The following is a 57,344-nucleotide window of genomic DNA, read 5'->3' as shown; positions in this document are numbered from 1 at the left end:
GCTTAGACCCGCAGGATCGCGGCGGATGTTCACGACGCGCGTCGCGCCCATTGCCAGCGCCCGGTCGAGCGCCGCATCGGCGAGATCGGACACCACGATCGTCTTGGCCCCGGCATGGCGGGCAGCCGCGACGACGAGAGCGCCGATCGGCCCGGCGCCGGTGACAAGCACCTGTCTGCCCTTGAGATCGCCTGCCCGTGCGATGGCATGGAGCGAGACTGCCAGCGGTTCGGCGCAGGCCGCTTCCCCGGCGCTGACCGACGTGCCCGCCGGGAAGCACTGGCCCGCCGGCACGACGAGCCAGTCGCGGAACATGCCTTGCGTGTGAGGAACGCGCATGGCGCTGCCCATGAACTGCATGTTCAGGCAGTGGATGGGAAGCCTTTCGCCGCAAAAGCGGCAGTTACCGCAGGGTTGGCTCGGATTGACCGCGACCAGCTCGCCGACGGCAATGCCGGAGACACCGGCTCCGAGCGCGGCGACATGTCCCGAGGCCTCGTGGCCCGGGATGATCGGCTCACGCACCCGAATGGGGCCGAAGCCGCCATCCTGGTAATAGTGAAGATCGGAGCCGCAGATCCCGGCGGCGGCCATCTTCAGGAGAACCTCGCCTTCGCCGGGCTCCGCGACGTCCTGAGCTTCCAGCCTGAGATCGCGTTGACCATAGAGTCGGGCGAGACGCGTGCGCATGGTTGCCGGTGACATCAGCGGATCAGCCCTACCGCGCCCGGCAGCCACAGGGTGATCGCGGGAACGAAGGTGATGAGGATGAGTGCGATGAAGAGCGGCAGGAGCCACGGCAGGATCGCCATGGTCGTCCGTTCGACCGACAGCTTCGCGACGCGCGACAGCACGAAGAGCACCATGCCGAGCGGCGGATGCAAAAGACCGATCATCAGGTTGAGCGTCATGATCAGGCCGAAGTGAACCGGGTCGATGCCGAACTGGGCCGATAGTGGCAGGAGGATCGGCACCAGGATGGTGATCGCGGCGATTGTATCGAGAAAGCAGCCGACGAAGAGCATCAGGAGGTTCACAAGGATCAGGAAGACCCACTTGTTTTCGGTGATCGTCAGGATCGCGCCGGAGAGCATCTGAGCGGCCTGGCTGACGGTCAAAAGCCACGCGAAGATCGACGCGGCCGTGACGATGAAGAGCACCGAAGCCGTCGTCTCGATCGTATCGAAGGTCGCCCGCGTCAGCGTCGCCATCGTCATCGTGCGATAGCGCACCAGTCCCAGGAACAGCGACCACAGGACCGCGGCGACGGCGGCTTCCGTCGGTGTGAACCAGCCCATGGTCATGCCGCCGATCAGGATCACCGGGGTCATCAGCGCCATGACCGCGGAAAAGTCGAAATACCAGTCGAGGGCGAGCAGCACCACGAGGGCGATGCCGACAGCGACATTCATCGACAGGCCAGCCGACATCAGAAGGTAGACGAAGACCGGCACGGCGAGCACCACGACGACCTCGAGCGATGCCGACAAAATCCGCTTCATCTCGAATGGCGTGTCGGAGCCCCAGCCGCGCTTGTAGGCGAAGATCGCCACCGTCAGCATCATCAGCACCGTCATCACCACGCCCGGCACGATGCCGGCCATGAACAGGGCGCCGATCGAGACATTCGCCATCATGCCGTAGATGACGAAGGGCAGCGATGGCGGAAAGATCGGCCCGAGCGTCGCCGATGCGGCCGTGACGCCGACGGCGGCCTCGACCGGGTAGCCGTGATCCTTCATCGCCTTGATCTCGATCGTGCCGATGCCGGCGGCGTCAGCGAGCGCGGTGCCCGACATGCCGGAAAAGATTACCGAACCGATGATGTTGACCTGCGCGAGCCCCCCCTTCATCCAGCCGACGAGCGCGACCGCGAAGGCATAGATGCGGCCGGTGACGCCGGCGGAGTTCATCAGATTGCCGGCGAGAATGAAGAACGGCACCGCAAGCAGCGGAAAACTCTCGACACCGGCAATCATCCGCTGTGCTGCGATAATGTCGGGGGCGACATTGTAGAAGACCAGATAGAGGACAGATGCCACGGCCATGGAGACGGCGACGGGAACCCCTACCAGCATGAGGAGAAGAAACGATCCGACGAGCAGCAGCATAGGTTTCAGCCCTCGACCTTCTGGAATTCCTCCGGCTTTTCGAGAACCGAATAGCCGCGGCGTTGATTGGCGATGAAGACCTGAATGGAGCGGACCAACATCAGTACGAAGCCCGCCATCACACTGTAGAAAACGATGCTGCGCGGCAGATCGACCGTCACCATGCGCTCATGCGCAACGATCGCCACATAGCGCCACATCAACCAGCAGGCATAGGCGAAGAAGCCGATGCGCACGAGATCGACAAAGATCGCCATGGCCCGCGCCGCGGGCCTTGGCAGATAATGATAGAGCACGTCGACCTGGATGTGCCGCGAAACCCGGACGCACATGACGGAACCGAGGAACACCACGCCGATCAGGCAATTGGTGGCGATCTCCTCCGTCCAGGCATAGGAGTCGTTGAGCACGTAGCGGGTGAAGAACTGCAGGAATACGCAGCCAGTCATCACCCAGAAAATGGCGAGCGTCACCCAATCCTCGAAGGCATAGCTCGAAATATCCGCGGCTGGCGGAGCCTCGTCGAAGGAATGGGCGATTTCCTCCGGCGTCGTCTGCAAATGGACTTCCTGTGACATGGCGTTCATCCGGCGAAGGTGGACAAAATGCCGGCGGCTCTACGTGCCGCCGGCATCTACGATTCACTTGACGGCGCGGATTGCCTCCCAGTCTTCCTTCTTGTAGCCGAAGTCTTCGAGCGACACCTTCTCCATCACGTTTGACTGGAAGTCCGCCTTGTCGACCTCCGTCACTTGGATGCCGCGCTCCTTGAAGGTCTCGACGAGCTTCTTCTCGCGCTCTTCGATGATCTTGGTGGCCCGCTCCGCCGCCTGCTGCATCACTTCGGTGAAAATCTGCTTGTCGGCATCGGAAAGCTGCGACCAGAGATTCTTCGACACCACCGTGTTCAGGTGATCGACAATATGGCCGGTCAGCACGATATGCTTCTGCACCTCGAAGAACTTCTTCGCCTCGATCGTCGTCAGCGGATTTTCCTGGGCCTCGACCGTGCCGTTCTGGAGAGCGAGATAGACCTCCGCGAAGGCGATCGGCGTCGTATTGGCGCCGCAGGCGCGCGGCATGGCGAGATAGGCCGGAACATCCGGGACGCGCATCTTCAGCCCCTGCATGTCGGCACATTTGGCGATCGGCCGGTTCGATGTGGTGTGGCGCGTGCCGTAGTAGGTGACGGCGGTGATATGGTTACCCGAAGCCGCCTCGTACCCCTCGGCCAGTCGCTTGAAGACATCGCTCTTGGTATAGGCGATCAGATGGGCCGGGTCGCGGAACGTGTAGGGGAAATAGGTCACTCCGATCGGTGCATATTCCCGCGCCGCGAAGCTCGAGCCGGAAATGATGATATCGACCGTGCCGAGCTTCAGACCCTGGTTGATATCCGCCTCCTTGCCGAGCTGCGAGGCCGGGAAGACATCGATCTTGTAACGCCCCTCGGTGCGCTTGCCGATCTCTTCCGCCGCCCAGACGGACTCGGTATGGAACGGTTCCGAGGTCTCGTAGACATGCGCCCATTTGAGCGCGGTCTGCGCCTCGGCGGCGAAGGCCGAAGCCAGGATGGTCGCGGTTGCACCGAGTAGCGTCAGCAGTTTGAACTTCATCTTCCTTCTCCTCCCAAAGTGATTGCTCAAAGCGGGTTATGGAAATGCGCGGCTTTCGGCGCGAATCCCGCTTTCACCCGTCAATTCCCTCCGACGCGCCTCCACGCGGCGGGTATCGTGCGGTCGGACGACTCCTCCTCGAAGCTTGCCGAGAGGCGAAGCTGAGATTGATCGAGATGCGCGCGCATAGCGGCGCGTGCGGCTGGCGGATCACCCGAGGCGATCGCGTCGCGGATCACGCGATGCTCTTCCATCGCGGCGCGCCAGGTTTCCGTGTTTTCGAAATAGCTCGCGAGCTTCTCGAAATAAGGCGTCATGCGCATGTCGTGGATACTGCCGACGAAACGGTTCAGCGTCTGATTGGCGATGATGCTCGCGACAATGACGTGGAACTCGCGGTCGAGCGCGAGCGCCAGGCGGCGATCCTCGAGTGCCGCCGCCATGCGCGTGAGATTGTCGTCCATGACGGCGATATGCTCGGGGCGCGCCAGCCGGGCCGCCTCCTCGGCAATGGCGCACTCGACCACCGCCCGCGCCCGCAGCAATTCGAACGGACCTTCGAAATCCTCCGGCCGCGTATCGGACGCGGGAACCTTGCGCGTCGCGACATAGATGCCGGATCCCATGCGGATATCGATGAAACCCTCGACCTCGAGCACGATCAGCGCTTCCCTGATGGTGGGACGGGAGACGCCGAGCTTCTGCGCGAGTTCCCGCTCGGACGGAAGCCGAGAACCGGACGCCAGCTCGCCCCGTTCGATCAGCCCCCTCATCTGGTCCGCCACCTGACGATAGAGGCGGCGCGATTCCACGGCAGAAAACATCATGCTCCCCGATAGAGCTTCTGCGGCCAAGTGGCCAAGTGGTCATACCAATTTGCCTCAGGATACTCGCTATCGCAGTTGAGTCAACCGCCGCGACCACCGTCGATCGCACGAAGCCATCAAATGGGTGGTCGACAATGGAAGCTCCCACCAAGACGGATGGCGGAGAACCAAGCCGTCAAACTGAAGCGTCACCGCCTGAAGACGTGAATCGCGCCTCCGGCGTCGTCGGATACGAGGATGGAACCGTCCGGAGCTTCCTTGACGTCCACCGGCCGGCCGACGTTTCTGAGGAAAGTCGTCGCCGAGACCGGGCGGCCGCCCTGGAAGCGCACCCGCACGACCTGGTAGCCGACCGGAACAGATCTGTCCCAACTGCCGTGCTCGGCGACCAGGGCGTCGCCGCCGAGGCTGCGGAAGAAATGGATTCCGAGCGCTGCGACATGCGCCTGGAAGTTGAAGACGGGCGGAATCTGGCGCGCGGGCGGCGTCGCGTCTTCGAACCCTTTGAGCCGGATTTGGCCTCCAAAATAGGGAAAGCCGTAAAAGCCGCCCGGCCGAAGCGCGTTCAACTCGTCCGGCGGGATGTCGTCGCCCATTCGGTCGGCGCCGTTATCGGTAAAGAACATTGTGCCGCCGCGCCAGGCGAAGCCGACCGAATTGCGCACACCGGAGGCCACTCGTCGAAGATCGGACCCGTCCTGGTTCATGCGGACGATCGTGCCTTGCAGCCCGCGTGGCTGGCAAATGTTGCAAGGCGATCCCAACGAGACATAAAGGCGGGAATCGGGGCCGACGGCGATATAGCGGAGACTGTGGGCTCCCGAACTCGGCAAATCTCGGCGAATATCGCGCCTGCCGCTCAGAGCGCCCTGAGGCCCGATGTCGAACGCCGTTATTCTGTCCCTCGACGCGACGAACAAACGACCGCGGGAGCATGCGACACCGTTGGGAGCGGAAAATCCGGATGCAACCCGGCGGGCGCGGCCGCCCGCCAGCGGCACGGCATAGACCGAGGATCCTTTGGTTCCAACGAACAAGATGTCGCCGCAGACCGCCATTTCGCGCGCCGCGGGAACGCGGGCGAGCAGCTCGGCGTGCGCCGGACCGAGAGCCACGCTAGAGGCGACCGCCGCGACCGAGGCGAGCGCGAGAAATCCGGCTTTAGGAGAAAAGACGTCCATCGGCGCCCTCCGAATGCAAGCTGAATTTGCTGGAGGGAATTGGAGCGGTTTGTTCTCGTTTCAAGCCGGAGCCCGCGCCTCACGGCGAAGTGATCTCCTCCACCCATGGACCGGCTCGGCCGCTGACAATGCTCCGGGTTGAAACCGGCACTGTTGCTACAGACCGTGGGTGCGATCGTAGCCGTTGGGCGCGGGCGAGGCCCAGCCTTGAGGCTGACGAACGGGTCGGTAGACTTCGACCTCGAGCGGGTAGCAGGCCGCCGCATCCGAGGAGTGCTCCGACGAGCAGTCGCCGCCCGGGCACGCCGACATGCATCCCAAGAGGTCGATCTCGGCGAAGAACTCCAGATAGTCGCCGGGGCGCACGGGGCTCGCCTTCATGAAATACTGCCCGGTCTGGCGGGTGAAGCCGGTGCACATGAAGACGTTCAGCACGTCATGGATATAGGGCTCAGCCTCCGCCAGCCCCTTGCCGGTGTGCTTCGCAAAGGCGCGGGTGAGGTTGGAGTGGCAGCAGTAGTGATACTGACCACCATGGCTCAGCAGGTTGTGCGTATAGGGATCGCAGCGCGTACCGATGACATCGTGGACCGAGCCGCCGAATTCGTCGAAACCGTACCAGTCGAGCGTATCGTGCGTGATCGTGGCGATCGGGCGCAGATAGGGCATATTCGAGAAAAGCTGATCGCCCAGCCCGACATGGGTGCCGTTCAGCGCACGCGTCTTGCCGGTGTAAAGACGTTCCCTGAAGTCATGCGCGTTGAACAAGTTGAGATCGCCCACCTGCGGACCCTCGCTGCAGAGGATGCGGCAGAAGTGCCCGGCTGGAACCAACCAGCAGGCCGCATCGCGTGCAGGAACCGTGACGCGATCGACGAGTTCGAGATCGTCCCGCACGGCGCGATAGGCGGCGAGATCGGGGCGAGGCAGGGTCTCGACCGGATAGCAGATTACCGGCGCGACCGCCTTGCGGGCGGCGGCATCCCGGGGGGCTGGCGTAATGGCTTGCGGCTTCATCCCTGTTCTCCGTCTCCTATCACTACGCCCGCTTCCGCCGGCTGGCCCGCGTATAGAACATCCTGTTCCGCCGGTGCAACGAGCATCTTGCCCTGGCAGATCCCGTCCGTGATGCCGTGTCGGCCGCAGAACGTGACAAACGAACGCACGTTCCGCGGTCCACCTCAACGTCCTGGCCGCAACACCTGTCTTGCCAGGTCGATGAAGGCGCGCAGCTTCGGCTGGGTCTGCGCACGTTGCGGGAAGTAAAGAAAGAGGCCGGGCGTTGTCGGCAGGAAGGATTCGAGAACTGGAACGAGCTGGCGGTCGCGCAATTCGGCCTCGACCGCGATGTCGGCGACATAGGCGAGGCCGAGGCCGGCGCGCGCCCAGGAGACGAGCAGCGCACCATCGTTTACGATCAAGCTGCCGGGCGGGTCGACGGAGAAGGCACGACCGTCCCGCTCGAACTCCCACCGGTAGAGCGCGCCCGAACGCGGGAAACGATAGCGGATTGCCTCATGAGCGGTCAGCTCCTGCGGTGTCTCCGGCGTACCGCGCGCGCCGAGATAAGCCGGGCTCGCCACTACCGACCAGGCGATGTCGCGCGTAAGACGCACCGCGACCATGTCTTGTTCGATATACTCACCGATGCGGATGCCCGCATCGAAGCCGCGCCCGGGCAAATCGACCGTCGCATCCTCAACCGCGATCTCCATGGCGATCCGCGGATGAGCGCGTCTCAGCGCGGGGATGACCGGTTCGACGACAAGCGGCACCGCCATCCGAGGCACGGTAAGGCGCAGCAATCCCGAGGGCTCGTCCGTTGCCGCCGCCTGCTCGACAGCGGCGATAATTTCGGCCGCAGCGGGATTGACGCGCGCCAGAAGGGCCGCACCCGCCTCGCTCAGACCGACGCGCCGTGTCGTGCGGATGAACAAGGGCGTGCCGAGCCTTTCTTCGAGGGCCTTTACCGCCTGGCTCACGGCAGCCGGCGAGACATCCAGTCGCGCTGCCGCCGCAGTGAAGCCACCCGCCTCCGCCACCGCGAGGAAGGCCGAAAGGCCAGAGAATGGATCCGGTCGCAGGTTCATGTGTCGATTATAAACTCAGTCTTTAAAATCCTGAAAGCAGACACGGATTTTTCCGGCAAATACTCTCGGTTAGCCTTTCCTCAATCCATGGCAGACAGAGGAGACGAGTGATGACCGACGAGATCACATCTGACGCGACGATGATTCCGCGCAGGCATCTTATTGCCGGCATGCTTGCCACTGGCGCAGCGGTCGGCGCCGCCCTCACAGCGGCACCCGCGATGGCGCAAAACCCTGGCGTTCTCGAGGGCAAGGTCGCAATCGTGACCGGCGGCACGTCTGGAATTGGCGCGGTGACTGCCGGCGCCCTTGCCCGGGCCGGTGCCAAGGTCGCGTTCAACGGTCGGCGGGAAGCACTCGGGCGGGAAGTAGAGAGCCGCCTGCGCGCCGCGGGCGGTGACGTTGTCTACATCAAATCGGACGTGCGCGATGCGCTTCAAGTCGAGCGTTTCGTGGCCCAGGCCGTCGAGCGTTATGGCCGCCTCGACATCGCCTTCAACAATGCCGGCATCGATCTGCCGCCGGCACCGATCGCCGACACCGACCTTGCTGGCTTCGACGACCAGATCGCCACCAATCTGCGCGGCGTATTCGTCGCGATGAAATACGAGCTGCCGCATCTCGTGCAGTCACGAGGCGCGATGATCAACACGGCCTCGATCGGTGGCCGGCATGCCTTCCCGAACATCGTCGCCTACGGAGCTTCCAAGGCCGCCGTCATCCACATGACCCGCGCCGCCGCTCAGGAGTACGGCCGGCACGTGCGCATCAACGCCATCGCGCCCGGACCGATCGAGACACCAATGCTGGAGCGGGTGCGGCGCGACTGGAAAGTGACGACGGAACAGCTCGTTGGCCCATACCCCATGCGCCGCGTTGGTACGCCGGAGGAAGTGGCTTCCCTGGTAGTCTTTCTCGCCAGCGACGCAAGTTCGTACATCAGCGGGCACGTCATCGGGATCGACGGCGGCGATCTTGCCTAGCGCGGAATGAGGAAAAGTGTGCGCGGTTTTCCGCCCGCATCCCGCGCAAGCTTATCAGAATCGATCACGTTCATGATTTTAGGTCGATCCGACCTAAAATCATCGTGATCTAGTGCATGTCACCCAAAAGTGTGCAGCGGTTTTGGGGCAACGACATGCATAAAGACAAGAACCTCAAGCGCGTTGCATGAATTTGATTGAACGCGACGCGCTTTAGACGATTGCGGGCCGAATCGGCCCATCTCACCGGGGACTAACGTGCCGAAAGCGGAGGCGCGCTGTAGTAGACTTCGCTTCGCACGATGGCCCCGCCCTGCACGGTATAGACGTCGAGCTTCCGAATCGTCGCACGTCTTCCGGTTGGCGTGAAAGTCGCATCGATGGAAAAGCCGACGGCAAACCGCATTCCTCCAACAAATGGGCCGTCGACCTCCACGTCGTGGATTTCATGCTGTTCTGCAAATTCTCGACTGCCTTGCCTGATCCCTTCCATGCCGTGCATTTCTATAGGAGGCTCCCGCACGTCGAGCGGTTCGAAACGGACGTGATCCGCCGAAAAGAAGCGCGCCATCGCTTCATCGAACTCTCCCCGGCGGCATAAGGATACGTATCCTTGCGCCACGTCAGCCGTGGTCATAGCGACATCGCTACGCCCGCCGGCATCGTGATCGAACGATCCTTCACCGGGAATATTGCGAACAGTCAGATTATCGATTTCGAGATTTCTTATCCGTGCCTTGCCGATAGCGAGACGGCCGATCGCCAAAGCGCCGATTGCGTAAGCTCCAACGGCGAGAGCTCCGGCGGCAAACGCGCCTATTGCGCCCGAGGAGTGCCGCCACCCTCTGAATTGTTCATCGATCTGGTGCGGTGGTGTTGCGTGAACTGCGAGTGGTCGCGAACACAATCAGGTCGAGCGTGGCGGCTTCCGCCACAAGTCCCACAAACAGGTTCATGACGCAAATGTTCCGAACGCTACAGCGAGGGTCAGAAGGGCGCAAACCGCTTGCTTCAGGAGACCGAAGACTCGAAGCGGTGCTCATTGTGCCGCTGCAAGTGAAACACTCGCCTACTCATCGTTGAGCTCGATGGGCCATATCTGGGCGCCGTGCAAAATACGCAGAATGCGAATGCTGTCCGCCATCACGACGTAGGCTCCAATATAGGGCGTGCGCGGCACAACAAGCTCGCGTGTTCCGGCAATCCGGCCAGGACGACCGCTTTCGGGAAAGTCGAGAAGGCGGCGTGCAGCGCGGACGATCTCCTCGTCAACGTGGACCGCCGCCCTCGGATTCTCTCTTTCAATGTAACTGAAGATGTTGTTGCGATCGTCGAGCGCGTATTGCGCAGACAAGCCTCATCGCTCACCCGCCGCGGCCTTGCGCAGGGCCGCTGTCCGGCGCTCGCGAAAATGCGCATCGGCATCCGCATCTTCGACGTCGGGTCGCGTGTCCTCGAGTGCCTGCAAAACCTTGGCACGGAACCACGCATCATGGGCCTCGCTATGGCTGACAAGCTCCAACGGCAGAGCACCTTCGTTCGCAGTTCGGGTTAAGAGGGTTCGAACAGCATCGGCGACGGTCAGACCCATGCTTTCCAGAACCGCTGCGGCGCGCTCCTTGACGTCGGCATCAATCCGAGTCTGGACCAGTGCATTTGAAGCCATATGAGAGTCTCCTTCACGACCGGCTAGTGTAATGCACTTGCATGATAACTTGCAGTGTAAGGCGAACTCTGTTCAGCCGCAGCGCATCGAGAGAATGATTCAGCTCTTCTTCTTGGCGGTCGCGACCGGCTCCGTGATCAGCTTGAAATCAACCATCTCCTTCGCCGTCAGATAGTAGAGCCGGTCCGGCGGCGTTTCGAGCGCATTGATCCAGAGCCCGGCGCCGATGCCCATTGCATCGAGATGGCGGGCGACCCGAGCGGTCGTGGATTGCGCGAATGAGGCGGCCTGTTCTGCCGTCGGTCTCTCCCTGCTGCCGTTGAAAACCTGGTGCACGCCGACGATTGCATCCTCTTCGGCCAGGCGCCCAACACCGCCGGCAAAGATGATCGGGCAGGAGGAGGCGCAGAGCGCTTTTGACGCCACCTTGGTATTGAGCTTCTTTTCGCGGATCAGCTTCGAAATGGCGAGCGCGTCGTCCACCGAGCCCCCGGGTGAGTTGAGCGCCACCGTCTTTACATATTCGCCGCGCGTTTCGATCTCCTCAGCAAAGCGCGCACCTGCCCCGAGATCGATGGTGCCTTCGGCGAGCAATATGCCGCCGGACGTGAGCTCGAATTTCATCGGCTGACGCAGCACTTCATCGGGGCTTGCCGGCTGTACTGAAGGACCGTTGGGCACGCCCTCGGTCAGTGCCGGAGGCAAGACCGGCTGGTCCTCTAGCATCGGGTCGAAACCCGGCAGTTCGGCGTTCATTGCCGTGATATCGCGCACGTCGATCAGCAGGAAGACCGCCGCGGCCGATAGCAACAGGAAGAAAGCGCCGCGCATCAGCGCACCGTCGTCGAGCCGCAGCAGCGCTTTGAGTGGCTCATCGATCCTCATGCGACCGATCCTTTGCGCGCGTTCTCGGGTCGAGACTGGTGATGTTGTTCAGCTCCTCCGCTTTGCCGTCGGCTTCCATCTGTGAGCCGATCTCGCCGAGGTTCACGCCGTTTGCCGCTACCGCTCGCTGCACTTCCAGCGCTTGCAGCAGTTCGGCCGCCGTAATGCGCTCGGCAAACGGCAGCCTCTCCTCCTGTTTGCGGATCGCGCCGTGCACCGCTGCGAGGATGAAGACCAACACGCCCGGCAGCAGATCGATGGAAATGGCGCCGGCCCAGGCCGGAATGAAATCAGCCGCATAGCGCAACACGGCTTCGGCGGAGGACAGCGGAACGAAGCGTCGCTCCGCCACCGGCGTACGGGCAAGGATTTCGTCGGCCGCTTCGGAGAGGACCTTGGATTGCGCCGCCACCGAGGCCCGCACCGTCTCCATCACTCGGTCCTGGCGGTTGATGAGATCGGCATCGCCGCCGTCAGCCACCGGTGCGATGAAGCCGAGGGACAGGTCGTCTGCGGCGCGACGGATCGAAGGCGCGACCGAAGTCTGCCCGAGCGAGGCTATCACGCCTGTAAGCGCCACCACTTCGGAAGAGAACTGGTCGGCACGCGGCTCGATCGCTCCCGGCGCGGAAACCAGCGTGCGCATGGTTTCGAGCCGCTTCTGCCCTTCGTTGAACAATGTCGTGACCTGCTCGCGGGAGGCGTTGATGCCATTTTCGAGCTCCTTCATCTGCGCCGACATTTGCGACAGAAGCTGCACCACGCTCCCGGATCCCGTCGTGCCGGTGAGCGCTCCCGATTGGCGCTCGGAGGCGGCAAGCTGGGCGAAGCGTTCGGAGGCGCGCTGGATGTCGGGCAGCAGGCTTTGCGCCGCTAGCGCATTCTGGTGCGCCTGGTCGAGGTCGGCGGTGTAATCCTCCACCGTTTCCGCTAGATGCTGTTCGAGCGCGGCCGAACCTGCGAGCGCCGCCGCATTGAGCCAGCTCGACATGGCGATGATCATGGCAGCGCCCAAGGCCATCACGCCCAACATGGCGGCCCGGCCCGTATGGGTGGTCACATGCGGATAGAAGCGGGCCATATAGGACCAGAACGCGTAAATGCCGACAGAGACCGAAGCCGAGTAGATGATCGCCGCGAAGAAGACCGCAGTCGGCGAGCCGTCGAGAATACTGCGCACGCCGAGATAGGTATAGACACCCGAGGCAAGCGCCAGCACTGCAAGCGCGAAACGCGTCATGGTTTCGACGGCCGCGACGCCGTCATATAAACGCTGGGATGCGCCGACCGACATGGACAAGATCTCCGCAAAGGAATGTATTCCTTAACAGAGAATTAAGAAGCGGGCGGAATAAAGGCCGATTGCGACATGGCGTACCTCCCCCTGCGCCCGCTCGCAGGACCCGCGGTTGCGTGGCCCGGTCATGATGACTTTAGGGCCGGAAAAGCCGCTTCAGCACGAGATGGACCGGCAGATAGGCGACCACGGGAAGCAACACCATATAAAGGCCGAGATAGGTGCCCGGAGAGAGCACCTTTTGCGCCTCCGGCCCTGGGCCGAGCCCGTGCACCCAATTGATGTTCTTCTCGGGAGGCGTGAGCCAATAGCTCGCGAGAAGCACAACCCAGGCGAAGACGGTCTGCGCCTTGAACGCCCGGCGGTCGTAGCCTTGCCGCATCAGCATGAATAGGATGAACACCGGCAGGAAGAGGTGAAAGCCGGACAGCAACCGCATATGCAGCGGCTCCTTCGGATCGAACATATAGGCGGCGAGCCCGATGAACCTGCCGCCGGTGGCGAAGTCGACGCACCAGGCGAGCTCGAGCGGCAGAACGCCGACCGCCATCATCGAATAGAAAAGCCGAATGCCTGTCCAAAGTGCAATGAGCACGGCAAACAAGGCGAGATCGGAGACCCACAGGAAATTGCCTGGGCCGTATCGCAGCCAGTAGAAAGGCGTGAGGACGGCGACAAACAGCGTATACGGCAGGGTTATCCAGAGCGGATAGGCGGGGATCGGGTCTTTGCTCTGCTGTTTGGCTGTCATCGCTCGCATCGGCCGTCGCGGAACCGGCACCAGCGGCGCCGGCAAAGGCCTAACCCGGCAGCCGCAGGGCTGTTCCCGAGTCGAATGCCCCATCCTCGGCGCCCAACGGTCTTAAGCGCCCGATTACCCGGGCGCTTAAGACGTTTTGCCTCACCGAGCTCAAGTCTCGCGTCTTGATTCCGGACTCGTCGCGCTGGTTCCGGCCGTCATTCCCGCTCCGGTTGTTCCTGTCGTTCCGGTCTGGGATTTTCCGCCGGCAGTCCAGCCTTGCTGGCTTACGCGCAGATTATTCTGCACGTTCTTTACGCCTGAGACTTCTTCCGCGCAGTCTTCGGCGCGGCGCTTTTGCTCCCGGCTTTCGACGGTGCCGCTCAGCGTCACCTCGCAATTGCTGACGCGCACCTCGATTTCCGAGGCATCGACCGAACGGTCATCGCTAAGCCGATCACATACGTCTTCGCGGATGCGCTCATCCGACCGCTGATAGCCTTTCGGTCCCCGACCACGATATTGTCCGAAGCGGTCGCTGCGGGGCTCTCCATAGCCACCGCCGTACATCCCACCGCGATATCCCTCGCCGCCATAGCCGCCGCCGTGCGCGCCACCATATCCTTCGCGCCGGTAGCCGCCACCGTATCCGCGGCCGAAGCCACGGCCGTAACCGCTCTCTCCGCGACCAAAGTCCTGATCTTCAAACACCGCCTCCGCACTCTCGCTGCCGCCACCGAAGCGCTCGGCACCGAAGCCCCGTCGCGATCCCCACTCACGGCCATATCCGCCCATCCGTTCGTTCATTCCGCGAGCGCCGTATTCGCCGCGGTAAGCTTCGCCGGCCTCTCGTTCGCGCCCGTAACCCTGCCCCCGCAAAGGATAGTCGCCGCGATACCCCTCGCGACCGCCATAACCGCGTTCATAACGCTCATCCCCGTAATCGTCCTCCCAAGAGCGGCTGAAGCGCCCGTATCGGCCTCGGGGCTCGTCGGGCTCGCGCCCGTAGCCGCGGCCGTATTGCTCTCTCCGTCGATATCTCTCGTCGGCCATCTTCGTTTCCTCCATTCGGCTTGTTGGCTGTCGGAAGCTCTGCTTTGGTCTCTGGCTCCCCTCGACGTAGAACCAACTGATGGCGCGGCTGTTCCACGGGGTTTGCTCCAAGTCGGAGTTTGCCCAAACGGGTCAACTGCTAGGCTCTCTTCCCGACGGCGAAACGGTCATGTGGACGATCCGATATCTAGACAGCCTTGAAATACTTCGGCCCGAGCGAACGGGAGCCATTCTCCCGTCCGCCGCACCATCGCAGCAATTCCGCGGCACTTCCCTGGACTTTTTTCAGCGCAGTGCCGTGCTCTGCTCGCGAGCCCGGTCGAGAACGAAACCCATATCCTCCGGAAGCATGAAGCCTTCGGACATGAGCGCCTCGGATGCTTCGCTCACTGCATCTGGACCGCCAGCCCGATCAGACCAGCCCAGGCACGACGAACACCAACCAGGCCACCACAGGCCCGATGATGGCAATCAGTGCGCTGTAGACGAGGAGTTGCCGCAGCACTTTCTCGCGCTGATAATCCGGCGCATTGGCGACGACGAGTGCGCCGTTGGTCGAGAATGGGCTGGTATCGACGATGGTCGTCGAGATCGCGATCGCCGCGACGACTCCGATGGCGCTGATGTGTCCTTGAAGGAGGAACGGCACGGCGAGCGGGATGATGGCGCCGAGCAGCGCGGTCGAGGATGCAAAGGCCGAGACGATCGCGCCCGTGAAGCAAAGCAGGAGCGCTACCAGGAGCGGCATGCCGAGGCTCGATATGCCATTGGCGACATAGTCGACCGTACCGGCCTTCTCCATGACGCCCACATAGGTGATGATGCCGGCGATCAGCAGCACGGTCGACCAGCTCACCTTGTCGATCGCCGCTTTCTGCGCCTTCGGCGACAGCAGCGCCAGGGCGACGGCGACGGTCATTGCGACCAGACCGACATTGAACTTGAAGACCAGGGCGCCGATCCCGAGTGCAGTCAGGCCGATCAAGGTGATGACCCTTTCATTCGTCAGCCGCAAGCTCGCTGCGGTGTCGGCCGCGGTGCCGTAAGCATGTTCCCTGATCGGCTTGGCAGGCGTGCCGCCATGGCCTCTGATCGACGCCGATACGCCTTCGGGATGCAGTTCGGGCAAGGGGCCGGACGATGCGGATCCCTGCCTCATCACCCGCGCGCCGCCGAAGACGAAGAAGACCAGAACGGCGATCGCCAGGTTGAAGAAGAAACTGGAGAGGAACAGCGACGTCGGGGCGAAGGGCAGACCGGCCTTGGCAACGATCTGGTTGGTGATTCCGCCATAGACGCTGATCGGCGAAAAGCCGCCGGCTTGCGCGCCGTGGATCACCATCAGGCCCATCATCACCGGGTGAATGCGGTATTGCACGGCAAAGCTCAAGGCGACGGGTGCGAGGATCGCGACAGCCGCGGGGCCAAGAGCACCGAAACCGGTGATAACGGCGGCGACGAGGAACATCACCCAGGGAATCCAGGCGACATGTCCGCGCACCAGCCGCACGGCACCTTCGACGAGCCAGTCGATCGTGCCGTTGATCTGCGCGATGGCGAAGAGGTAGGTGACGGCGACCAGCGTCAGGAACAGGTCACTCGGAAATCCGGCGAAGATGTCGCTGGTTTTCATTCCGATGATCAACGAGCCGAGCACGAAAGTGCCGCTGAATGCCAGCGCGCCCATGTTGATCGGCTGGATCGTCGCGATGACGAACATCCCGACCAACAACGATATGGATAGTACTTCGATACCCATGATTCTCCTCCCTCCGGCGCCTCCAGCGCCGCAGCTGTCGTTTTCAAGATTTGAAAATGATGGCGGCGCCTTCCTCCCAGAGGGCGCGGTCACGTCACGTCCTGGCGTATAGATCGGCGTATTGCTGCCTGAGGACATTCTTCTGGACCTTGCCCATCGTGTTGCGGGGCAGGTCCTCGGCGAAGATGATGCGCTTGGGCTGTTTGTAGCGCGCGAGCCGGTCCTGAAGCGCGCCAAGAATCGCCGTCTCATCCAGAGCCGCGTCGGGCATGCGCACGACGATCGCCGTCACGCCCTCTCCGAAATCGGGATGCGGGACACCGATCACGGCGCTCTCGGCGACGCCCTCGAGCTGGTCGATCTCGCCCTCGACCTCCTTCGGATAGATGTTGTATCCGCCGGAAATCACCAGATCCTTGCTGCGGCCGACAATGTGGACATAGCCGCGCCTGTCAATTTTGCCGAGATCGCCGCTGATGAAGAAGCCATCGGCGGTGAATTCGGCTGCAGTCTTTTCGGGCATGCGCCAGTAACCCTTGAAGACGTTCGGTCCCTTGATCTCGATCATTCCGGTTTCTTCGGCAGGCAGCACGGCTCCGGTGGCGGGATCGGTCACGCGCACCGTCACGCCCGGCAGCGGGAAGCCGACCGTTCCGGCGATCCGTTCTCCGTCGTAGGGATTGGACGTGTTCATGTTGGTTTCGGTCATGCCGTAACGCTCGAGGATGGCGTGCCCGGTGCGGTTTTGGAACCCGACATGTGTCTCGGCCAGTAGCGGTGCCGAACCGGAAATGAAGAGGCGCATATTGGAGACGGCCTGCCTGTCGAGACGCGGGCTCTGCAGGAGGCGCACGTAAAACGTCGGAACGCCCATCAAAAGGGTCGCCCGCGGCATCAGCGAAATCACCTCGTCCGGATCGAACTTCGGCAGCAGGAACATCGAGGCACCCGCAAGCAGCGTGACATTCGTCGCGACAAAGAGCCCATGCGTATGGAATATCGGCAAGGCATGGATCAGCCGATCCTGGGCGGTGACGTGCCAGAAGTCGCGCAGCGCCATGGCATTTGAGAGCAGGTTCCCGTGGGTGAGCATCGCCCCCTTGGAACGCCCCGTCGTGCCCGAGGTATAGAGGATCGCCGCCAGGTCATCGGCCGAGCGCGAGGCATCGACAAAATCGGCCGGCTCGTCGCGTGCGAGATCGAGCAATGAGCCGGTGCCGTCGGCGTCCAGCGTTTCAACGATCGCGCCATGAGGCTTCGCTATTTTTCCGACGTTTTCCCGCGCGGCGGAAGAAACAACCACCAGGCGCGGCTCGGCATCACCGATAAAATAGTCGAGTTCAGTCAGCGTATAGGCGGTGTTGAGCGGCAGGTAGACCGCGCCGCTGCGCAGACAGGCGAGATAGAGGATCAGGGCCTCGGCGCTTTTATCGACCTGCACCGCAACTCGGTCGCCCGGGCGAATGCCGAGTGTATCCATGGCACTGGCAATGCGGTTCGAAAGATCGAGCGCGTCGTCGTAGGTCCAGATGCGGCCACCCTCGATCCGGATAAACGGTGCGCCACCCGGTGCGGCGGCCCTTATGGCGTCGAAAAGATGGTTGCTCACTTTCGCCTTCCTCCGATCCTTGAATTGACCATTTGTGCGAATGGCCGAGAGCCTTGCTGGCCGTTGACGCCGCGCCGGCCTTCGCCGTTCTGATCGAGCAAGCTCTTGACCTCGGGCGAGGCGATCACTTCGCCGCGCTGGGCGAGCGCTTCGTGGTTGGCCACGATGTCCTCGAGCTTGTAGAGGTAATTGACCATCAGGCCGTGTGCCTGCTGCATCGCCTTGGCCGAGCGGTCGCCAAGAAAATTCAGTCTTTCCAGTCGAGCACCGTTGCCGAGATGGAAGCGGGCGACCGGATCGACCGGGCGGCCTTCCGGCGTCCGTTCGACCAGGAAATAGCGCGCCGCGAGCGGCAGCAACACGCGCTCCATCTCCATTGCCATGCTCTCGTCCTCGGCCCATGCCGCATTGTCGAGCAGCGTCAGCACCTTGCTCGTCTCCTGCGACAGAGGCGGGTTGCTCTCCGCGTCAAGCGACTTGAGCCAACGGGCAAAGCCCGGGACGGGCGACAGGGTGACGAAGTTCTTGAGGCCGGGCAGATCCCGGCGGAGGTCTTCCACGACTTGCTTGATCAGGAAGTTTCCGAACGAGATTCCGCGCAAGCCATCCTGGCAGTTGGAGATCGAATAGAAGACGGCGGTCGTCGCCTCGGGGGCATCGATCTGTTCCCTACCCTCGTCGAGCACCTCCCTGATCGCGCCGGGGACGGAGCGGGTGAGCGCCACTTCCACGAATACGAGCGGTTCGTCCGCGAGCCTTGGATGGAAGAAGGCAAAGCAGCGACGGTCGGCCGGCGCCAGACGGCGGCGCAGCTCCTCCCAGCCGGCGATTTCATGCACGGCCTCGTATTTGATGATCTTTTCCAGGATGTGCGCCGGTGTCGACCAGTCGATCGGCCGGAGCGTGAGAAAGCCGCGATTGAACCAGGAGCCGAACAGATGTGCGAAGTCGGCGTCGAGTGCGTGAAATTCAGCGGATTGCCCTTTCATTGAAAAAAGCTGCTGACGCATCCGAACGAGCTTGGCCGTGCCGTTTGGCGCGTGATTCAGTCGGCGCAGGAGCTCCTGTCGACGCGGTTCCGCCGCCTCGTGAAGAGCAGTGATCGCTGCGGAGTTCTTTTCCGTGCGGTAGTTTTCGATCGCCTGATCGAGCCTCGTCGTGTCGGCCCCGAACTTTTCATGCAGCATGTGCAGAAAGTTCTGGGCACCCTCGCTTCCGAGTGCGCTCCAGCGCTCGAGAATCTCGGCAGCAAGCGCCATGCCTGAGGCTTCGCCTCGGCTCGACAGCAGCATTTCACAGAGTGTTTCGAGATCGACTTCGGCTGCGACCTGCGTCGTGCGCGAGCCGGAAAATAAAAGCTTGCGCCCGCGGTCGGTGATGCTCTGCAGCATATCCGTGAAAAAAGAGGTCTCAGGCATGCCGATTCTCCTCTTCTCAGTCTCCGCCTTAGCGCGGGACGAGGAAAAGTGTACGCGGTTTCCGCTCGCATCCCGCGCTAACTTGTTAGAATCGGTCCGGCCTAAAATCATCGCGATCTAGTTACGCGGACCAGGCGCGGCTGCTTCCCATTGCAACGTTTCGCCAGTAGTATGTAAACTGTCACGATACGTACATGATGTCAAGCATCGTGTATACAAGAATGGCATTGTTGTATGAAAGAGGCGGCGCAAATGTCCGAAAATGTCGGTCGGTGGCTCCGGGACGAGATCGAAAACGCCATTCTTTCCAATGAGTTCTCTCCTGGGGAGCGGTTGGACGAAATGGTTCTTGCCAATCGGTTCGGAGTCTCCCGGACGCCCGTGCGCGAAGCGCTGATGCAGCTCGATGCGATCGGGCTGATCGAAATCCGCCCGCGCAGAGGTGCCGTCGTCATCGATCCGGGGCCGCACCGGGTCTATGAGATGTTCGAGGTCATGGCGGAACTGGAGGGGCTTGCCGGATCCCTGGCCGCCCGCCGGTTGAACGATGAAGCCCGCGAAGCCATCACGGCCGCCCACAAGCGATGCGAGCTCTCGGCCAAGGCCGGCGACAGCGATGAGTATTATTACGCCAACGAGGAGTTTCATAAGGCGATCTACGCGGCGAGCCGAAGCGAGTTTTTGCAGGAGCAGTGCACTCAACTGCACCGTCGCCTTCGACCGTACCGCAGACTGCAACTGCGGGTGCGCAATCGCCTGTCGACATCCTTCTCTGAACATTGCGCCATCGTCGATGCGATCTTCGCCGGAAACGGAGACGAGGCCCGTCGCCTGTTGCGGGCACATGTCGGCATCCAGGGCGAGAGGTTCAGCGATCTGGTCGCGAGCATGGCGACCAGATGACAGCCCAAGCGTTTGCCTCAAGATCTTTGTTGTCGTCGGTTGAAGCCCGTTTTGGGGCTGCAGCATGTTGAACCGCTTGCCGAAGGCCGCCGCGGAGTTCGGCGCGCTAAATCTGCGGTCCGTCTTCGTTCTCCCGTTCGGCCGTCACAGCCGGGAACACGGACCAAGCCGCCAGGAAAAGCGCTGCAGTTACCGGACCCACAACGAGGCCGTTGGTGCCGAAGGCGGCGATACCGCCGAGCGTCGAGACCAACACGAGATAATCCGGCATCCTGGTCTCCTTGCCTATGAGGACCGGCCGCAGAAGATTGTCCACAAGCCCAATCACCAGGATGCCGAAGAGAAGCAGCACCGCACCCTGCCAGATGGCCCCTGATACCAGCATATAGACGCCAATGGGTCCCCATACGAGCCCCGTGCCCACCACGGGTAGCAGCGCGAACACCGCCATAACCGCACCCCACAGTGCCGGCGCCCTGACGTCGAGCGCCCAAAGGACGAGCGCCCCCAGCATTCCCTGCACAAGCGCCACGACGACGCTGCCTTTCACGATCGCATTGATCGTCAGCGCGAAGCGGCTGAACAGCGCCTGGCGCAGCCTACCGCTGAGTGGCATCGCCTCACCAATCACCCGCGCCAGTTCGCGCCCGTCGCGCAGAAAAAAGAAGAGCAGGTAGAGCATCACGAAAACGCTTACGATGAGGTGGAAGGTCGATTGCCCGATGTTTATCGCCTGCCCCGCCAAAAACTCGCCGCTCTGCCCGAGCGCGTTCAGCAGTCGCGTGCGCAGCGCATCGGCATCCGGCACGATGTCGTCGACGAGCCCGTTCAGCCAGTTCGGCAGTATGTCGCGCAGCGCCTGTATATCGATACCAAGGTCGATCTCGCCCGCCGCGACGCTCCTGTAAATGGAGGCAGCTTCGCGAAAAACGAGGTTCGCGACGATCAGGAAGGGGAGGATCACCATCACGAGTATAACGACCAAAGTGATGGTTGCAGCGAGGTTGCGCCAGCCTGGCATGCGTTTGAGCATGCCGCGGTTCACGGGAGCGAACAATACGGCCAGTACGGTCGCCCAGAGGATGGCGCCGGACAACGGCCACAGCACCAGCACAAAGGCCAGCGATACCGCGGCGGTCAGCCAGATGAAGGTTTTGTCCTTAAGTTGCCGCACGGCCAGCTCTTCCGGTTGCGCGCGCACAATCGACCAATCCGAGGCCAAGTCAATTCCTGCCGCCACTGGTAGGAGGCCGGCGCTTGCGATCCATGCGCTGTCGTCAACTCTACCATAAGACCGCATAACTCCCTTCGGCGGATCGTCTTTCCGCCGGACCGGAAAAACGCCGTCAGCTTCAGGAAAACCACTCAAGTAACCTCAATGCGTCATCAATCGGACAAGATTCCCAGTTGAGCTATCCCTTCCAGGGGGATAGGTAAAATCTATGACAGAGCACAAGCATGAAACCCATCCCGAAATCGTCAAGCGGCTGAAGCGTGCCGAAGGGCACCTGAAGAGCGTTATCGCCATGATCGAGGGCGGCAGGCCCTGCCTCGATATCGCCCAGCAGCTCCACGCGGTGGAGAAGGCGATCACGCAGGCGAAGCGGACGCTCATCCAGGACCATCTGGACCACTGTCTCGAAGAGACCGTCGGCGTGCTTCCGCGCGACCAGCGCCAATCGATCGACGAGTTCAAGTCGATCACCAAATATCTCTGAGGTCATGCCGATGGCCGCTTTCGCCGATCTGATGCAGCAGGGAGCGGCCCATGCCTGGCTGTTCGTCCCGAGCGCCATCCTGCTCGGCGCCTTGCATGGCCTGGAGCCCGGTCATTCGAAGACGATGATGGCCGCCTTCATTGTCGCCATCCGCGGGACGGTCACGCAGGCCGTCCTGCTCGGCATCGCGGCGACGGTCTCGCACACAATCGTCGTCTGGGGCATCGCGTTTGCGGGCATCTATCTCTGGCGGGGCGTGGATTCGGAAGCCGTCGAGCCGTATTTCCAACTCGCGTCGGCCGCCATCATCGTCGCAATCGCGCTGTGGATGCTGTGGCGGACATGGCAAGACCAGCAACGCGCGAAAGCAGCGGCCTGCCATGTGCACGGCCATGGCCATCGCCACCATCACGATCATGACCCTTCCCATGGCCATAGTCACGGCGCCCCTCCCCGGATCGATACCGGGCAGGGTCACGATCATATGCGCGAGGAGCTTCGCGGGCTCAACCTGGCGACCGACAGCTACCAGGACGCCCATGAATTGGCGCATGCCAACGACATCCGCCGCCGGTTCGCCGACCGGAGCGTGACCATCTGGCAGATCATTCTGTTCGGCCTCACCGGCGGACTGATCCCCTGCCCGGCCGCCATCACCGTGCTCCTGCTCTGCCTGCAACTGAAGGAGTTCACGCTCGGCTTCGCGCTTGTCCTGTGCTTCTCGATCGGCCTGGCGCTCACCCTCGTCACCGTCGGCGCGGCCGCAGCCTTGAGCGTGCGTCATGCGACGAAACGCTGGAGCTGGTTCGGCACGTTCGCGGGCAGGGCTCCCTATTTCTCGAGCATCCTGATCATCGCCGTCGGCATCTATGTCGGCTTCCAGGGGTGGTCGGGCCTGCCGGCCGCCCACGCAGCCGCGGCTTCGTCCGTGACCTCCTCCGCTGGCGAAGGAAGGAGTTAAGGGTCGGACCAAGAAAAGCCGGCCTTGACAGCACCCAGCAATGGGAGGAAAACATCGCGCATGGGGTTGCGATCACCCCACGAGGCGACAGCCGAAGTATCGCGTCCATTTCAACCGCTCACACGGGAGGACGCGCCATGTCGTCACTTCTTGAAATTTCCCCCGAGAAACTCGCACGCCTTGTCGGCACCCCAAAATGCCCGGGGCTGATCGACGTTCGGATCGACGAGGACTTCGATGCCGACCCGCGTCTGGTGCCCGGCTCCGTTCGGCGCGATTATCGCCACGTACAGGAATGGATTGCCGACATCGCCAGCGAGTCCGCGGTCGTGATCTGCCATCGCGGCAAGAAGCTCAGCTACGGTGTCGCCGCCTGGCTTCGCCACTATGGCATTGCCGCCGACGTATTGGAGGGCGGCTTCGAAGCCTGGGCAGAGGGCGGCTATCCGGCGGTACCCGCCTCCGCGATACCGGAACGGGACGCAAGCGGCCGCACCGTCTGGGTGACGCGGGCGCGCCCGAAGATCGACCGCATCGCCTGCCCCTGGCTGATCCGCCGTTTCGTCGATCCGCGGGCAGTCTTCCTGTTCGTGTCGCCGTCCGAAGTCGAGGTGGTTGGGGACCGCTTCGCTGCGACCCCCTTCGACATCGATGCCCCGATCCGCTGGAGCCACAAGGGCGAGCTTTGTACCTTCGACGTGATGGTCGACGAGTTCGGTCTTTCGACGGAGCCGCTGCTGCGGCTTGCCACCATCGTGCGGGGCGCGGATACCGCTCGGCTCGATCTCGCCCCGCAAGCGCCGGGTCTTTTGGCGGCATCTCTCGGCTTGTCGCGCATGTATGCCGATGACCTTGCGCAACTGGAGGCCGGGATGCTGCTCTACGACGCCTTTTATCGCTGGTGCCGGGATGCTACGGACGAAACCCACAACTGGCCATCGCCGAAGAAGGATATGTGAATGACCGAGATCGCAGGCAAAGCCGCGCCGGACACGGCGCGGCAGCAATACACTCACGGTATTCCGTTCGGCGAAGCGGTCCGGGTGTGGGCGAGAATTGCGGCCCTGAGCTTCGGTGGTCCGGCGGGGCAGATCGCGGTGATGCACCGCATCCTCGTCGACGAGAAGCGCTGGATCGGCGAGCACCGTTTCCTGCATGCGCTCAACTACTGCATGCTGCTGCCCGGACCCGAGGCACAGCAGCTCGCCGTCTATATCGGCTGGCTCCTGCACCGCACCGCCGGCGGCCTCGTCGCCGGAACACTGTTCGTGCTGCCTGGCTTTCTCGCTATTCTCGGCCTGAGCTACATCTACGCCGCCTTTGGCAATGTCACCGTTGTCGAAGGACTGTTCTTCGGCCTGAAGGCCGCAGTGCTCGCCGTCGTCGTCCATGCCGTGTTCCGGATCGGCGGCAGGGCGCTCAAGAACCAACTGATGATCGGCATCGCCACGGCGGCCTTCATCGCCATCTTCTTCTTTCGCGTCCCCTTTCCGCTGATCATCCTGGCGGCAGGCATCCTCGGCTATATCGGCGGCCGCTCCGGTTCGCCGCTCTTCCGGATCGGCGGCGGTCACAAGGCGGGCTCGGGTCCCGTCCTCAGGGACGAGGATTCGGTATTGGGCGAGGAGATACCCGCCCACGCGCGCCCTAATCTCGCGTGGTCGCTCCGGGTCTCGGCGGTGTTCCTGGCGCTGTGGCTGACGCCATTGGCGTTACTGATCACCTTTCTCGGCCTAGGTGATGTCTTCACGCAAATCGGGCTGTTTTTCAGCCAGATGGCGGTCGTCACCTTCGGCGGGGCCTATGCCGTGCTCGCCTATGTCGCCCAGGAGGCGGTGCAGCATTACGGCTGGCTGAAGCCGGGCGAGATGCTCGACGGGCTCGGCATGGCGGAGACGACGCCGGGGCCGCTGATCATGGTCGTGCAGTTCGTTGGCTTCATGGGAGCCTACCGCGATCCGGGTACCCTTCACCCCATGACGGCGGCGACGTTCGCCGCGATCCTGACGACCTGGGTGACGTTCGTACCCTGCTTCCTCTGGATATTCCTCGGAGCGCCATTCATCGAGCGGCTGCGCAACAATGTAGCGCTTACGGGCGCGATGTCGGCGATCACCGCCGCAGTCGTCGGCGTCATCCTCAATCTCGCGGTCTGGTTCGGTCTGCACACGCTGTTTGCAGAGGTGGTGACGTGGAGGCTCGGGTGGTTCGCCCTCGATATGCCTGTGGCGGCGTCTCTCGTCGTGCCTTCCCTGCTTTTGACGATCGCTGCCGCGGTCGCGATTTTCCGTTATCGCGCATCGATCCTCGCGACGCTTCTGGCCTGCGCCCTGGCGGGCCTCGTGTGGACGGTGTTCGGCCACGCCTAACGTCCCACGCGCCCGGCCGGCGCGTGGGGACCAACAGCAACGTCGATCAAGCCGGACTATTGTGCAATGGCGCCGGCCGGCATGCCTTCACCGGCACGCCGCTTGATCTGCCGGATCGAGGCGTTCATCCAGATCATGGAGGCGGCGACGATGACAAAGAGCAGCATGAAGCAGCTCGACCACAGGCCCGTCACATCTTTGAGATAGCCGAAGGCAATCGGCAGGACGAAACCGCCGAGCCCGCCCATCATGCCCACGACGCCACCGACGGCACCGACATGGGAGGGATAATAGGCGGGTATGTGCTTGTAGACCGCTGCCTTACCGAGGCTCATGACGAAGCCCAGCACGAAAGTGACGGCGACGAAAACAACCGGCGTCACGATGATCGGCATCGCGCCGCCTGCGGGCACCGAAAGGATTGCCGTTGCCACCGCGGACACGGCAAACATGGCGTACATGATCTTGCGCGCGCCGATCTTGTCCGACAGCGCGCCGCCATAGGCGCGGAAGATGCTGCCGGGGATCGAATAAGCGGCGGCGATCATGCCTGCCGTTTCGATGCTGAAGCCGTAGACGCCGACGAGGTAGCGCGGAAGCCACAGCGCAAGGGCGACGAAACCGCCGAAGGCGAAGAAATAATAGAGGGAGAAGCGCCAGACCTGGACGTTCTTCAGCGGCTCGAATTCCTTGAGAAAGCTCTTGCGGGGCTGACGAGTTTCACGTCGAGCGCGGAACTGCGGGTCGTCTTCGGTCGAGAACCAGAAGACGATCGCCGTGAGCAAAAGCACGACCGCCCAGATTTCCGCAACAGCCTGCCAACCGAAGGCGACGAGAACGAACGGCGCGAGGAACTTGGTGACGGCCGCTCCCACATTGCCGGCGCCGAAAATGCCGAGCGCCGTGCCCTGCTTTTCCGGCGGAAAGAACGGCGAGACATAGGCAACACCGACGGCAAAGGAGCCACCCGCGAGGCCGACGCCGAGGCCGGCAAGGAGCATTTGCGGATAGGTGGTCGCATAGGCCAACAGGAACGTGGCAAGCGCCGCTGCCACCATCGTCAGCGTGTAAACCAGGCGACCGCCATAGCGGCTGGTCCAAATGCCGAGAAAGATGCGGACCAGCGATCCCGTGAGGATCGGCATGCCGATCAGAAGCCCGAACTCAGCTTCGCTGAGGCCAAGCTCGTCCTTGATACGCACGCCGATGATCGAAAAGATGGTCCATACGGCAAAACAGATCGTGAATGCAGTCGTTGAAATCCACAGGGCGCGCGCTTGCTCGCCTGCACTGGTGGGCTGTGTTTGGTGAAGAGCGGACATAACTTCTCCCGGCGCGTGTCAGCGCCAATCCCTGTCGGTTGATCCTGGAAAAGCCGCAAACAGGGGTCCGCGCTCATCGGGGATGCGCGCGTCGATCCTCTTCAGCAACCTTGCTTCTGGCGCGCGACATTGGGCGCCATTGGGGTCTGCCTGGGCTCAAAATAATGGATGCAAGCAGCGTGCCAAGCTAGGTGTTTTGAGATAAACGAAGAAATTCAGGCGTCTAGGCAAAGAGGAATGCGTAGGTCGCTTTTGGGGATGATCAAATATTAGTCCGCCGCAGCCGCATTGCTCAATTATCGTGCACCGGCGCCTCCCGCACAAAATCTTTGCAGATAGATGCCGGCGTGAGAACCCAGGAGCCCGTCCGCGAAGGTCTCCGCTCAGGCTCCTCTGTCGCGTGAATTCTCGCTAATCAGTGAAGATCAGCGGTCGGCTGGTTCAACCGTGCGACAACGCGCTCTATCGCTGTCATCAGAGAAATCGTGCCGCGCCGGTGTTCACTGCCGTTCTGGTGCATGAACAGGCCCTTGGCGATTCCCTCATACATGCCGAGAAGCGCGTTCGCCACCTCACCGGGCACGCCTTCCTCGGCGAGCAGCGCGGCGCGGCGCTCCGGCGGGACCGGTACCGGCACCACCGGGAGGCCGAGAACTTCCGCGAAGGCCGACGCCACATCGCCGGCGCTCCAGTCTTCCGGTCCGGCCAGCTCAACGACCCGCTTCCCGGTCCACTCCTCGCACAGCACGGCTGCCGCAGCGCGCCCGACATCGATCGTGCTCACCATCGGAATTCTCTGAGAGGGTTCGATAAAGGTCGGCAGCACGCTTTCCGACATGACAGTTTGCGCCACCTCGCCCCAGGTCTCGACAAAATAGCCCGACCGCAGGAAGACGGTCGCCGGTGCCACCCCGTCAAGCAGTGCCTCGAACCGGTTGAGGGTGGCGATGACGCCGGTGCCGGAGGCATGCTGCGCTCCGATGGACGACAGGACAACGGCCTTTGGCAGACGCGCCCGCCGTGCTGCACCGGACAGCGCCGCACCGAATTCTTCCGTGCGCGCATAGGGATCACCGCTCACCGGCGGTGGATTGAGCAGGAACACTCCCGACGCGCCCTTCAGCGCATCGGCCATCGCGTCGGCATCCTCGATGGTCGCGACGGCCACCTCAGCGCCAAGGGCTGTCCATTTTTCACCCTGTTCCTTGCTACGCAGGACGACACGCACGGCCTCGCCGCGTTCGATAAGGGCGCGCGCTACCTCGCCGCCGGCCCGTCCGTTTGCTCCAAGTACAACATACATGATTGCTACTCCGTCAGTTCGCTTTCGATAAAGGAACTAATAGGCGGGGGATTTCCATGCGTCCAATGCATGTTATACATAGCCAGTATGCGCGAAGTGGATTTACGCCGGATCGACCTAAACCTGTTGGTGGCGCTTGAGGCGCTGCTGGATGAGAAGAGCGTCACGCGGGCCGCCCACCGGCTCGGCATGAGCCAGCCTGCCGCGAGCCGTGCCCTGGGGCGATTGCGCGCGCTGTTTTCGGACGCGCTACTGGTCGATGGACCGGGCGGCTACGTCCTCAGTTCCCGTGCCGAAGAGGTGCGCCCCGTCCTGCGCAGGATATTGGCAGGCCTAGGAGAATTGTTGGAAGCGAACTCGTTCGATCCCGCGACAGCGACGGGTCGAATCCGGCTTCTTATGCCCGATCTCCAGGCCGCCGCGCTCACGCCGCATTTGCTCGCCCGCCTCGCCCGCGAGGCACCGTCCCTCGATCTCGATATCGTCGCGCCGGGCACGAACGGGATCGAAGCGCTGGAGCACGGTGTCGCGGATGCGATGGTGGCGCTGCTCGACGAAGCGCCGGCCGGCATCCAGCGACGCGGCCTCTATGACGAAGAACTCGTGACGCTCATGCGGGCGCATCACCCTGCGCTCGCCGGAAAACTCACGCTCGACCGCTTTCTGGCGCTTGAGCATATCGTGGTGAGCGTCACCGGCGTCGGGCCTGCACCTGTCGATGAGGTGCTCGCGCGAATGGGGCGAACGCGGCGAGTGAAGCTGCGCGTGCCGAACTTCTTCGCGGCGGTCGAGATCGCCGCCCGCTCCGACCTGATCATGACCCTGCCGTCGAGCCTGGCACGAGCGGCCGCCAACATGAGGCGCTTCGTATCGTTGCCGCCGCCCCTCGATCTTGGGAGCTTCACGATGAGCCTCGCCTGGCACGCGCGCCAGCAAGACGCGCCCAGGCACATATGGTTGAGACGTGCCATTGTCTCGGCCGCGAAGGATATGTCATCGGCGATTGACGTTGGAAGCTGAGGCCGCGAGGTGGGCTATCTGTCGGACAACTCCTCAAACCGCCTCCGCGTTCATCGAAGATACTCTACAGCGCCGCGCGTCCAATCGGACGCGCAAAGGTCGCTGTAGCACTTTGAGTTGCTGCATGATTTTGTCCTTAAATCGATTCCGATTTAAGGAATCATGCAGTAGCCGGGGCGGCCGTCGCGGATCATCGAGAAGTAATCGTCTAGGCCGACCTGTCCGCCCTTTAGCGCCACCTCTATCCCGTCCACTCGAGGATCCGCGCTATGCGCCGTGCAGAGGGGCGAGCCGGGCGACTGCGGCAAGGGCAGCCGCAAGTTCAGCGCATCGACGGAAAGCTGGCCGAGCGCGTGGCTGGATGTGTCCCCGCCGGCGATCACCGCGCGGCGGAGCCCGGCGCGTGTCACCAGCTCTTTCAGAAGCAGCCCTAACCGTTCGCCGATTCTATGACGGGAGCCGTCCTCGAGGGGAATGGCATCGCCTCGATCAGCCGAAGGGCCAAGAGCCGTGTAGAGGATTACGCTGCGGCCTTCAGCGAGGCTGGACAGTCCGCGCGCGACCGCATCCTCGACCACAGACCCCTCCTCCGCCGCGGCGAAGGCGACCGCGTCGAGCGCGATCCCGTCGAAGCCGTGCTCGAGCGCGTGGCGAATCTGCCGTTCCGTCGTCGGCGACACGCTGCCGGAGACGACGGCGATCCGATCGACCGGCCCCGGCGGGGTGAAAGCGGGCGCGTCGTCGACAAGCCCGAGGCGGCGCCATTCGCGAACGAGCGCATATTCGAGGCCCGAAGAGCCGCAGGCGAATTGCCCGCCCGCAACGCGCCTGCGCCAGAGCTGGCGCCCTACGACCGCCTGGCTCGCCTCATCGGCGACGTCGAGAAGGACGATATCGTTATCTTCGGCAAAGGCCTTATCTGCGAACGCGTCCGCGTCCGGCGACGAAAGGTGCGCGAGATCGATGAGCCCCGCGCTGAGCGATGTCTGCCGCGACAGGTGAAGCCGGATGTCGGCCTCGTCCATGGGTGTGACGGGATGCCGGCTCATCACCGGGTGACGATCGATGCGATAGGTGTCGCCGCGATAGGCGGCGAAGAGATTGCCGAAGGCCGTATAGCGGCGGATCTGCGGCGCGCCGACGACGAGCGGAACTGGTGCTTTCCCGAAGACCGTCCGGCCGATCTCGATCGCCTTGCCGATATTGCCGACTGTGGGGCTGGAATCGAAGGTCGAGCACACTTTGTAGTGCGCGAAGTCCGCCCCGAGCGATTTCAGCCACAAGAAGGCCGGCAGAAGGTTCTCCGCCATCCAGGCGGGAGTCTGGCTGCGGCTGGTGCCGGCGAGTCCGAAAGCGCGGCAATGAGCGAAGCGTTGAAGAAGCGCCGCATCGGGAATTTTGAGGAACAGTGCCGTGTCGACTCCCTGGGAAGAAAGCGCCTCCATGACATCGGTGGAACCCGTCAGGTCGTCTCCGTAGTAACTGAGCAAAGCTTTCTGCATTCGAGGTCTCCGGCGCTCGGAAGTCAGGCGCCCTGGCCGTCGGCGAATTTTTTGAGCGACTGCGCGAGTTCAGGATGTTCGCGCGCGTAGTCGGCGAGCGGAATGCCAGCGACCGCGGCCTCCCAGGCCTGCCGAACGGCCCTGACGCCGGCGCCCGCGCCACCCGCATGGCTGACGATGCCCCCACCGCAGAGATAGAGGAGATCGGTCGATCGCCCGGTGCGAGCATAGGTCTCCGGCGCCTGCCCGCCCCATTGGCCGGAACCGACGACGGGCAGCGGGCAATCCTTCTCGGAAAAGAGCGGCGTGCTCACCGCCTTGAACGATTTCACGAAGCTCTCGTCCGGCTCCCAGTATTTGACGCGGATGCCGTTGATCTGGAACTGATCGACGCCGATCAGCCGCCAGAATTGCTGCCAGACCGAAAACTCCATGCCAAGGCCGCCATGGCGGGTGAGAATATCCCAGCCATTACGATGGGCATGGAGGACGAGGCGAGAGCGCTTGCGCAGGAAGGCGACGCCGCCCATGCCGACCGAATTGATGTTGACGACCGCGGCATTGCCGCCGGCGGCCACCACGAGATCGTGGTTGCGCATCATCTCGTCCGGATCGGTATGCGATATGCCGAAGGCATACATCACCTTCTTGCCGGTCTTCTGCTCATGATCGAGGATCTTCGGCATGATCGCAGCGACCCGGTCCCTCAGCGGCGAATAGGCCGGGCTCATCAGCTTCTCGTCGTCCTTGACGAAATCGACACCGGAAGAAAGCAGGTCGCCCACGAGAGCGGCGGTTTCCTCCGGCCTCAAGCCCAGCGCCGGCTTCACGATCGTCCCGATGATCGGCCGCCCTTGGACGCCGGTCAGGCGCCGGCTGCCGGCGACGCCGAATTGCGGACCGGGATGCGCGGCTGCAAATTCCGGCGGCAGTTTCATGTCAACGACGCGGATGCCGGTCAGGCCTTTGATGGAATAAACGCCGCCGATCGCGATCGTCATCAGCGCCGACAGATCCGTGCCGACCGCTTCGAGCGGAAAACATATGTCCGCTTCGGCTCGATTAAAGCGCCTGGCCTCCCCGGCTTCATCTGGCAGAGAGGGCCGATCGGCCGGCTCCAGGTGACGGACAGCGACGACGCGTGCCGCAACGCGCGCCTTCAGCTCCTCGGTCTCGCCGGGCACCGGCACGAAGGTCCCGGTGGACTGGTCGCTTGCGATCTTTGCCGCCAGCGCCTCGACGTCGCCCGGGCTCTCGATGCGGTAGGTGATGCGTATCACGGGCGCGCTCTCGCGTTGAATTCAGTAGCCTCTTTCCGTCAACTGGTATAATGAGTATCTCAGTTGCGCAAGAGAAAATTCGCGCCCCTCCGGCGGCGGGTGGCGCGCCCCAAGATTTCCTCCTTGTGGAAATCGTGCATATAGGAATGAGCCACAAGACGAGTGGAGTTCACATGGTCATTCAATCCGAGCCCATTGTTCGCAGGAAGCTCTCGGACGAGGTCTTCGCGAGGCTGAAGGGGCTGATCGAAAGCGGCGAATTGCAGCCGGGAGACGAGATGCCTTCCGAGCGGATGCTGATGGAGCGCTTTCAGGTCGGGCGCCCGGCCATTCGCGAGGCGATGCAGGCGCTCGCCAATATGGGGCTGATCGAGATTTCACATGGGGAGCGCGCCAAGGTACTGCAGCCGACGGCGAAATCGCTCCTTCGGCAGGTGGATCTCGCCGCCAAGATCATGCTTTCGGCCTCTTCGGACTCGCTCGAACATCTGAAAAGCGCGCGCATCTTCTTCGAGCGCGGCATGATTCGCGAGGCGACCAGCCGCGCGAGCGCCGCCGACATTGCAGCGCTCGAAGAAACGCTGAAGCGCCAGCGAGCAGCCCTTGGCGACTCCGACGCCTTCATCGCAGCCGACATGGCCTTCCACACCCGCATCGCGCAGATTTCCGGCAATCCGATCTTCACCGCCGTCAGCGAAGCGATGCTCGGTTGGCTCAAGGAATATCACACTGAAATGCTGATCTGGACCGGGCGGGAAAACGTGACGCTCAGCGAGCACGAGGAAATCATCGACTGCATCCGCCGCGGAAATCCCGACGAGGCCGAACAGGCGATGATCAAGCACCTCGAACGCTCGCGCGCCCTCTATGCGCCGAAGGCCAAGGCCGAGAGCGCGAACGGCTAAAGCATCTTGTGGTCAGTGGAATCACGCTGACTGCAAAATGCTCTAGTATTTCGAGGGAACATAGAGCTCCCGCGGCAGAACCTGGCGCTCATAGTCGGGGTTGAAGATCCGCTCCGGCAAGCTGATATCCTCGTGCGGAACGTCCTCGTAAGGGATCTGCCTGAGCAGGTGGTCGATGCAGTTCAGGCGCGCCCGTTTCTTGTCATTGGCCTCGACGATGAACCACGGCGCCTCGGAAATATTTGTGCGGGCAAACGTCTCCTCCTTGGCCTTGGTGTAGGCCTCCCAGCGGACGCGCGACTGCAGGTCCATCGGCGAGAGCTTCCACTGTTTCAAGGGATCGTGGATGCGCATCAGGAAGCGCATCTGCTGCTCTTCGTCCGTGATCGAGAACCAGTATTTGACGAGACGAATGCCCGAACGCACCAGCATGCGCTCGAATTCCGGCACGTCGTTGAAGAATTGTTCGACCTCATCTTCCGTCGCGAAGCCCATGACCCGTTCGACGCCCGAGCGGTTGTACCAGGAGCGGTCGAAAAGCACGATCTCGCCGCCGGCGGGCAGATGCGGCACGTAGCGCTGGAAGTACCATTGGGTCTTCTCGCGGTCGGACGGGGCCGGCAGCGCCACGACCCGTACGACGCGGGGATTCAGCCGCTGGGTGATGCGCTTGATGACACCGCCCTTACCGGCCGCATCGCGCCCCTCGAAGATCACGACGACCTTCTCCTTGCGGTAGGCCACCCAATCCTGCAGCTTGATCAACTCCGACTGCAGTGTCAAGAGCGTGCGGAAATAGTCCATACGCGGAATCGTCGGAGGATGAGACTTACGGTAAATCTTGCGGATTTCCTCCGACAGTGCGGGTTCGGAAAGCTCGAGCTCGTAATCCTCGTCCAGCGTGTCGGCCAGCTCCGCTTCCAGCCAATCGACGCGCTCTACCTCGTCTCGTTCGTTCTTCATCTCGTTCCTCCGACGTTCACGGGGGCGTCAGCCAGCCCTGTCCATGTTGGCTTATTCCACAGCGGCGTGAAGGAAAATTGACATCGAGCCCACGCGACGCCGTGTGCCCCGTCCCGGCACTCCTGGTGCCGGCATTCATTGCTAAACGCGTCGCATGCAAACGAGTTCATGCGACGCGCTTCAGGTCCTTGTTCTTGCGCATGTCGTGGTCCCAAAGGCGCAGCACACCTTTGGGCGATATGCATTAGGCTGGCGCCAGCGCCGGCCGATCCTTGGGGAATGGCTTGAAGGTCATGGCGATCAGGAAAGCACCGATGCCAATGCCCCAGGCGCCGATATAAAGCCAGCCGTAGCTGTCAAAGGCGTCGTAGATCAGGCCACCGGCGAGCGGACCGATAGCCATGCCGAGGCTCCCGGCCATGGCCGTTCCGCCGATGACGGTGCCCATCATGCGCAAGGGGAAATTCTCACGTGCGATCACCGCGTAGAGGGGCATGACGCCGGCATAGATGAAGCCGAACAGGGCCGCCACCGCGTAAAACGCGCCGAGATCGCGCACGAAGAAATAGGCCAATGCGCCGAACGCCTGCAGCAGCAGGCCCGCGACCAGAATGCGTTTTGCTCCGTAGCGGTCTCCGAGGATGCCAAAGGCGACGCGACCGCCCATGCCCGCCAAACCCTCGACGCTATAGATCGAAACAGCGGCGAGCATCGGAATACCGCAGCTCATCGCATAGCTCACCGTGTGGAAGATCGGCCCCGAATGCGTGGCGCAGCAGAAGAAGTTCGTCAGCAGCAATATGATGAATTGGGGCGATCTGAGCGCCTGCTCCAAGGACATATCAGGCCCTTCGCCTGAAGATGCGGCGGCATGCGACTCCTCCAACGCCGGCGGACTGCGCAACAGCAATGCTGCCGGGATCATGATGGCTGCGGCGAGGGCAGCAATGATCAGCAGCGACGTCCTCCAATCGAAGATCGAGACCAGCCATCCCGCCAAGGGAGACATGGTCATCGGCGCCATCCCCATGCCGGCGGACACCAGAGATACGGCAAGGCTGCGGTGGGTGTCGAACCAGCCTGTCACGCAAGCCATCATCGGCGCGAAGATCGCGGCGCAGGCACCTCCGACGATTAAGCCGAATAGGATTTGAAACTCGATGAGCGACGTCGCCCTGCTAGCGAGCGCCAGGCTCGCAGCCAAAAGGGCCGACCCGGTCACCACGACCAAACGCGGACCCCAACGATCCGAGGCGGCGCCCCAGATCATGCTCGCCAAGGCCATCGCGATAAAGCCCACGGTCATGGCGCTCGACACGCCGGTAACGGACCATCCAGTGTCGCGCGAAATGGGCTGGAGAAAGACAGGCAGCGAAAACATGGCGCCTATCGCGATACAGCCCAGGAGGCCACCCGCCGCTACAATCACCCATCGATAATGAGAACTGATCATTTTTCGGTCTCCGTTTAGGCAAATCCTTCGACGTGACACCCCTCGCCTTCGGGGCGGTTCGCCTGCAGCTTTCGGACGCACAAAGGAGGCTGTAGAACCTTGAATTTACTGCATGTTTTATCCTTAAAAACCGAGCTTGAATTAAGGAAACATGCAGCAGCGTCGATAGTTAGACGAACGACGTTGGCGGAAACCGACAGGCGGCATCAAAATTTTCGATGCGCGAGCGCATCCACTGCAGGATACAGCGATCTTTGCGGGTCTGATAAGACGCGCGGCTCTGTAGATATGCCCGGTGACAACTGCAGCACCAACCGCAGCCAGATGACGGCGAGCACTCCGCTGTCGATGTTCGGGGAGACGTCTTGGGCGTGAAGCTCAGCCGAGTGCGTGGCCAACCAAGCCGTAGAGGCTTGGCCCCGCTGCAGCCGAGACGGCCGCGGCACCGGCATTGCCGGGTTTGGACATTGCGAGCACCGTGTCGAAGACAGCCAGGCCGGATTGCGAGAGGAACGTTGCGAAGGCACCGGTCTCGAAGGGCGTGTCCAGTCTCAGGAACTGGTCTTGGTGTTCGGACACGTGCGGCTGGACCACCGCGATGGCTTCCGCGTCGCCTTCTGCTACGACCGGTCCAACGACATGGCCTTTGCCAAACGGCCGGCAGAGCGCAAAAGCGCGCAACGAGCCGCCGCGGAACAAGCCATAGCCTGCCGACTGGACCAGGAGCTTGTCAATCAGCTCCGTCCTCGCGACCCCGAAGGCTTTGGCATCAAGCTCGGCGACAGCGGCAAGGTCCTCCGACCCCAGCCTCCGGACTGCCGTCCCCTCCGGTAGCGCCGGCAGATCGGTTGGACGACGGGCGATGCCCTGACACTGATATATGGTTCTGACGGGCTGAAACCCGAGGGCGTGATAGAGCCGGCGGGCGGCCCTCGTCGCATTGAGCCTGAGGTCGCGGCCTTCGCAATCCGCAAGCACGTGTTCCATCAGCCAGCGGCCGGTGCCATTCGTCTGCAGCCGCGGCGAGGTAATCACCATTCCTATAGTCGCAAAATTGTCGCCGTGGGGGAACCACATGGCCGAGCCGGTCAGCCTACCGATTTCATCGAGCGCCACATAACCGCGGCCGAACTCGCGCAGAAACTGCAGATCTTCGGAGCGGTGCGGCCACCCGACGGAAATCGACAGTGCATGCAAAAGCTCCAGATCGACGCTCTCGATCCCGGCGATTCGCATTTCGAAGCTATCGACGACCTTGAATTCGGATGCCTTTGCGCCCACTCTTTGCCTCCCGCCCTCGTTTCGTTTGGTTTTCATGTCCCGTCCGCGCAGCACGCAATGCCGACACGGACCAAAGCGCTTCTTCTTCAGAATAAGACGGGGCGGCCGGTACAATTCGCTTGAGAGGCGGCAACCCACACAACAATCGTCCAAATCAGGCGCACTTTCGGCATGTAAAGCCTGGGCGGGCTCCTAAGCTAGCAGACAAGGCGAGCCGGCGTCGCTGCGTCGATGCAGCACCCGTCGCTGTGAACGCATGATCGACGGCACCAAGCCCGGCAAGGCCGGGGATGTTATGAGGGGCGCCAATGCAGGCAGTGGAAATCCTCGAGAAGCTCGTTGGCTTCCCCTCCGTCGTCGGCACGTCCAATGCCGACATCGTGGCATGGATCCGCGGCTACCTGCAAAGCCACGGCATTGCCGCGACGGTGCTACCCGGCCCTGAGGGCGATCGCTCCAATCTTTTCGCTACGATCGGTCCTATGGACGTGTCCGGCTATATTCTCTCTGGCCATATGGACGTGGTCCCCGCCGCAGAAGGCGGCTGGACCAGCGATCCCTTCCGCCTTCGCGCCGAGGCAGGCCGGCTCTATGGCCGCGGCGCCACCGACATGAAGGGTTTCCTTGCCGCCGTTCTCGGCGCCATTCCGAAGCTTGCGGCAATGCCGCTTCGCCGGCCGCTGCACCTCGCCTTCTCTTATGATGAGGAGGCCGGCTGCCGCGGCGTGCCACACATGATCGCGCGCCTGCCGGAACTTTGCCGCCAACCGCTCGGCGCGATCATCGGCGAGCCAAGTGGTATGCGCGCGATCCGTGCCCACAAGGGCAAGGCGGCGGCCCGGCTGACGGTCAGGGGGCGTTCCGGGCATTCTTCGCGCCCGGACCAGGGGCTGAATGCGATACACGGCGCAGCAGGCGTCCTGACCCAAGCGGTCGCCGAAGCCGACCGGCTGGCCGGCGGCCCCTTCGAGCATGTCTTCGAACCGCCCTACTCCTCCCTCCAGATCGGAACGGTAAAGGGCGGTCAGGCGATCAACATCATTCCGGAGAGCTGCGAGGTCGAGTTCGAGGCCCGAGCGATTTCGGGCGTCGACCCGGCAGAACTGCTCGCGCCACTGCGAAAGACCGCCGACGCGCTGGCGGCACAAGGATTTGAGGTGGAGTGGCAGGAACTCAGTGCCTACCCGGCGCTTTCGCTTGAACCTCGCGCCCCGCTGGCGACACTGCTCGAGGAGTTGACCGGCCTCGAGCCTCTCCCGGCCGTCAGCTACGGCACAGAGGCAGGACTTTTCCAACGGGCCGGCATCGACGCGATCATCTGCGGTCCCGGGGAAATTGGGCGGGCCCACAAGCCGGATGAGTACATCCTCGTCGACGAACTCCTAGCCTGTCAGGCGATGGTCGAGGCGCTCGGCGCCCGCTGCAGCGCCTGAGACCTCAAGAAGGAGACGCGCGATGACCTTCCTCTTCAACTCCGATGCGAAGCGTGGTGCGATTTTCGCCGAGGCATTCGCGCGCGAACTGCCCGACATTCCTTTCGCCATGGATCCGGCGACGGTTGATCCCGATGCTGTACGCTACCTGATCACCTGGACGGTTCCGGACAATCTCGCGCGCTATCGAAACCTCGAAATCCTCTTCTCGATCGGCGCCGGCGTCGACCAATTCCGCATCGATGCGGTGCCGCCACATGTGCAGGTGGTGCGCATGGTCGAGGACGGCATCGTCCGAATGATGCAGGAATATGTGACGCTTGCCGTGCTCGCGCTTCACCGCAACCTGCCGGCCTATCTCGAGCAGCAGCGAGGCGAAAATTGGCGGGCCATTGCGCCGGTTCAGGCGGCCGACCGCCGCGTCGGCGTGCTCGGCCTCGGCGTGCTCGGTACTGCGGTACTCGATCGGCTGAAGCCTTTCGGCTTTCCGCTCTCCGGCTGGAGCCGCAGCCCGCACGAAATCGACGGCGTGAGGTGCCTGAGCGGCCGGAACGGTCTCGATACTTTCCTGGGCTCGACTGACATTCTCATCTGCCTCCTGCCGCTGACCGACGACACGCGCGGCTTCCTGAATGCCCAACTCTTCGCCAGGCTCCCGGCCGGTGCGGCGCTCGTCCATGTCGGCCGCGGCCCTCAACTCGATCATGAGGCACTTATCGAGGCGCTCGATAACGGGCATCTCTCCGGGGCCGTGATCGATGTCACCAATCCCGAACCGCTTCTTGCCGGTCATCCCTTCTGGACTCACCCGAAGGTCCTGCTGACGCCGCACATCGCGAGCGTCACCCAGCCGGAAACCGCCGCCAGAGCCGTGATCGAGAACATCAAACGGCAGCGGTCAGGTCTCGATCCGATCGGACTAGTCGACCGCCGCCGCGGCTACTAAGGCGCATCGCATCAGGTCGAAGCCATGTGAAGTGTTTCGGCCGATACGCATCAAGTTCTAAACCCAGGAAAGGAAAACCATGTCGCTCTTGAAGACCATCGAGACCAACCCCTCTTTCGCGCCGCGCGAGTCTAGCCCGCTCCCCGAGCGTCTGATCTCCGGCAATCCCTCCTTCAAGACCTGGGCCCAGGACGTCGCCCGCGGCGAGATGATCCATACCGGCGTCTGGGAAGCGACCCCCGGCGAGACGCGCTCCATCAAGGGCGAGACCTTCGAGTTCTGCCATATTCTGTCCGGCCTCATCGAACTCACGCCGGAAAACGGTGAGCCGGTGGTCTACAAGAGCGGCGACAGCTTCGTCATGAAGCCGGGTTTCGTCGGCATCTGGAAGACCATCGAGACGGTGCGCAAGATCTACGTGACCGTGATGTGACGCCAATTCCGCGCAACCCGATCATCTTCGAGGGCGCGCAAGAGCTATTCTCCCTTACATTTATACTGCAGATGTCACGCTCGCCGGTCTTCGGGCGTGACACCACCGACCACCGTCCCCGATTGACTATGTGACGTCTCTCCGCTGCCGGCCGATCGCGGCGGAGTTTTCTCTTCCTCGTGCCCTCCTTGGATCGCCTCCCACACCTTTGCCGACACGTCGCATCGCTGGCGTCCGGGTGACCGCCGAAGATTTGGCTGTCGTGCCGCCAAAAACATAATTTTCCGCCGCCTCGGCACCGCCAGTCGATGCATGCTGCTCGCGTTCCTCCACTAGCTTTGGGTTCAAGCCCATGCGGAGGACGCGCGATGACACTCAGCTTTGATCCGGACAGTCTCTCCCTACCCGTCGGACACTTCATCGGCGATCGGTTGGTGCCGGCCGAAGGCGTCATCGACATGCATCGTCCCTCCGACGGCAAGCCTTATGCAGGCTGCCCGCTTGCGCATGAGGCACTCGTCGATCGCGCCGTCGAGACTGCCAAGAAGGCGCTCAAGGCAAGCAATTGGGGCGGCGTGCGGCCGCGCGAGCGCACAGTCGTGCTACAGCGCTGGGCAGACCTGATCGAAAGCGAAGCTGAGACCCTCGCCAAGCTCGAGGCGCTTTCCTCGACCCGTCCCGTCGGCCATCTCGTCGCCGGCGACATTGCCGTCAGTGCCGAGCAGATCCGCTTCTTCGCCGAGTTCGCCGACAAGGAGGGAAGCGATCTCGTACCAACCGACGACAGCAGTCTCGGCATGATCATGACAGAGCCCTATGGAGTCGTCGGTGCCATTACGCCCTGGAACTTTCCCGTTTCCATGGCCGCCTGGAAGCTCGGACCCGCGCTCGCCGCCGGCAACGCGGTGGTGCTGAAACCGTCGGAAATGACGCCGTTCTCGACGATCTACCTTGCCGAGCTCGCGGTCCGCGCCGGGCTGCCGGCCGGTCTCATCAATATCGTTCTCGGTGACGGTCCGGTGACCGGCACTGCCATCACTGGCCATCCGGACATCGCCAAGGTGAGCTTCACCGGCTCGACCGGCGCGGGCTCCGCCATCATGGCCAACATCGCGCGCACCGGCGTCAAGCCGATGACGCTGGAGCTCGGGGGAAAAAGCCCACAACTGGTCTTCGCCGATGCGGATCTCGACAAGGCGGCGGCGGCGATCGCCCAAAGCATGCTTTCGAATGCCGGCCAGGCCTGCGTCGCGGGCTCCCGTCTGATCGTCGAGGAGAGCGTCGCGGCTCCGCTAGCTGAGGCGATCGTTACGCGAATGAAGGCTGCGAAGCCGGGCCCGACCTGGGATGAAACGAGCGAATACTCGCCCATCATCTCGAAGCGCCAGCTGAACCGCATCCACGGCATCGTCGACGCTGCCGTTGCAGCGGGCGGCGAATGCCTGTTCGGCGGCGCCCCGATGAATGCGCCGGGCTATTTCTATCAGCCGACATTGATGGCCGTGCGCGACAGCTCCTCGCCAGCGATCACCGAAGAAATCTTCGGTCCCGTCCTCACCCTGCAGACCTTCGCGGACGAAGAGGAGGCGCTCGCGCTCGCCGATCACCCGACCTACGGCCTTGCCGCAGGCGTCTTCACCCGCGACCTGGCGCGCGCCCTGAGGCTGACGCGAAGGCTCCAGGCCGGAACCGTCTGGGTCAACCGCTACAGTCGCTCGCGCGACCACATCCTGCCGACCGGCGGCTACAAACGCTCGGGCATCGGCAAGGATCTCGGCCGTGAGGCGTACCACGCCAACCGCAAGAGCAAGAGCGTGCTCATAAGCCTCTAGGGAGCTTCAATGAAAACCTATTCGATCGCACTCATCCCGGGGGACGGTATCGGTCAGGACGTGACCGATGCCGCCTGGCAGGTCCTTTCGACCGTCGCCAGGCATTCCGGTTTCACGCTCACCGGAACGCCCTTTCCCTGGTCCTGCGCCTTCTACAAGGAGACCGGTGCGATGATGCCACCAGACGGCATCGATACGCTCCGCCGCTTCGACGCCATTCTGCTCGGCGCCGTCGGTTGGCCGGCCGAAGTGCCGGATGCCGTTTCGCTGCACGGTCTGCTTCTGCCGATCCGCAAGGCCTTCGTGCAATATGCCAACATCCGCCCGCATCGGCTACTGCCTGGCGTCCAAGGACCGCTGAAAGCGGAGAACTTCAACATCCTCTGTATTCGCGAAAATACCGAAGGCGAATATTCCGGCGCCGGCGGCCGCGTCCATCAGGGAACGGCGGACGAGGTCGCGGTCGAGACCTCGATCTTTACCCGCGCGGGTGTCAAACGGATCCTGCGCTTTGGCTTCGAGCAGGCACGTCAGCGGCGCGGCAAGCTTGCTTCGGTGACCAAATCGAATGCTCAGAAACATTCAATGGTTTTCTGGGACGAGATCACGCGAGAGCTCGCTGCCGAATACACGGACGTCGAGGTCACGAGCTATCACATCGACGCCATGGCCGCGCGCATGGTCATGTCGCCGGAAAGCCTCGACGTCGTCGTCGCCTCCAACCTCTTCGGCGACATCCTGACCGATCTCGGTGCGGCGATCCAGGGTGGGCTCGGCTATGCCGCCTCCGCCAACATCAATCCGGACAGAAGCGCCCCCTCCATGTTCGAGCCGGTGCACGGTTCTGCCCCGGATATCGCCCATCTCGGGATCGCCAACCCCATCGCCGCCATCTGGTCCGGCGCGATGATGCTCGAGCATCTCGGAGAAAGAGAGGCTGCGCGGATGATCATGGACGCGCTCGAAAGAACGACCGCCCGCGGCATCGGCACCGTTCCGGGAAAAGACAGGACCGAAACCATCACCGCGGCAGTACTCGCCGCGCTCGACTGATCGCAAGAGGGAACACACATGAGATTGAAGGATAAGGAACTTTTCCGGCAATTGGGCCTGATCGGCGGTAAGTGGACCGCCGGCGCCTCCGGCGAGGTCGTCGAGGTCGTCGATCCTGCGAACCAGGCGGTCCTCGGCACCGTTCCGGACATGGGAACGGCCGAGACCCGGGCGGCCATCGACGCTGCCAACGCCGCTTTCGGCCCTTGGAAGAAGAGGACACATGCCGAGCGCGCCGCCCTGCTCGAGCGCTGGCACGCGCTGATGATCGAAAACCTCGAAGACCTGGCGCTGCTCTTGACGCTGGAGCAGGGCAAGCCGCTCGACGAGGCGCGTGGCGAGATCCGCTACGGCGCCGCCTTCGTCAAATGGTTCGCCGAAGAGGCCCGCCGCATCGGCGGCCACACCATTCCCTCGCCGACACCGAACCGCCGCATCGTCGTGCTCAAGGAAGCGGTGGGCGTCTGCGCCATCGTCACGCCGTGGAATTTCCCGAACGCGATGATCACCCGCAAAGTGGCACCCGCATTGGCCGCCGGCTGTACAGTGGTCATCAAGCCATCGGAGTTCACGCCGTTCTCGGCACTTGCCCTCGGCGTGCTCGCCGAGCGCGCCGGCATTCCGGCCGGAGTCATCAACATCGTCACGGGCATGCCGAGCGCGATCGGCAACGAGTTCATGGCGAACGAGACGGTGCGCAAGATCTCCTTCACCGGCTCGACGCGCGTCGGCTCGCTCTTGATGCGCGGCGCCGCGGACAGCATCAAGCGGCTCTCGCTCGAACTCGGCGGCAACGCCCCCTTCATCGTCTTCGACGACGCCGATCTTGACCTCGCCGTCGAAGGCGCCATCGCCTCGAAATTCCGCAATGGCGGCCAGACCTGCGTCTGCGCCAACCGCATTCTCGTGCAGGCCGGCGTCTATGACGCATTCGCGGAGAAGCTCGGCGCCCGCGTCAACGCCATGAAGGTCGGCCCCGGTACGGAGCCGGGTATTGCGATCGGGCCGATGATCAATGAGGCGGCGATCGAGAAGATCAATCGCCATGTCGAGGACGCACTGGCCAGAGGTGCAAAGGTCGCCGCGCGAAGCAAATCGCTGCCGGAGGGCAGACAATACACCGCCCCGCTCGTGCTGACCGGTGCCACGACCGACATGCTTTTCGCCAGCGAAGAGACTTTTGGCCCTGTCGCCCCGCTCTTCCGCTTCGAGACCGAGGACGAGGCGATCGCAATCGCCAATGGCACACCCTTCGGCCTTGCCGCCTATTTCTACACGGAAAGCCTGAAGCGCTCCTGGCGCGTGGCAGAAGCGCTTGAGTTCGGCATGATCGGACTCAACACCGGCGCCATCTCCACCGAAGTCGCGCCCTTCGGCGGCGTCAAGCAATCCGGACTTGGACGCGAGGGCGCCCAGGTGGGCATCGAGGAGTATCTCGATATGAAGAGCTTTCACATTGGCGGGCTGGAATAGATCCCAGCCATTTGGGACCGGTCGATCCAAAATCGTATTGCAATCGATTCCTCACCTGAAGCGTGTGATGCGCTTCAGGTGATCTGTTCTGCAACCCGCTTCCCGATTTTCGGGCCGCTACAGTCGATTCGCATGCGGCTCTAAATCTCCAGCAAAAAAGCGCGGCACCTGTCCGGTCCGCGCCCTTCCTTATAAGTTCGCGCTGTCTACTGCATCCTGTCGAGCATCTTGTAATACATGCCGACCAGCGGCAGGAACCAGGGCTTGCCGAAATGGCCTGGCACCGCCGGCCATTCGAGGCCCTTCAGCGGGTTGCGGTCCGGCCGGTCGAGGATCGCATCCGCCGTGATCATGCCGAGATGCGTCGAAAGCTGCGCCCCATGGCCGGAATAGCCCATGGCGTACCAGACGCCGTCGTGATAGCCGGCGCGGGGGAAGCGGTCCTTGGTCATGTCGACGAGACCGCCCCAGCAATAGTCGATCTCGACATTGGCAAGCTGCGGGAAGATCTCGGCGAGGCTCGCCTGGAGGATCGCGCCGCTTTTCGCGTCCGAGCGTTGGTCGGACGTCGCCGAGAAGCGGGCGCGGCCGCCGAAGATCAGCCGGTTGTCGGGTGAGAGCCGGAAATAGTTGCCGATGTTCATCGACGTGACGCAGGTGCGATTGCCCGGCATCGTCGCGGCGATCTCCGCTTCGGTCAGCGGCCGGGTGGCGATGATGAAGCTGCCGACGGCGATGATGCGGCGGCGGAAATAGCCGAAGGTTGAAGGTGTATAGGCGCCGGTGGCGACAAGCACCGCATCGGCAGTGACGCTGCCGCGGGATGTTTTCAGATGGTGACGGCTGCCCGCCTGTCGATGTTCTGTTACGGCTGCCTGTTCGAAAATCGTCGCGCCGTGACGTTGGGCCGCTTCGGCGAGGCCGACGACGTAGCGCCCCATATGCATCATCGCGCTTTTCTTCGAGAGCATGGCGCCGAAGAAAGGCGCGCCAACTTCCTGCTTCAGGTCGTCTGCGCTGAGAAGCGCGGTATCGGGGTCGACCTCGGCGTGCACGGCTTCGAAGTTGCGAGCGATGGCGTCAAAATGCTGGGGCTTGGAGGCGAGCTTCAGCTTGCCGGCGCGGCGGAAGTTGCAATCGATGCGCTCCTCCGCAATCAGCGCCTCCAGCGTGTCGATCGAGTCGTCGAGGGCCTTGTAGAGCGCAATCGCGCGCTCCTTGCCGAGCTCCGCCTTTGCCGCGAGATAGCTGTGCGCAAGGCCGTTGTTGAGGTGTCCACCGTTGCGGCCGGAGGCGCCCCAGCCGACCTTCTCCGCCTCCAGCACCACGACCCTTGCACCCGCCTTGGCGAGCTGCCGGGCGGCGCCGAGGCCGGTGAAGCCGCCGCCGATCACTGCGACGTCGTAGTGGCCATCGACCGGACCCGGTGCCGCCCCGGTGAATGCCGGGGCGGTATCGTGCCAGTAGGACAGGAATTTCATGGCGGTGCGCCTTCTCTCTAAAGACCGACGACGCCTGGAAGGCCGGTAATGCCGGCGATCTCGACGTAGCCGTAATAAGGATTGGCCGGTTCGTGGCCGCGATTGACCCAGACCTTGTTCTTAATGCCGAGGTCATGCGCCGACATCAGGTCATAGCGGAAGGAGGACGAGCAGTGGAGAATGTCCTCCGGACCGCAGCCGAGCATGTCGAGCATGTATTCGAACGCCTTGAACCGCGGCTTGTAAGCCTGTGCCTGTTCGGCGGTGTAGACGGCGTGGAAAGGAGCGCCCAGCTTTTCGACATTCGACATGATCTGCGAGTTCATCGCATTCGAGAGAATGACCAGCGGGATCTCCTTGGCGACCTTGGCAAGGCCAGCAGGCACGTCGGGATGCGGACCCCAGCTCGGGACGCGCTCATAGACCATGCGCGCCGCTTCTTCGCGGAATTTTATGCCATTGCGCTTGCAGGTCCGCTCGAGCGAATTGTGCACCACCTCCGCATAGGGCTTCCAGTCGCCGAGGATCTCGTCGAGGCGATAGGCGGCGAAATTCTTGATGAACTCCGCCATGCGCGGCTCGTCGAGTTGTTCGCCGTAGAGGTCGCGCGCTGCTTCTGCCATCTGGAAGTTGGTCAGCGTGCCGTAGCAATCGAAGGTGATGTATTTCGGCCGGAAGGTCGACATGTGAACTATCCTTGAAAGAGCGGGACCAGGGTTTACGTGTAAGATCATAGGCGCCAGCTCATCCCTCGGCTCACCTGATTTCGCGACGATCGAAGCAGAATATATCGTATCCAAAGTCGGCTTTGGCAGAAGGTTGCGAGCCGTGCCTGCCGCCCTGCTTCCTACCGCCAACATTCCGCTTCCGCTCCTGCCTGCCAGCATAAGATGCGGCGGTCCGTGAGAGCAAAGCTATAAGATATCGCGCCGGCTGCGGCCTTCAGACGATCTGCCGGCCGCCACTCCTGCAGACTTCAGGGCAGGAAATGAAGGACATCCTCATGCAGACAAATCAGATCGACGTCACCGCCTTCGGTCCCGAGCATCTGGAAGCCGCCGTCAGGCTCTCTCGGCAGGCCGGCTGGCCGCATCGCCTGGAGGATTGGCAGATGGCGCTCACCTTGAGCGAAGGCGTGGTGGCCATCGAGGATGCCCGAGTTGTCGGCACCGTGCTCGTCACGCCCTATAAAGCGGACTGCGCGACGATCAACATGGTGATCGTCGACGAGGCGATGCGCGGCCGCGGTCTCGGCCGGACGCTGATGGACGCCGCGCTGCGGATCGCCGGCGACCGGCCGCTCCGGCTCGTGGCGACCGCCGAGGGATTGCCGCTCTACGAGAAACTTGGCTTTCGGGAGACCGGGCGCGTGCTGCAGCACCAGGGCGTGGTCGGCGAGGTCGCCGCGCCGCCGGGGATCGAGGCCGCGACCGCTGCCGACATCGACGCTATCGCCGCACTTGACCGCCGCGCCTTCGGTGCCGACCGCGAAGGATTGGTCGCTTATCTCGCCAAGGCCGGTGAATTCGCCGTGCTTCGCCGCGACGGCCGCGTCTCCGGGTTTGCTGCGCTGCGCGTCTTCGGCCGCGGCGAAGTCATCGGTCCCGTCGTCGCCGCCGGTCTCGACGATGCCAAGGCGCTCGTCGCCCATTTCATCGCCATGCGGCCGGGCCGCTTCTTGCGGGTCGACACCACCGGCCACGCCGGTCTTTCCGGCTGGCTCACCGAACAGGGCCTCGCCCATGTCGGCGGCGGCATCGCCATGATGAAGCCGCCGATCCACCGCGCCGCCGATCGCGTCGTTAACATCTTTGCCCTCGCCAACCAGGCGCTCGGCTGATCCGGAGATCTTTGATGTACAGCAACTCCCTCATCGAACTCGATCGCGCCCACCTCATCCATCCGGTCGCCTCCTATCGCAGCCACGAAAAGCTCGGCGTGCGCGTGCTCGCCTCGGCCAAAGGCGCGACCGTCACCGACGCCTCAGGTAGACAATTGATCGACGGTTTCGCCGGCCTCTGGTGCGTCAATGCCGGCTACGGACATGAGAGTATCGTCGAGGCGGCGGCAAAGCAGATGCGCGAGCTGCCCTACGCGACGGCCTATTTCGGCCTCGGCTCGGAACCTGCGATCCGCCTTGCCTCGGAACTGGCCGAACGCGCGCCGGGGGACCTCAACCACGTCTATTTCACGCTCGGCGGCTCCGACGCCATCGACAGCACGATCCGCTTCATCCGCTACTATTGGATTGCCCGCGGCGAGCCGCAGCGCGATCAGTTCATCTCGGTCGAACAGGGCTATCACGGCTCCTCGACCGTCGGGGCCGGCCTGACCGCACTGCCGGCCTTCCATGCCGGCTTCGGCATTCCCTTCGATTGGCAGCACAAGATCCCGTCGCATTACGCCTACCGCAATCCGGTGGGTGAGGATCCGCAGGCAATCATTGATGCATCGCTGGCGGCACTCCGTCGCAAGGTCGAGGAGATCGGCCCCGAGCGCGTCGCCGCCTTCTATGCCGAACCTATCCAGGGCTCGGGCGGCGTGCTGGTGCCGCCCAGGGGCTGGATGAAGGCGATGCGCGAACTCTGCCGCGAGCTCGGCATCCTCTTCGTTGCCGACGAGGTGATCACCGGCTTCGGCCGCACGGGGCCGCTCTTTGCTTCAACCGAGGACGAGATCGTCCCCGATTTCATCACCACGGCCAAGGGTCTCACCTCCGGCTACGTGCCGATGGGCGCGGTCTTCATGGCCGATCATGTTTACCAGACGATTGCCGACGGCGCCGGCGCTGCCGCCGTCGGTCACGGCTACACCTATTCGGCGCATCCAGTGAGCGCCGCTGTCGGCCTCGCCGTGTTGAAGCTCTACGAGAACGGTCTTCTGGACAACGGCATCAAGGCCGGTGCCCGGCTGATGGAAGGTCTCGAAAGCCTGAGGGAGCACCCGCTCGTCGGCGATGTGCGTGGCCGCGGCATGTTGGCGGCCGTCGAGCTCGTCGTCGACAAGGCAAAGAAGACGCCCTTGCCGGCAGCGGCCGAACCCTCGCGCCGCATTTTCGATCGCGCCTGGGAAAACGGTCTCGTCATCCGCGCCTTCGCCAATGGCGTGCTGGGCTACGCGCCGCCTCTCTGCTGCAGCGACGAGGAAATCGACGCGATTATCGAGCGCACCCGCCAAACACTGGATGAGACCCTGGAAGACCCGGATGTTCGCCAGGCTCTGAGCTGACGGTGACGGGACGCGATATATCGTGAAAACGTCATATTCGGAATTTTGTGCCGCTCCAGAATGTCTTTTCGGACACTTCCGCGCGGCACAAGTGCCAAACTCAAATCAAGGAAAAGGGCCGGATCCCAGCAAATGCGGGCCTTTTCACCAAGAGCGGGAAAAATCACCCGCCGCCGGGAACAGAATAATCTTCTTCACGAAGCCGGTGCTCCCGAGCGAGCGCCCGAAAACTGGGGAATTGACGTGCGCAAGAGCCTTCCGGAATTCAAGTACATGACTTTCGACGTCGTCGGCACGCTGATCGACTTCGAGGCTGGCCTCAAGGACTGCCTCTCAGAGATTGCCGCCGAGGCAGGTATCGCGATCGATGGCGAGGAAGCGCTCGGCCTTTACCGCGCGGCGCGCTACTCCAAGGACGCCGACCTCTTCCCGGACGATCTCGTACGGGTCTATCTTGAAATCGCTCCGAAGCTTGGCCTGCCAACGGAACGAAAACACGGGCAACGTTTCAGGGACTCCGCGAAGAACTGGAAGGGTTTTGCTGACAGCGCCGAGGCGCTGGCGCGCCTTGCCAAGGGTTACCGCCTCATCGCGATGACCAATGCCCGTCGCTGGGCCTTCGATTTCTTCGCCAAGGAGCTGGGCAACCCCTTTTACGCCGCCTTTACGGCCGACGATACCGGTACTGAGAAACCGGACCCCGTCTTCTTCGAGAAGGTCTTCGCGTTCGTGGACTCGGAAGGAAATTCAAAAGACGACATCCTGCATGTCGCCCAGAGTCAATACCACGACATCGGCATCTCCCGAAAACTCGGGCTGACCAATTGCTGGATCGAGCGTCGCCACGCCCAGAAGGGCTATGGCGGCACGATCGAGCCCGCCGAATTCACCGAGCCCGATTACCACTTCACCTCCATGGCCGGCCTTGCCGATGCCGTGGCCGTCGCACGCAGCTGACCAGTTCACCGGATCGGGTCCAAGCCCACGGAAGAAGGGCAACCCGCCAACAGACGAAAAGGGGAATGACATGAACGACAAGATCACCAATTGGACCAGATCCGACGACGCTATGGTCGAAAACGCCATTCGTCGCGGCGCGACGCGACGCGAACTGCTGCAGATGATGCTCGCGGGCGGTGTCGCCCTCTCCGCCGGCAGCCTGGTGCTCGGCCGAGCCGGTAATGCGGTTGCGGCAACACCGGTCTCCGGCGGCGCGCTCAAGGCGGCCGGCTGGTCATCCTCGACCGCCGACACGCTCGACCCAGCCAAGGCATCGCTCTCCACCGACTATGTCCGCTGCTGCTCCTTCTATAACCGCCTCACCTTCCTCGATAAGAGCGGCACGCCGCAGATGGAGCTGGCCGAAGCGATCGAAACTCAGGATGCGAAGACCTGGACCGTCAAGCTGAGGAAGGGCGTCACCTTCCATGACGGCAAGCCGCTGACAGCCGACGATGTGATCTTCTCGCTGAAGCGCCATCTCGACCCGTCCGTCGGCTCGAAGGTGGCGAAGATCGCCGCGCAGATGACCGGCTTCAAGGCGGTCGACAAAGAGACCGTCGAGATCACGCTTGCCAATCCGAATGCTGACCTGCCGACTATCCTCTCGATGCACCACTTCATGATCGTCGCCGACGGGACCACCGACTTCTCAAAAGGGAACGGCACCGGCGCTTTCGTGAGAGAAGTCTTCGAGCCCGGCGTGCGCTCCGTCGGCATCAAGAACAAGAACTACTGGAAGTCCGGACCGAACGTCGATTCCTTCGAGTATTTCGCGATCAGCGACGACAGTTCTCGGGTGAATGCGCTCTTGTCCGGCGACATCCACCTCGCCGCCACGATCAATCCGCGCTCCATGCGCTTGGTCGAGAGCCAGGGCGACGGCTTCGTGCTCTCGAAGACGACCTCCGGCAGCTACACCAACCTCAACATGCGGCTGGATATGGAACCCGGCAGCAAGCGGGACTTCGTCGAAGGCATGAAGTACATCGTCAACCGCGAGCAGATCGTCAAATCGGCGCTGCGGGGCTTGGGTGAAGTCGGCAACGACCAGCCGGTTTCCCCCGCCAACTTCTACCATAATGCCGAGCTGAAGCCGCGCGCCTTTGATCCCGAGAAGGCCAAGTTCCACTTCGAGAAGGCCGGCGTGCTCGGCCAGTCGATACCGGTGATTGCCTCCGATGCAGCGAACTCCGCGATCGATATGGCGATGATCATCCAGGCCTCCGCTGCCGAGATCGGCTTGAAGCTCGATGTCCAGCGCGTTCCCGCCGACGGTTACTGGGATAATTACTGGCTGCAGGCGCCGGTCCACTTCGGCAATATCAACCCGCGTCCGACGCCGGATATCCTGTTCTCGCTGCTTTACGCCTCGGAGGCTCCATGGAACGAGAGCCAATACAAGTCGGAGAAATTCGATAAGATGCTGATCGAGGCGCGCGGCTCGCTCGACCAGGAGAAGCGCAGGGCGATCTATAATGAGATGCAGGTGATGGTCGCCAATGAGGCTGGCACCATCATCCCAGCCTATATCTCCAACGTCGACGCGATCACCGCCAAGCTCAAGGGCCTGGAAGCCAATCCGCTTGGCGGGCAGATGGGCTATGCTTTTGCGGAATATGTCTGGCTCGAAGCCTGATTGAGCAACTGGGCTTGGGGCTGCAGCCGCATCGCTGCGGCCCCTCGGCATAGTTTGAACCTGTCTTGAAAGCCGAAAGGGAGCGCCGTGAACAACCGGGTCCTATCCCTTGTGCTGAGCAGATTGCTCATCGCCGTGATCACCTTGGTGATCGTCTCCTTCGCCGTCTTCTTCGCGACGACGCTCCTGCCGGGGGACACCGCGTCGATCCTGCTTGGCCAGGCCGCCACGCCGGAGGCTGTCGAGGGCCTGCGCAAGGCGATGCACCTCGACGAGCCGGCGATCTTGCGTTTCCTGCGCTGGATCGTCGGTTTGCTGCAAGGCGACCTCGGCACATCCTATGCCAACGAGATGCCGGTCGCAGATCTGATTGGCGGGCGCTTTGTCAACACGCTGCAGCTCGCCGGCGTCACCGCCCTCTTTTCTGTGCCGATAGCACTCACGCTCGGCATCACCGCGGCGATGCTGCGCGGCTCGCTCTACGACCGCATCGTCACGGTACTGACGATCGGCGTCATCTCCGTGCCGGAATTCATGATAGCGACCTCAGCCGTGCTGATCTTCGCCGTCTATTTGAAATGGCTGCCGGCGCTCTCCTTCGCCAATGAGGTGACGTCGCTCACCGATCTGCTGCGCATCTATGCCATGCCGGTGATCACGCTCACCTTCGTCATCTCGGCTCAGATGATCCGTATGACCCGCGCGGCAGTAATCGAGACGCTCAACACGCCCTATGTGGAGATGGCGCTGCTCAAGGGCGCCTCCCGGCCGCGCATGGTGTTTCGCCATGCGCTGCCAAATGCTCTCGGGCCGATCGTCAATGCGGTCGCGCTTTCGCTCTCCTATCTGCTCGGCGGCGTAATTATCGTCGAGACGATCTTCAACTATCCCGGTATTGCCAAGCTGATGGTCGATGCTGTCTCCACCCGCGATCTGCCGTTGATCCAAAGCTGCGCGATGATCTTCTGTCTCGGCTACCTGCTCCTGATCACGACGGCCGACATCATCGCCATCCTTTCCAATCCGAGGCTACGATGACAATGACCCATTCTGAGACCAAGGCTGCCCGGATTTCCGGAATCCGGCTCGGCTATCGCTTCAATATCGTCGGGATGGTTGGCCTTTCGATTATCCTTTGCTGGGCGCTCGTCGCGATCTTCGCGCCGCTGATCATTCCCTACCCGGTCGGGGAAATCGCCGACCTCGATTACTTCGGCCCGATGAGCCGCGACTTCTGGCTCGGCTCCGACTATCTCGGCCGCGACATGCTTTCGCGGATTCTGATGGGTGCCCGCTACACGGTCGGCATCTCGCTTGCGGCAGTCACCATCGCCTGTTTCAGCGGTGTGGTCCTTGGCATGATCGCGGCGGTCGCCGGCGGTTGGCTCGACACGCTCTTGAGCCGCTTCCTCGACGCCCTCAATTCGATCCCGAGCAAGCTCTTCGGCCTCGTCGTGGTCGCCGCCGTCGGCTCCTCGATTCCGGTGCTGATCCTGACGCTGTCGATCATTTACATACCTGGCGCCTACCGCTTCGCCCGAGCCCTTGCCGTCAACATCAATGCGATGGATTTCATCACTGTGGCTCGTATCCGCGGCGAGAGCACGCTTTATCTCATCCGCTCGGAGATTCTGCCGAACATCATCGGCCCGGTTCTTGCCGACCTCGGGATCCGCTTCGTCTTCATCGTCCTCTTGCTCTCCGGCCTCTCCTTCCTCGGCCTCGGCGTCCAGCCGCCCTATGCGGACTGGGGGGCGCTCGTTCGCGAGAACATCGGCGGCCTGCCCTTCGGCGCGCCGGCGGTGATGTTCCCGTCGCTCGCCATTGCCAGCCTCACGATCAGCGTCAACCTGCTGATCGACAACCTGCCGCAGAAGATCCGCGATCGGAGCGAATGATGGCCAATCTCGTAGAAATCCGTGACCTGAAGGTCGAAGCCACCACCGATTCCGGCCGCCGTGTCGAGATCATCAAAGGCGTCAGCGTCGATATCGCCGACGGCGAGATCGTCGCGCTGATCGGCGAAAGCGGCTCTGGCAAGACGACGATAGCGCTGACGCTGATGGGATATGCCCGTCCGGGCTGTCGCATCGCCGGCGGCAGCGTCTCGGTGGCTGGAAAGGATATGATGACCCTCAGCGAAAAACAGCGCGCGAGGGTGCGCGGCACCGAGGTCACCTATGTTCCGCAATCCGCTGCAGCCGCATTCAATCCGGCCGCCACGATCATGGACCAGGTGATAGAGGTCACCCGCATCCACGGGCTCATGTCGCCGGACGAGGCGCGCGCCCGCGCCGTCGAACTCTTCCGCGCGCTGTCGCTACCCGAGCCCGAGACGATCGGCAGCCGCTATCCGCACCAGGTCTCCGGTGGCCAGTTGCAACGTCTTTCCGCCGCCATGGCGCTTATCGGTGATCCTAAGCTCGTCATCTTCGACGAGCCGACAACGGCGCTTGACGTCACCACGCAAATAGAGGTGCTGCGCGCCTTCAAGTCGGTAATGAAGAAGGGCGGCATCGCCGGCGTCTATGTCTCCCATGACCTCGCGGTGGTCGCCCAGATCGCGGACCGCATCGTCGTATTGAAGGGCGGCGAAGTACAGGAGGTCGGCACCACCGAGGAAATCCTCTCGAACGCCAAGCACCCCTATACGCGCGAACTCCTCTCGGCCTTCGAACCAAAGCCCCGGGAGGCTGCCGACGCAGCCGGGACCGCACCGGCTCCGCTTCTGAAGATCGAAAACCTGGTCGCCGGATACGGTCCATCCCAAACCGATGGCTTGCCGCTCGTGCGCGCCGTCGAAGATGTGAGCCTCAAGGTGGAGAAGGGGCGCAACCTCGGCATCATCGGCGAGTCGGGTTGCGGCAAGTCGACGCTCGCCCGCGCCATTGCCGGCATATTGCCGGCTGCCGTCGGGAAGATCGTCTTCGACGGCAAGGAACTCGGCCGCAGCGCCCGCGAGCGCACGCGCGACCAACTGCGCGAAATGCAGATCGTCTTTCAATATGCCGACACCGCCCTCAATCCGGCGAAGTCCGTCGAGGACATTCTGGATCGGCCCCTCGTGTTCTATCATGGCATGAACGCGAAGGCCCGCAGCGTCCGCATCGACGAGTTGCTCGACATGGTACGCCTGCCTCGCAACCTGCGTCATCGCCGGCCGGCCGAGCTTTCCGGCGGCCAGAAGCAGCGCGTCAACTTCGCCCGGGCGCTTGCCGCCGATCCGAAGCTGATCCTTTGCGACGAGATCACTTCGGCGCTCGACACGGTGGTCGCCGCCGCCGTGATCGAGCTGCTGAAGGAATTGCAGCGCGAGCTCGGTCTCTCTTACATTTTCATCAGCCACGACCTCTCCGTGGTGGAGGCAATCTGCGACGAGATCGTCGTGATGTATGGCGGCAGAAAGGTTGAGGACATCACTCCGGCCAAGGTCAAGGCACCGCACCACCCCTATTCGCAGTTGCTCTTCTCGTCGGTGCCGAAGCTCGATCCCACCTGGCTCGATGGCCTCGAGCAGGACCCGGAGCTTGTTAGGGCCTATTGTCGGCGTTGAGGCGGCATCTCGCCCAACGGCTCAGAAGAGCGCATGCCGCTTCCCGCCACAAAGAAGCAGAACTGGCGACGCGGCGCAGCCTTTCATGAGTATGCCGCCATTCCTCGTCGCGCAAAAATCGACTCGTGCCAAAGCAACCTCCAAAGGGCAGCTTTGAATCATGTTCTCGCAGATTTGAGAATCCCAAGCCCAACTAGCATGCGACGCTGTTAGCTTTTAATCAGCGCAGAACGTCAATCAGCGTTCTATGTTGCGCCCGTCCTCTCGCGTCGCGGCTGATAAGAGAAACCGTCTCGCAGAAAAGAACTTCGATCAGGACGTCATTGAAAGACATAAGCCAAAGTCGTGGGTTGAGGGCCTGCCATTTGACTGTCTCTTCACCGCCAATAACCTCATTGAAAGTCCATGGATTGACCGGATACCTGCACTCTTTCAGGCCATCAACGTTCATGGGTGTTATTCGGAAATCGATAACGCCTCCGAATTTGAGCACTACGTTGCCGCCTCCCGAGCGCATAGAGGCTTCATAGCACACGAAAGCGTCGTTCCCATCATAGAGCACCGCAGGGTTTGCGACAGTTCCTAACTCGGGAAAAGCCTCTTGGGGGTAGATACTTGCATGGTTTGATCGCGGTGCCGGTCGGTGGAAGGTCGAGGAACGGTCCGACGTAATTCGCCACTTTGTCAACACAGCCTAGCTCTACACCCGAAACAGGCTGGTCAGCGGCATGTGCGCCTTGACGATCGGCGACTTCAGCACGACGAAGCTGAAATATTTGTCGATGCCCACGTCCATGTCGGTGAGGCGCTCCATGATCGTCTGGTATTCGCCGATCCCGGCCGTGACGAATTTCAGGAGATAGTCGTAGCCGCCGGACACCAGATGGCACTCGATCACCTGGTCGACCTTCTCTATCGCCGCAAGGAAGCGGGCGAAGTCGATCTGGCGGTGGTTCTTCAGCGTGATCTCGGTGAAGACCGTCAGGGTCTGCCCGAGCTTGCTGACGTTGATCTGCGCCGAATAGCCCTCGATATAGCCCTCCGACTGCAGCTTCTTCACCCGCATCAGGCAAGGGCTCGGCGAGAGATTGACCAGCTCGGCGAGTTCCACATTGGTGATGCGGCCATTCTTCTGCAGTTCGTACAGAATCTTGATGTCGATCCGGTCGAGTTTCATCGCACGCGCCTCCCCGCGGTTGTGAGGTCCGAGCCGCAGCAGATTATGCCGCGATGTTCCCGACGATGACCCTAACACATTGCCGTCACGTGTCGATTCCGTTTCGCTCGTTCGCCCTAAGCAGGAAGGACTGTGATCCTCCGGCAAGACAGAATCTTCTGCTGCCGGGCCGCCGGTCTCCGGCAGCGACGAGCCAATAGAATCTGTAGACTGCACTCATAACGGAGACCGACCATGCCCGCACCGCTGAAACTCGTCGACACAACGCCGGAGCTGCCCGACGCCGCCGATGCCGTAGTGATCGGCGGCGGCATTGTCGGCGTGTTTGCGGCCTATTACCTTGCCCGCCGCGGACTGAAGGTCGCGCTCGTCGAGAAGGGACGGATCGGCGCCGAGCAGTCGAGCCGCAACTGGGGTTGGTGCCGCCAGCAGAACCGGGACGCCCGCGAATTGCCGATGGCGACGAAGAGCCTCGATCTTTGGGAGCGTTTCGCCGCCGAGAGCGGCGAGGACACCGATTTCCGCCGCTGCGGGTTGCTCTACCTCAGCGATAGCGAAGAGGAACTGGCCGGCTGGGCACGCTGGCGCGATTTCGCCCGGACCGTCGGCGTCACCACCCATATGCTCGACAGCGCCCAGGCGACCGAGCGCGGCCGCGCAACCGGCAAGCCATGGAGGGGTGGCGTCTTTTCGCCGACCGACGGCACCGCCGACCCGGCAAGCGCAGCACCCGCGGTTGCGCGTGCGATCCTGAAACTTGGCGGTACCGTGCACCAGTCCTGCGCCGCCCGCGGCATAGAGACAGAAGGCGGAAGCCTTTCCGGTGTCGTCACCGAGCATGGCACCATCCGCACGAAGACGGCGATCCTTGCCGGCGGCGCCTGGGCCTCCTCCTTCTGCCGCCAGCTCGGCATCCGCTTTCCGCAAGCGGCCATCCGCTCTTCGATCCTTGCCGTCTCGCCGGGCGCCATCGGCCTTCCGGATGCGCTGCATACAGCCGCTGTTTCGGTGACGCGCCGCGCCGACGGCGGCTATACGCTCGCCATCAGCGGCCGAGGCCGCGTCGACCCGACGCCGCAGCAACTCAGGTTCTCGCCGCAGTTTCTGCCGATGTTCGTCAAACGCTGGCGCAGCCTGGCGCCGGGGGGGCTTGAGGGCTTCCGCTCCGGCCATGAGACGCTTGCACGCTGGCGCCTCGACGAACCCACGCCAATGGAGCGCATGCGCATCCTTGATCCCGCGGTCGATAAGGCCACCATTCACCTCACCCATTCGCGCGCGCTTGACCTCCTGCCTGCTCTGAAGGACACCAGCATCGCCGCCGCATGGGCGGGCTATATCGACAGCACGCCTGACGGGGTGCCGGGCATCGGCGAAATCGCCGCCATACCGGGTTTCATCCTCGCCGCCGGTTTCAGCGGGCACGGCTTCGGTATCGGTCCGGGCGCCGGCCACTTGATCGCAGACATCGTCACGGGTAGCGAGCCGATCGTCGATCCCCGCCCCTACCATCCGGACCGCTTCCGAAAATCTGCCTGGGGTAAGGTCGCTGACTTTTAGATGAGGCAGCGTTAGCTTCCGCAGGTGGAGGCGAGAATCATCGGAAAGTGTGCATTTGGGGAGTACTCGACATTTTCTGCTGCCTACCCGATGCCACAATGCTCGCACGTAGATTCAGGTAATGCATTCTGGGAGACGTGCAATGAACATGAGCATCAAAATCCCGTTTGAGAGTTAACGCATGAAAATACTACTGCTTAAAAAAGAGGAAGTAAGCAGATTAATCTGCATGACGGAAGTCATCGGTGCGGTGGAAGAGGCATACAAAGCCTTTAACAGTGATCAGGTGGAGCAACCCGATTATATCGGAATAGATCTCCCAC

52 protein-coding genes and 1 pseudogene (1 of these 53 running past the window's edge) are annotated in these 57,344 nt (G+C 62.6%); 23 read left to right on the top strand and 30 right to left on the bottom strand.

Translation table 11 applies throughout. The annotated features are described in order from the left end of the window. The 8 genes from AYK65_RS26290 to AYK65_RS26255 all read right to left on the bottom strand — a co-directional run. Nucleotides 1–705, bottom strand: the 5' portion of a protein-coding gene (locus AYK65_RS26290) for an L-idonate 5-dehydrogenase (protein ID WP_139793353.1). 354 nt of this gene lie to the left of the window's left edge; the window shows 705 of its 1,059 coding nt (coding positions 1–705); the start codon lies at nt 703–705; its stop codon lies beyond the left edge, outside the window. Continuing rightward, complete coding sequence (locus AYK65_RS26285; protein ID WP_081162016.1) at nt 705–2,111, bottom strand: TRAP transporter large permease; 1,407 nt, start codon at nt 2,109–2,111, stop codon at nt 705–707. The genes AYK65_RS26290 and AYK65_RS26285 overlap by 1 nt, the downstream gene beginning before the upstream one ends. A gap of 5 nt (nt 2,112–2,116) precedes the next feature. Beyond that, complete coding sequence (locus AYK65_RS26280) at nt 2,117–2,689, bottom strand: TRAP transporter small permease (protein ID WP_026614815.1); 573 nt, start codon at nt 2,687–2,689, stop codon at nt 2,117–2,119. A gap of 63 nt (nt 2,690–2,752) precedes the next feature. After that, complete coding sequence (locus AYK65_RS26275; RefSeq protein WP_026614814.1) at nt 2,753–3,727, bottom strand: sialic acid TRAP transporter substrate-binding protein SiaP; 975 nt, start codon at nt 3,725–3,727, stop codon at nt 2,753–2,755. An 80-nt stretch (nt 3,728–3,807) separates the two neighbouring features. Further along, nucleotides 3,808–4,551 (bottom strand): FadR/GntR family transcriptional regulator, encoded by a 744-nt coding sequence (locus tag AYK65_RS26270; protein WP_081162013.1) that lies wholly within the window; start codon nt 4,549–4,551, stop codon nt 3,808–3,810. A gap of 191 nt (nt 4,552–4,742) precedes the next feature. Beyond that, on the bottom strand, nt 4,743–5,735 hold the full coding sequence (locus AYK65_RS26265) for a PQQ-dependent sugar dehydrogenase (RefSeq protein ID WP_046119182.1): 993 nt from the start codon (nt 5,733–5,735) through the stop codon (nt 4,743–4,745). A 156-nt stretch (nt 5,736–5,891) separates the two neighbouring features. Further along, on the bottom strand, nt 5,892–6,752 hold the full coding sequence (locus AYK65_RS26260) for an urea carboxylase-associated family protein (RefSeq protein ID WP_026614811.1): 861 nt from the start codon (nt 6,750–6,752) through the stop codon (nt 5,892–5,894). Between the two features lie 164 nt (nt 6,753–6,916). Continuing rightward, nucleotides 6,917–7,825 carry a LysR family transcriptional regulator gene (locus tag AYK65_RS26255; protein WP_081162010.1) on the bottom strand — a complete coding sequence of 303 codons (909 nt, stop codon included), beginning with the start codon at nt 7,823–7,825 and terminating at the stop codon, nt 6,917–6,919. Between the two features lie 110 nt (nt 7,826–7,935). Here AYK65_RS26255 and AYK65_RS26250 point away from each other — a divergent pair, with 110 nt between their 5' ends. Beyond that, the gene (locus AYK65_RS26250) at nt 7,936–8,808 is read left to right on the top strand and encodes an SDR family NAD(P)-dependent oxidoreductase (protein ID WP_051440508.1); all 873 of its coding nucleotides are present in this window, start codon (nt 7,936–7,938) and stop codon (nt 8,806–8,808) included. 253 nt (nt 8,809–9,061) lie between these two features. Here AYK65_RS26250 and AYK65_RS26245 read toward each other — a convergent pair whose 3' ends face one another. The 10 genes from AYK65_RS26245 to AYK65_RS26200 form a co-directional block, all read right to left on the bottom strand. After that, on the bottom strand, nt 9,062–9,574 hold the full coding sequence (locus AYK65_RS26245; RefSeq protein ID WP_244560121.1) for a nuclear transport factor 2 family protein: 513 nt from the start codon (nt 9,572–9,574) through the stop codon (nt 9,062–9,064). Nucleotides 9,575–9,877: 303 nt separating this feature from the next. Then, nucleotides 9,878–10,162: a type II toxin-antitoxin system RelE/ParE family toxin gene (locus AYK65_RS26240; protein WP_081162004.1), complete on the bottom strand. Its 285-nt coding sequence runs from the start codon at nt 10,160–10,162 to the stop codon at nt 9,878–9,880. A gap of 3 nt (nt 10,163–10,165) precedes the next feature. Next, nucleotides 10,166–10,474: a type II toxin-antitoxin system RelB/DinJ family antitoxin gene (locus tag AYK65_RS26235; protein WP_081162001.1), complete on the bottom strand. Its 309-nt coding sequence runs from the start codon at nt 10,472–10,474 to the stop codon at nt 10,166–10,168. A 99-nt stretch (nt 10,475–10,573) separates the two neighbouring features. Further along, on the bottom strand, nt 10,574–11,359 hold the full coding sequence (locus AYK65_RS26230) for a COG3904 family protein (RefSeq protein ID WP_026614806.1): 786 nt from the start codon (nt 11,357–11,359) through the stop codon (nt 10,574–10,576). After that, a complete protein-coding gene (locus AYK65_RS26225; protein ID WP_026614805.1) occupies nt 11,346–12,653 on the bottom strand; it encodes a hypothetical protein in 1,308 nt (435 codons plus the stop codon). Before AYK65_RS26225 ends, AYK65_RS26230 begins: the two co-directional genes overlap by 14 nt. 139 nt (nt 12,654–12,792) lie before the next feature. Then, the gene (locus AYK65_RS26220) at nt 12,793–13,407 is read right to left on the bottom strand and encodes a hypothetical protein (protein ID WP_081162340.1); all 615 of its coding nucleotides are present in this window, start codon (nt 13,405–13,407) and stop codon (nt 12,793–12,795) included. 159 nt (nt 13,408–13,566) lie between these two features. Further along, nucleotides 13,567–14,448, bottom strand: coding sequence for a BON domain-containing protein (locus tag AYK65_RS26215; protein ID WP_139793351.1), 882 nt, complete (start codon nt 14,446–14,448; stop codon nt 13,567–13,569). A 412-nt stretch (nt 14,449–14,860) separates the two neighbouring features. Further along, nucleotides 14,861–16,207 (bottom strand): SLC13 family permease, encoded by a 1,347-nt coding sequence (locus tag AYK65_RS26210; RefSeq protein ID WP_081161995.1) that lies wholly within the window; start codon nt 16,205–16,207, stop codon nt 14,861–14,863. Nucleotides 16,208–16,301: 94 nt separating this feature from the next. Next, a complete protein-coding gene (locus tag AYK65_RS26205) occupies nt 16,302–17,816 on the bottom strand; it encodes a malonate--CoA ligase (RefSeq protein WP_081161992.1) in 1,515 nt (504 codons plus the stop codon). After that, on the bottom strand, nt 17,813–19,234 hold the full coding sequence (locus AYK65_RS26200) for a malonyl-CoA decarboxylase (RefSeq protein WP_026614800.1): 1,422 nt from the start codon (nt 19,232–19,234) through the stop codon (nt 17,813–17,815). The genes AYK65_RS26205 and AYK65_RS26200 overlap by 4 nt, the downstream gene beginning before the upstream one ends. Before the next feature lie 252 nt (nt 19,235–19,486). Between AYK65_RS26200 and AYK65_RS26195 the strand changes: the two genes are divergently transcribed. Continuing rightward, nucleotides 19,487–20,137 (top strand): GntR family transcriptional regulator, encoded by a 651-nt coding sequence (locus AYK65_RS26195; RefSeq protein ID WP_081161989.1) that lies wholly within the window; start codon nt 19,487–19,489, stop codon nt 20,135–20,137. A 106-nt stretch (nt 20,138–20,243) separates the two neighbouring features. Here the strand turns inward: AYK65_RS26195 and AYK65_RS26190 are convergent, their stop codons facing one another. Beyond that, on the bottom strand, nt 20,244–21,359 hold the full coding sequence (locus AYK65_RS26190) for an AI-2E family transporter (RefSeq protein ID WP_172402073.1): 1,116 nt from the start codon (nt 21,357–21,359) through the stop codon (nt 20,244–20,246). Between the two features lie 220 nt (nt 21,360–21,579). On the opposite strand from AYK65_RS26190, the gene AYK65_RS26185 reads away from it, so the two are divergent. The 4 genes from AYK65_RS26185 to chrA all read left to right on the top strand — a co-directional run bounded on the left by AYK65_RS26185 (nt 21,580) and on the right by chrA (nt 25,185). Next, nucleotides 21,580–21,855 carry a metal-sensing transcriptional repressor gene (locus tag AYK65_RS26185; RefSeq protein WP_026614797.1) on the top strand — a complete coding sequence of 92 codons (276 nt, stop codon included), beginning with the start codon at nt 21,580–21,582 and terminating at the stop codon, nt 21,853–21,855. 10 nt (nt 21,856–21,865) lie between these two features. Next, nucleotides 21,866–22,816, top strand: coding sequence for a nickel/cobalt efflux transporter (locus tag AYK65_RS26180; protein ID WP_081161983.1), 951 nt, complete (start codon nt 21,866–21,868; stop codon nt 22,814–22,816). 137 nt (nt 22,817–22,953) lie between these two features. Continuing rightward, on the top strand, nt 22,954–23,775 hold the full coding sequence (locus tag AYK65_RS26175; RefSeq protein ID WP_081161980.1) for a chromate resistance protein ChrB domain-containing protein: 822 nt from the start codon (nt 22,954–22,956) through the stop codon (nt 23,773–23,775). After that, nucleotides 23,776–25,185: a chromate efflux transporter gene (gene chrA, locus AYK65_RS26170; RefSeq protein WP_046119171.1), complete on the top strand. Its 1,410-nt coding sequence runs from the start codon at nt 23,776–23,778 to the stop codon at nt 25,183–25,185. A 56-nt stretch (nt 25,186–25,241) separates the two neighbouring features. Here the strand turns inward: chrA and AYK65_RS26165 are convergent, their stop codons facing one another. Then, on the bottom strand, nt 25,242–26,507 hold the full coding sequence (locus tag AYK65_RS26165; protein ID WP_081161977.1) for an MFS transporter: 1,266 nt from the start codon (nt 26,505–26,507) through the stop codon (nt 25,242–25,244). 415 nt (nt 26,508–26,922) lie between these two features. Beyond that, nucleotides 26,923–27,810, bottom strand: coding sequence for an NmrA family NAD(P)-binding protein (locus AYK65_RS26160; protein WP_081161974.1), 888 nt, complete (start codon nt 27,808–27,810; stop codon nt 26,923–26,925). A gap of 87 nt (nt 27,811–27,897) precedes the next feature. Between AYK65_RS26160 and AYK65_RS26155 the strand changes: the two genes are divergently transcribed. Further along, a complete protein-coding gene (locus tag AYK65_RS26155; protein WP_026614793.1) occupies nt 27,898–28,830 on the top strand; it encodes a LysR family transcriptional regulator in 933 nt (310 codons plus the stop codon). Between the two features lie 152 nt (nt 28,831–28,982). Here the strand turns inward: AYK65_RS26155 and AYK65_RS26150 are convergent, their stop codons facing one another. Beyond that, nucleotides 28,983–30,332 carry a four-carbon acid sugar kinase family protein gene (locus tag AYK65_RS26150; protein WP_046119169.1) on the bottom strand — a complete coding sequence of 450 codons (1,350 nt, stop codon included), beginning with the start codon at nt 30,330–30,332 and terminating at the stop codon, nt 28,983–28,985. A 23-nt stretch (nt 30,333–30,355) separates the two neighbouring features. After that, entirely contained in the window at nt 30,356–31,612 is a 1,257-nt protein-coding gene (gene oiaX, locus AYK65_RS26145) for a 3-oxo-isoapionate-4-phosphate decarboxylase OiaX (RefSeq protein ID WP_081161970.1), read from the bottom strand. A gap of 173 nt (nt 31,613–31,785) precedes the next feature. On the opposite strand from oiaX, the gene AYK65_RS26140 reads away from it, so the two are divergent. Further along, nucleotides 31,786–32,517 (top strand): transcriptional regulator NanR, encoded by a 732-nt coding sequence (locus tag AYK65_RS26140; protein ID WP_081161967.1) that lies wholly within the window; start codon nt 31,786–31,788, stop codon nt 32,515–32,517. A 42-nt stretch (nt 32,518–32,559) separates the two neighbouring features. On the opposite strand, the gene ppk2 is transcribed toward AYK65_RS26140, so the two are convergent. From ppk2 to AYK65_RS26125, 3 genes are all read right to left on the bottom strand, one after another. After that, nucleotides 32,560–33,480: a polyphosphate kinase 2 gene (gene ppk2, locus AYK65_RS26135; protein ID WP_026614789.1), complete on the bottom strand. Its 921-nt coding sequence runs from the start codon at nt 33,478–33,480 to the stop codon at nt 32,560–32,562. A 244-nt stretch (nt 33,481–33,724) separates the two neighbouring features. Continuing rightward, nucleotides 33,725–34,933, bottom strand: a complete 1,209-nt coding sequence (locus tag AYK65_RS26130) for an MFS transporter (RefSeq protein WP_081161964.1) — start codon at nt 34,931–34,933, stop codon at nt 33,725–33,727. Nucleotides 34,934–35,311: 378 nt separating this feature from the next. After that, on the bottom strand, nt 35,312–36,214 hold the full coding sequence (locus AYK65_RS26125) for a GNAT family N-acetyltransferase (RefSeq protein WP_052728516.1): 903 nt from the start codon (nt 36,212–36,214) through the stop codon (nt 35,312–35,314). A 308-nt stretch (nt 36,215–36,522) separates the two neighbouring features. On the opposite strand from AYK65_RS26125, the gene argE reads away from it, so the two are divergent. The 6 genes from argE (at nt 36,523) to AYK65_RS26095 (ending at nt 43,384) form a co-directional block, all read left to right on the top strand. Continuing rightward, nucleotides 36,523–37,647 (top strand): acetylornithine deacetylase, encoded by a 1,125-nt coding sequence (gene argE / locus AYK65_RS26120; protein ID WP_026614786.1) that lies wholly within the window; start codon nt 36,523–36,525, stop codon nt 37,645–37,647. Nucleotides 37,648–37,669: 22 nt separating this feature from the next. Beyond that, a complete protein-coding gene (locus tag AYK65_RS26115; protein WP_026614785.1) occupies nt 37,670–38,593 on the top strand; it encodes a 2-hydroxyacid dehydrogenase in 924 nt (307 codons plus the stop codon). A gap of 79 nt (nt 38,594–38,672) precedes the next feature. Beyond that, nucleotides 38,673–39,026 (top strand): cupin domain-containing protein, encoded by a 354-nt coding sequence (locus tag AYK65_RS26110; RefSeq protein WP_026614784.1) that lies wholly within the window; start codon nt 38,673–38,675, stop codon nt 39,024–39,026. 368 nt (nt 39,027–39,394) lie between these two features. After that, complete coding sequence (locus AYK65_RS26105) at nt 39,395–40,858, top strand: aldehyde dehydrogenase family protein (RefSeq protein ID WP_081161958.1); 1,464 nt, start codon at nt 39,395–39,397, stop codon at nt 40,856–40,858. Nucleotides 40,859–40,867: 9 nt separating this feature from the next. Next, nucleotides 40,868–41,911 (top strand): tartrate dehydrogenase, encoded by a 1,044-nt coding sequence (locus AYK65_RS26100; RefSeq protein ID WP_081161955.1) that lies wholly within the window; start codon nt 40,868–40,870, stop codon nt 41,909–41,911. Nucleotides 41,912–41,929: 18 nt separating this feature from the next. Beyond that, entirely contained in the window at nt 41,930–43,384 is a 1,455-nt protein-coding gene (locus AYK65_RS26095; protein ID WP_081161952.1) for an NAD-dependent succinate-semialdehyde dehydrogenase, read from the top strand. A gap of 206 nt (nt 43,385–43,590) precedes the next feature. Here AYK65_RS26095 and AYK65_RS26090 read toward each other — a convergent pair whose 3' ends face one another. Next, the gene (locus tag AYK65_RS26090; protein ID WP_081161949.1) at nt 43,591–44,865 is read right to left on the bottom strand and encodes an NAD(P)/FAD-dependent oxidoreductase; all 1,275 of its coding nucleotides are present in this window, start codon (nt 44,863–44,865) and stop codon (nt 43,591–43,593) included. Nucleotides 44,866–44,882: 17 nt separating this feature from the next. Continuing rightward, complete coding sequence (locus AYK65_RS26085) at nt 44,883–45,551, bottom strand: haloacid dehalogenase type II (RefSeq protein ID WP_046119165.1); 669 nt, start codon at nt 45,549–45,551, stop codon at nt 44,883–44,885. Nucleotides 45,552–45,868: 317 nt separating this feature from the next. On the opposite strand from AYK65_RS26085, the gene AYK65_RS26080 reads away from it, so the two are divergent. The 7 genes from AYK65_RS26080 (at nt 45,869) to AYK65_RS26050 (ending at nt 54,284) form a co-directional block, all read left to right on the top strand. After that, nucleotides 45,869–46,705, top strand: a complete 837-nt coding sequence (locus AYK65_RS26080) for a GNAT family N-acetyltransferase (RefSeq protein WP_081162337.1) — start codon at nt 45,869–45,871, stop codon at nt 46,703–46,705. Between the two features lie 14 nt (nt 46,706–46,719). Then, nucleotides 46,720–48,093, top strand: coding sequence for an aspartate aminotransferase family protein (locus tag AYK65_RS26075; RefSeq protein WP_046119164.1), 1,374 nt, complete (start codon nt 46,720–46,722; stop codon nt 48,091–48,093). 243 nt (nt 48,094–48,336) lie between these two features. Continuing rightward, nucleotides 48,337–49,050, top strand: coding sequence for an HAD-IA family hydrolase (locus AYK65_RS26070; protein WP_081162335.1), 714 nt, complete (start codon nt 48,337–48,339; stop codon nt 49,048–49,050). A gap of 70 nt (nt 49,051–49,120) precedes the next feature. Beyond that, nucleotides 49,121–50,731, top strand: a complete 1,611-nt coding sequence (locus AYK65_RS26065; RefSeq protein ID WP_081161946.1) for an ABC transporter substrate-binding protein — start codon at nt 49,121–49,123, stop codon at nt 50,729–50,731. Nucleotides 50,732–50,818: 87 nt separating this feature from the next. Further along, nucleotides 50,819–51,769, top strand: a complete 951-nt coding sequence (locus AYK65_RS26060) for an ABC transporter permease (protein WP_046119162.1) — start codon at nt 50,819–50,821, stop codon at nt 51,767–51,769. Further along, nucleotides 51,766–52,629, top strand: coding sequence for an ABC transporter permease (locus AYK65_RS26055; protein WP_081161943.1), 864 nt, complete (start codon nt 51,766–51,768; stop codon nt 52,627–52,629). Before AYK65_RS26060 ends, AYK65_RS26055 begins: the two co-directional genes overlap by 4 nt. Further along, complete coding sequence (locus AYK65_RS26050) at nt 52,629–54,284, top strand: ABC transporter ATP-binding protein (RefSeq protein ID WP_081161940.1); 1,656 nt, start codon at nt 52,629–52,631, stop codon at nt 54,282–54,284. The genes AYK65_RS26055 and AYK65_RS26050 overlap by 1 nt, the downstream gene beginning before the upstream one ends. 220 nt (nt 54,285–54,504) lie before the next feature. On the opposite strand, the gene AYK65_RS33370 is transcribed toward AYK65_RS26050, so the two are convergent. Further along, entirely contained in the window at nt 54,505–54,735 is a 231-nt protein-coding gene (locus tag AYK65_RS33370) for a hypothetical protein (RefSeq protein ID WP_244560120.1), read from the bottom strand. A 249-nt stretch (nt 54,736–54,984) separates the two neighbouring features. After that, the gene (locus AYK65_RS26040; protein WP_026621031.1) at nt 54,985–55,461 is read right to left on the bottom strand and encodes an Lrp/AsnC family transcriptional regulator; all 477 of its coding nucleotides are present in this window, start codon (nt 55,459–55,461) and stop codon (nt 54,985–54,987) included. A gap of 234 nt (nt 55,462–55,695) precedes the next feature. On the opposite strand from AYK65_RS26040, the gene AYK65_RS26035 reads away from it, so the two are divergent. Both AYK65_RS26035 and AYK65_RS32135 read left to right on the top strand, forming a co-directional pair. Beyond that, entirely contained in the window at nt 55,696–57,021 is a 1,326-nt protein-coding gene (locus AYK65_RS26035; protein WP_081161937.1) for an NAD(P)/FAD-dependent oxidoreductase, read from the top strand. Between the two features lie 181 nt (nt 57,022–57,202). Then, nucleotides 57,203–57,344, top strand: a pseudogene (locus tag AYK65_RS32135) (ornithine cyclodeaminase family protein); the annotation flags it as partial.

Source organism: Ensifer aridi (genome assembly GCF_002078505.1).
In the GTDB taxonomy this organism is placed as follows: domain Bacteria; phylum Pseudomonadota; class Alphaproteobacteria; order Rhizobiales; family Rhizobiaceae; genus Sinorhizobium; species Sinorhizobium aridi.
The sequence above is the reverse complement of the archived record's forward strand: the minus strand, read 5'-3'. Positions and strand labels throughout refer to the sequence as shown.

Bases quoted from the DNA above. Each gene is read 5' to 3' on its own strand.
- AYK65_RS26285 (WP_081162016.1), bottom strand. From the start codon at position 2,111: ATGCTGCTGCTCGTCGGATCGTTTCTTCTCCTCATGCTGGTAGGGGTT.
- AYK65_RS26280 (WP_026614815.1), bottom strand. From the start codon at position 2,689: ATGTCACAGGAAGTCCATTTGCAGACGACGCCGGAGGAAATCGCCCAT.
- AYK65_RS26275 (WP_026614814.1), bottom strand. From the start codon at position 3,727: ATGAAGTTCAAACTGCTGACGCTACTCGGTGCAACCGCGACCATCCTG.
- AYK65_RS26270 (WP_081162013.1), bottom strand. From the start codon at position 4,551: ATGTTTTCTGCCGTGGAATCGCGCCGCCTCTATCGTCAGGTGGCGGAC.
- AYK65_RS26265 (WP_046119182.1), bottom strand. From the start codon at position 5,735: ATGGACGTCTTTTCTCCTAAAGCCGGATTTCTCGCGCTCGCCTCGGTC.
- AYK65_RS26260 (WP_026614811.1), bottom strand. From the start codon at position 6,752: ATGAAGCCGCAAGCCATTACGCCAGCCCCCCGGGATGCCGCCGCCCGC.
- AYK65_RS26255 (WP_081162010.1), bottom strand. From the start codon at position 7,825: ATGAACCTGCGACCGGATCCATTCTCTGGCCTTTCGGCCTTCCTCGCG.
- AYK65_RS26250 (WP_051440508.1), top strand. From the start codon at position 7,936: ATGACCGACGAGATCACATCTGACGCGACGATGATTCCGCGCAGGCAT.
- AYK65_RS26235 (WP_081162001.1), bottom strand. From the start codon at position 10,474: ATGGCTTCAAATGCACTGGTCCAGACTCGGATTGATGCCGACGTCAAG.
- AYK65_RS26230 (WP_026614806.1), bottom strand. From the start codon at position 11,359: ATGAGGATCGATGAGCCACTCAAAGCGCTGCTGCGGCTCGACGACGGT.
- AYK65_RS26225 (WP_026614805.1), bottom strand. From the start codon at position 12,653: ATGTCGGTCGGCGCATCCCAGCGTTTATATGACGGCGTCGCGGCCGTC.
- AYK65_RS26220 (WP_081162340.1), bottom strand. From the start codon at position 13,407: ATGACAGCCAAACAGCAGAGCAAAGACCCGATCCCCGCCTATCCGCTC.
- AYK65_RS26215 (WP_139793351.1), bottom strand. From the start codon at position 14,448: ATGGCCGACGAGAGATATCGACGGAGAGAGCAATACGGCCGCGGCTAC.
- AYK65_RS26210 (WP_081161995.1), bottom strand. From the start codon at position 16,207: ATGGGTATCGAAGTACTATCCATATCGTTGTTGGTCGGGATGTTCGTC.
- AYK65_RS26200 (WP_026614800.1), bottom strand. From the start codon at position 19,234: ATGCCTGAGACCTCTTTTTTCACGGATATGCTGCAGAGCATCACCGAC.
- AYK65_RS26195 (WP_081161989.1), top strand. From the start codon at position 19,487: ATGTCCGAAAATGTCGGTCGGTGGCTCCGGGACGAGATCGAAAACGCC.
- AYK65_RS26185 (WP_026614797.1), top strand. From the start codon at position 21,580: ATGACAGAGCACAAGCATGAAACCCATCCCGAAATCGTCAAGCGGCTG.
- AYK65_RS26180 (WP_081161983.1), top strand. From the start codon at position 21,866: ATGGCCGCTTTCGCCGATCTGATGCAGCAGGGAGCGGCCCATGCCTGG.
- AYK65_RS26175 (WP_081161980.1), top strand. From the start codon at position 22,954: ATGTCGTCACTTCTTGAAATTTCCCCCGAGAAACTCGCACGCCTTGTC.
- chrA (WP_046119171.1), top strand. From the start codon at position 23,776: ATGACCGAGATCGCAGGCAAAGCCGCGCCGGACACGGCGCGGCAGCAA.
- AYK65_RS26165 (WP_081161977.1), bottom strand. From the start codon at position 26,507: ATGTCCGCTCTTCACCAAACACAGCCCACCAGTGCAGGCGAGCAAGCG.
- AYK65_RS26160 (WP_081161974.1), bottom strand. From the start codon at position 27,810: ATGTATGTTGTACTTGGAGCAAACGGACGGGCCGGCGGCGAGGTAGCG.
- AYK65_RS26155 (WP_026614793.1), top strand. From the start codon at position 27,898: ATGCGCGAAGTGGATTTACGCCGGATCGACCTAAACCTGTTGGTGGCG.
- AYK65_RS26150 (WP_046119169.1), bottom strand. From the start codon at position 30,332: ATGCAGAAAGCTTTGCTCAGTTACTACGGAGACGACCTGACGGGTTCC.
- AYK65_RS26140 (WP_081161967.1), top strand. From the start codon at position 31,786: ATGGTCATTCAATCCGAGCCCATTGTTCGCAGGAAGCTCTCGGACGAG.
- ppk2 (WP_026614789.1), bottom strand. From the start codon at position 33,480: ATGAAGAACGAACGAGACGAGGTAGAGCGCGTCGATTGGCTGGAAGCG.
- AYK65_RS26130 (WP_081161964.1), bottom strand. From the start codon at position 34,933: ATGATCAGTTCTCATTATCGATGGGTGATTGTAGCGGCGGGTGGCCTC.
- argE (WP_026614786.1), top strand. From the start codon at position 36,523: ATGCAGGCAGTGGAAATCCTCGAGAAGCTCGTTGGCTTCCCCTCCGTC.
- AYK65_RS26115 (WP_026614785.1), top strand. From the start codon at position 37,670: ATGACCTTCCTCTTCAACTCCGATGCGAAGCGTGGTGCGATTTTCGCC.
- AYK65_RS26110 (WP_026614784.1), top strand. From the start codon at position 38,673: ATGTCGCTCTTGAAGACCATCGAGACCAACCCCTCTTTCGCGCCGCGC.
- AYK65_RS26105 (WP_081161958.1), top strand. From the start codon at position 39,395: ATGACACTCAGCTTTGATCCGGACAGTCTCTCCCTACCCGTCGGACAC.
- AYK65_RS26100 (WP_081161955.1), top strand. From the start codon at position 40,868: ATGAAAACCTATTCGATCGCACTCATCCCGGGGGACGGTATCGGTCAG.
- AYK65_RS26095 (WP_081161952.1), top strand. From the start codon at position 41,930: ATGAGATTGAAGGATAAGGAACTTTTCCGGCAATTGGGCCTGATCGGC.
- AYK65_RS26090 (WP_081161949.1), bottom strand. From the start codon at position 44,865: ATGAAATTCCTGTCCTACTGGCACGATACCGCCCCGGCATTCACCGGG.
- AYK65_RS26085 (WP_046119165.1), bottom strand. From the start codon at position 45,551: ATGTCGACCTTCCGGCCGAAATACATCACCTTCGATTGCTACGGCACG.
- AYK65_RS26080 (WP_081162337.1), top strand. From the start codon at position 45,869: ATGCAGACAAATCAGATCGACGTCACCGCCTTCGGTCCCGAGCATCTG.
- AYK65_RS26075 (WP_046119164.1), top strand. From the start codon at position 46,720: ATGTACAGCAACTCCCTCATCGAACTCGATCGCGCCCACCTCATCCAT.
- AYK65_RS26065 (WP_081161946.1), top strand. From the start codon at position 49,121: ATGAACGACAAGATCACCAATTGGACCAGATCCGACGACGCTATGGTC.
- AYK65_RS26055 (WP_081161943.1), top strand. From the start codon at position 51,766: ATGACAATGACCCATTCTGAGACCAAGGCTGCCCGGATTTCCGGAATC.
- AYK65_RS26050 (WP_081161940.1), top strand. From the start codon at position 52,629: ATGGCCAATCTCGTAGAAATCCGTGACCTGAAGGTCGAAGCCACCACC.
- AYK65_RS33370 (WP_244560120.1), bottom strand. From the start codon at position 54,735: ATGAACGTTGATGGCCTGAAAGAGTGCAGGTATCCGGTCAATCCATGG.
- AYK65_RS26040 (WP_026621031.1), bottom strand. From the start codon at position 55,461: ATGAAACTCGACCGGATCGACATCAAGATTCTGTACGAACTGCAGAAG.
- AYK65_RS26035 (WP_081161937.1), top strand. From the start codon at position 55,696: ATGCCCGCACCGCTGAAACTCGTCGACACAACGCCGGAGCTGCCCGAC.